Genomic DNA, 57105 nt, shown 5'->3' on the forward strand with positions numbered 1-57105 from the left:
AAGGGATAAACGCTGAAAGCATCTAAGCGTGAAGCCCGTCCCGAGATGAAGTATCTCATAGCACAAGCTAGTAAGACACCTTGAAGAAGACAAGGTTGATAGGGTAGATGTGGAAGTGCTGCAAGGCATGAAGCTGACTACTACTAATATGTCGAGGGCTTAACTAGAGAACTGAAATGTTCGCAGAGTAATTTCTTCTGTATAGTTTTGAATGTGCAAGCATTCAAATAGAATATCCGGTGATGATGCCTGAATGGTTCCACCTGTTCCCATACCGAACACAGTAGTTAAGCATTCAGAGGCCGAAAGTACTTGTCTGGAGACGGACTGGGAGGATAGGAAATTGCCGGTTTTCATGGCGGCTTTGGTGAAGCGGTTAACACACTGGATTGTGGCTCCAGCATGCGTGGGTTCGATCCCCACAAGTCGCCCCATTTTTTTATAGGGGTATAGCTCAACTGGTAGAGCAACGGTCTCCAAAACCGTAGGTTGTGAGTTCAAGTCTTACTGCCCCTGCCATTTTATTGGAGTGGTACTCAAGAGGCTGAAGAGGACGGTTTGCTAAATCGTTAGGCTGGGTAACTGGTGCGGAGGTTCGAATCCTCTCCACTCCGCCACTTCGAAATGAAAGCTCTGACTTTTGTCAGGGCTTTTTATTGTATACACTAAAAGAAAATTGACATGTGTCCTCTTTTTTGGTATTCTTGTACGGTATTCCATCACAAGAGTGATGGAAAGATTTATTTTGGGTGAAAGGGAGGAATTCACTAATGCAGACGCAAGCGAATCAGGGCTTCCTTGATCGTTTCTTCAAGCTCCGTGAGAAGAACACGACGGTCAAGACGGAAGTCCTCGCAGGTCTTACCACATTCATTGCACTCGCTTATATTATCTTTGTCAATCCAAACATCCTGTCGGAGGCAGGGATCCCGAAGGAAGCGGCTATCGCCTCGACAATCTGGATCGCAGCACTCTCGACCATGGTCATGGGCGTATTCGCCAACTACCCGGTCGCACTCGCACCGGGCATGGGCCTCAATGCGTTCTTTGCCTACTATGTATGCGGTACACTCGGTCTCCACTGGACGGTCGCACTCGGTGCCGTCTTCTTTTCGGGCGTCCTGTTCCTGATCCTGACGGTCAGCCATATCCGCCAGGCCATCATCAATTCCGTGCCGCAGAACCTGCGCGTCGCTATCAGCGTCGGCATCGGCCTCTTCATCGCTTTCATCGGCCTCAAGGGCACGGGCCTCATCATCCCGGACAAGGCGACGTTCATCGGTCTCGGTCATGTCACGGATCCGACGACGATGCTCTCGCTCTTCGGCCTCGTGCTGACGGGCGCTCTGATGGCGCGCAATATCCAGGGCTCTATCCTCATCGGCATCATCGTGACGACGCTGCTCTCGATGGTACTCGGCTACTCGCCAGTCCCGCACGCCATCGGCGATGTCGTCAGCACGAGCCTGCCGCACATGGGCGAGACGTTCGGCAAGCTCGACATCGCTGGTGCCTGGAATTACGGCATCGTCTCCATCATCTTCACGTTCACGGTCGTTGAGCTCTTCGATAACATGGGCACGCTGATCGGCTTGACGTCGAAGGCGAAGCTCATCAAGCCGAACGGCGAGATCGAGAACCTCGACCGTGCTCTGACGACGGATGCAGTCGGCACGATCTGCTCCTCGATCTTCGGTACGTCGACGGTCACGAGCTACATCGAGAGCGCTGCCGGCATCGCGGCTGGCGGCAAGACGGGCTTGACGGCTGTCACGGTGTCCATCTGCTTCCTCATCGCGCTGCTCTTCGCTCCGCTCGTCGGCCTCGTGCCGGGCTTTGCGACGGCTCCGCCGCTGATCCTCGTCGGCGCGCTGATGATGAGCGAGGTCGGCAAGATCAACTTCGTCGACTTCTCGGACGGCCTGCCGGCCTTCCTGACGATCATCATGATGCCTCTGACGGGCTCTATCGCCAACGGCTTTGCCTTCGGCTTCGTCAGCTACGTATTCATGAAGACGGCTGTCGGCAAGTACAAGGAAGTCAGCTGGATCATGTGGCTTGTCTCTATCGCATTCGTCATCAATCTCGTCATGCGTTCGTGAGCGAAATAGCTTGACAAGCATTTGACGCTATGATAATATTTCATATTGTAGACGCCTAGGGCGTCTTTCCCCAACCGCACAGCGAGGTCTTGAGAAACGAGCAATCGTACCGTAGCTGGCGAGTAATCTATCAGGGAGGTGTTTTCATGTACGCAATCATCAAAACGGGCGGCAAGCAGTATAAGGTCGCCGAGGGCGATGTCATCATGGTCGAGAAACTGGCTGCCGGCGAAGGCGAGGCAGTTGTCTTTGATCAGGTCCTGACGGTCGTCAATGACGCTGATGTCAAGATCGGTACGCCGGTCGTCGAGGGTGCCAAGGTAACGGGCAAAGTCGAGGCTCAGGGCAAAGATAAGAAGATCCTTGTTTTCAAGTACAAGGCTAAGTCGAACTATCGCAAGCGCCAGGGTCATCGTCAGCCGTTCACGAAGGTTGTCATCGAGAAGATCGAAGCCTGATCACCGATGATCAAGGTCAAGATCTTTTGCCAGCCAGACGGCAGGATAACCGGCTTTGACGTCTCCGGCCACAGCGGCACGGCGGCGGCAGGTGAGGATATCGTCTGCGCTGGTGTCTCGTCTTTAACGGACACGGCGTTCCTTGGGATAACCGAGTATCTGCATCGCGAGGTCAGCTATGACGCGGCGAGCGGGAAGCTCAGAATGGAACTCAAGGACAGTCCAGACGAGCAGACAGAATCGATTCTGCAAACGATGCTATTGGGGCTCTCAGCCATTGCTGAGGCGTATCCCAAGGCTGTACGTATCCTGAAATAGTGGAGGTGAATTCCATGTTTAAGTTTGAACTTCAGCGTTTCGCACATAAGAAGGGCGTCAGCTCCACGCGTAACGGCCGCGACAGTGAATCCAAGCGCCTCGGCGTCAAGGAGCATGCCGGCACGATCGTAACGGCTGGCAGCATCCTCGTTCGTCAGCGCGGCACGCATTTCCATCCGGGCCACAATGTTGGTATCGGCAAGGATGATACGCTGTTCGCAAAGGTTGCCGGCAAGGTCGCTATCGAGCGCAAAGGCCGCTATAACCGTCAGATCAGTGTTTACACGGCTGAAGAGGCTATGTAATGAAAGATACCTGCGCATTCCTCCGGGAAGGCGCAGGTATTGTTATATTGCTGCATATTGCTAGATAAAACGGCGTTAAGTTGCGTTGTGATGGATAAAAAGCCGGTGTTGGGTATCACAATGCCGGCTTTTTATGCATGACAAACAGGAATGCAGCAGGCAGTTGTTGAAATAGACAAGAAATCTCAAGAGAAAAAGGAGGCTATCATGCAGTTTATCGACAGGACACGCGTCATCGTCAAGGCGGGCGATGGCGGTCACGGCAAATCGGCGTTCCGCCGCGAGAAGTTCATCCCGAAGGGAGGCCCGTCTGGCGGTGACGGCGGACGCGGCGGCGACATCATCTTCGTCGTGGACCAGAACATGAATACTCTGCTCGATTTCCGCTACCACCGCAAGTTCAAGGCGGAGAACGGTGAGAACGGCGATATCAAGAACCAGTACGGCAAGAATGCACCGGCCTGCTACGTCAAGGTGCCGGCCGGTACGATTGTCAAGGATGAGGAGACGGGTGAGGTGCTCGCAGACCTCACGGAGATCGGCCAGGAGGCTGTCATCTGCAAGGGCGGACGCGGCGGCCGCGGCAATGCGAAATTCGCGAATGCCGCCAACCGTGCGCCGACGTTTGCGGAGTTCGGCGAGCCGGGTGAGGCGCGCAACCTGATCCTCGAGCTCAAGCTGCTCGCAGATGTCGGCCTCGTCGGCTATCCGTCGGTCGGCAAGTCGAGCCTCGTCGCCAGTGTCAGCGCGGCGCGCCCGGAGATAGCGGAGTACCACTTCACGACGATCACGCCGGTGCTCGGCGTCGTCAAGACGGACTACGAGAAGAGCTTTGTCATGGCGGATATCCCGGGGCTCATCGAGGGTGCGGCCGACGGCGTCGGCCTCGGCCACGACTTCCTGCGCCACGTCGAGCGCACGAAGCTCATCCTGCACATCGTTGACGCCTCTGGCATCGAGGGCCGCGACCCGGTTGACGACTACTACAAGATCAATGCAGAGCTCAAGAAGTACAGCGAGAAGATCGCGCGCCGCACGCAGATCCTCGTGGCCAACAAGATCGACCTGCCGGAGGCGCAGGAGAATTTGCCGCGCCTCAAGGAGCTGGCCGAGAAGGAGGGCCTGAAGTTCTTCGCCATCTCGGCGGCGACGCGCGAGGGCGTCAAGGAACTCATCTCCTACGTCGGTGAATGGCTCGACAACTACGTCGAGGAGCCGGAGCAGGAGGAAGAGGTCAAGGTCTACGATGAGACGGCCGAAGACCCGGACAAGATCACGATCACGCGCAATGATGCGGGCGACTTCATCGTGCACGGCAAGGCCATCGAGAAGCTCGTCATCATGACGAACTTCAACAACGATGAGGCTGTGCGCCGCTTCCAGTACATCTGGCGCATCAAGGGCATCGACGAGAAGCTCAAGGAGCGCGGCATCAAGGAAGGCCAGACCGTCCACATCGGCGAGATGGAATTCGAGTACCGTGAGTGAGACGAGTAAGAGATATATCATATAGGATACGGAGGAATCGATTTGATCCGCAATTCACTGACAGGAAAACAGAAGAGCTTCCTGCGCTCAATGGGCATGAAGCTCGAGCCGGTCGTCCAGATTGGCAAGGAGGGCGTGACGCCGACCGTTGTACAGGCGGCACGCGAGGCAATCAAGAAGCGCGAGCTCATCAAGGTACGCGTGCTGCAGAACTGCATGGAACTGCCGGCCGATGCCATCGCCATGCTCGCAGAGCGCGCTGACGCTAACCTCGTGCAGGTCATCGGGCGCAACGGCCTGCTCTTCAAGCGCAATTTCGAGAAGCCGAAGATCGAGCTGCCGTAAGACGGAGGGATGCAGTATGGACGCACGTCAGAGGCTCAGGGAAGCCAGGCGCATCGTCGTCAAAGTCGGCACGAGTACGCTTGCCCATGATACGGGCATGCTCAACCTCTACCGCATCGACCATCTCCTGCGGGAGTTGGCCGACCTCATGAATGAGGGGCGCGAGATCATCCTCGTCTCCTCGGGCGCCATCGCGGCGGGCCTCAGCAAGCTCGGCCTCGCGAAGAAGCCGGACTCCATTCCGGAAAAGCAGGCGGTTGCCGCCATCGGCCAGGGCGTGCTCATGCATATCTACGAGAAGTTCTTCGCCGAGTACGGCAAGACCATCGGCCAGGTGCTCCTGACGAAGGAGAACGCCGTGCGTCACCACCAGTACCGCCACTCGCGCGATGCGCTGCTTGCCCTGCTCGCGATGGGGGCCGTGCCAGTCATCAATGAGAACGATGCCGTCGCCGTCGACGAGATCAAGATCGGGGATAACGACAATCTCTCGGCGATGGTCGCGACGCTCGTCGATGCCGATGCGCTGATCATCCTCTCGGACATCGAGGGCCTCTACACGGCAAATCCGGCAACCCATCCAGATGCCCGCCTCATCCACGAGGTCGAGGAGATCACGCCGGAGGTCATCGAGATGGCCGGCGGCGCGGGCTCCTCGCTCGGCACGGGTGGCATGGCGACGAAGCTGCAGGCCGCTCAGGTGGCCATGAGCGCCGGCGTCAACATGGTCATCGCCTCGGGCAGTGAAGAGGGCGCTTTGCGCCGCATCCTGCAGGGCGAGGAGGTCGGCACGGTCTTTGCCGCGCGCGAATCGCATCTGCGCGTGCGCAAGAGCTGGCTGGCCTTTGGCAAGCGGCTGCAGGGCGATCTCGTCGTCGATGCGGGCTGCGTCAAGGCGCTCGAAGGTGGTTCGAGCCTGCTGGCCGCCGGCATCAAGGCTGTCGACGGCGACTTCGAGGCCGGCAGCACGGTGCGCGTCCTCGCCGAGGACAACCGCGAGATCGCGCGCGGCATCGTCAACTACAATACAGAAGACCTCCGCCGGCTCATCGGCCACAAGACGGAGGACTTTGAGCATCTCGTCGCGGGCGCTGTCCACGAAGAGGTCATTCATCGGGATAACATGGTCCTGATGGTCTGAGGGGGAATACTGAGATGGATATCCAGGCAGAAATGAAGAAAAAGGCAGAGGCGGCGAAGGGCGCAGCGGCAAAGCTCGCTCTGCTCGGCGCAGATGTCAAGAACAAGGCGCTTCTGGCGATGGCCGACGCGCTCGAGAAGCGCAGCGAGGTCATCCTGCAGGCCAATGCGCTCGACATCGAGGACGCGCGCCAGAAGAAGGTCAAGCGCTCGTACCTCGACCGCCTGCTGCTCGACGAGGGCCGCATCGCCTCGATGGCGGAGGGCCTGCGCCAGACGGCAGCCCTGCCGGACCCCGTTGCGACGGGCGACTACTCGACGGTCCGCCCCAACGGCCTCGAGATCCGCCGCGTGCGTGTGCCGCTCGGCGTCATCGGCATCATCTACGAGGCGCGCCCGAATGTCACGGCCGATGCCGCGGGGCTCTGCCTCAAGGCCGGCAACGCCGTCATCCTGCGCGGCGGCTCTGAGGCCATCCGCTCGAATATCGCCATCAGCTCCCTGCTTGCCAAGGCTGCCTACAAGGCGGGCATCCCCGAGGGCGCCATCCAGTTCGTCGACTTCACGGACCGCGAGGCCGTCGATGTCATGATGCACCTGCGCGGCTATCTCGATGTCATCATCCCGCGCGGCGGCGCCGGACTCATCAAGCACGTTACCGAGAACGCGGCGGTGCCGGTCATCGAGACGGGCACGGGTGTCTGCCACACCTATGTTGACGCTTCGGCTGACCAGGAGATGGCAATCTCTATCGCTGTCAATGCGAAAGCCAGCCGTTGCTCGGTCTGCAATGCCATGGAGACGCTGCTCGTCCATCAGGACATCGCAGCGGAGTTCCTGCCGAAGCTCATGGCGGCGATGACGGCAAAGCACGTCGTGCTGCGCGGCTGCGAGCGGGCGCGCGCCATCTGCCCGGAGATGGAGTCGGCGACGGAGGAGGACTGGTCGACGGAGTACGGCGACCTCATCCTCTCCGTGCGCGTCGTCGACGACCTCACGATGGCCATCGCGCACATCAACCGCTATAACACGGGCCATTCCGAGGCCATCATCACGAAGGACCTCGTGAACGCGCATCGCTTCCAGCGGGAAGTCGATGCAGCGGCCGTCTACGTCAACGCCTCGACGCGCTTCACGGACGGCTTTGAGTTCGGCTTTGGTGCAGAGATCGGCATCAGCACGCAGAAGCTCCACGCGCGCGGCCCGATGGGCCTTACGGCGCTGACGAGCACGAAATACCTGATCTACGGCGAAGGGCAGATCCGCGAATGATTGGCGGGTATCTGCGCACAATGCGCCAGTACCTCGCCACGCCGAAGGGCGCCTTTGACGCGAGGGATTACTTGAAGGCGGCAGGGCTCATGCTCTTGAGCATGGCCGCCCTGGCGCTTGTCGTCGAGCTGTTTCTGGGGGAGTGAGTCATGAAAGGCATCGGTATCATGGGCGGCACGTTTGACCCAATCCACACGGGCCACCTGCTGACGGCGGAATTCGTGCGGGATGCGTATGAACTCGAGAAGGTCCTGTTCATCCCTGCGGCGCATTCGCCCTTCAAGCTGGACAAGCGCGTCGCCTCGGCAGAGGACAGGCTCGCGATGACGGAGCTCGCGGTGGCGGGCAACCCGCACTTCGAGGCATCGGACATCGAGATGTGCCGCGAGGGCGTCTCCTACACATCGGATACGATCGCCCTGCTCGCTGAGCGCTTCGGCCCGGAGGTGCCGCTCTACTTCATCACAGGTGCGGACGCCATCAACGACCTGCCGGACTGGCACCAACCGCGGGAACTCCTGGCATCGTGCCACTTCATCGCGGCGCGGCGCCAGGGCACGGCGCTCGACATGGCGAAGCTCCGCGGCTTTTTCGGCAGCCTCTGCGATGCGCACATCCATGAGCTCGCGACGCCGGAACTGGAGATCTCCTCGACACAGATACGCGGGCGCATCCGAGAGGGCCGCTCCATCCGCTACATGGTGCCGGAATCCGTAGAGACATACATCAGAAAAGAAGGGCTTTATCGATGAGTTATGGCATGACGTTAGAACAGATGCAGGCGGAACTGGAAGCAAGGCTCAAGCCGAGCCGCTTCCGCCATTCACTCGGCGTATCCGAGACGGCTGTGAAGCTTTCGCACCGCTTCGGCGTGGACGAAGAGAAGGCGCGGGTTGCCGGACTCCTGCACGACTGCGCAAGAGAGTTCCGCAATGAAGCTATGGTCGAGGAGGCAGAGAAGCGCGGCATCGCTATCGGCGAGGTCGAGCGCTCGATGCCGCTCTTGCTCCACGCCGATATCGGCGCCGTGCGCGTGCGCGAGATCTACGGCGTGGAGGATCCTGCCATCTCGCAGGCCATCGCGCGCCACACGGTCGGCGGCGCGCAGATGACGCCGCTCGACAAGATCATCTGGTACGCCGACATGATCGAGCCGAACCGGGATTTCCCCGGCGTCGACAAGCTGCGCGAACTCGCCAAGACGGCCTCGCTCGACGAGATGATGCTCGCCGGGCTCAGCCACTCCATCATCTTCGTCGTCCAGAAGGGCCATCTCGTCCATCCGGCGACGGTGCTGGCGCGCAACGAGATCCTGCTCGGGCAGATGAAGAGGAAGGACGCAGAGGCAGAGCAGGCGAAGAAGGCAAAGAAGGAAGATTGACCGATGGGGAAACGGAAAGAGGACAACGTAACATGGCGCCATATCGAGCAGAAGAAGCGGGAAATCGCGCGCCTGCGCAGGCGCCGTTTCCTGCGCCGCCTGCTCGCAATGGTCATCTTCACGGTGCTGCTGCTCTTGGCGGCGGGCGGCATCTACGCGCTCGTGCGCGGAACGGAATACCTCGTGCAGGAATACCAGACGATGTACGCCGGCTACACCGAGCGCCGCGCGTCCTGGCAGGGCGCTGTCAACCCGAGCTTTGATGGCTACACGAACGTGCTCGTCATGGGCATCGACGACGGCGCCGACCCGACGAACACGGAGGGAGCGAAGGCCGACACGATCCTCGTCCTGAGCATGGAGAACAGCAGCGGCAAGGTCCGCTGCATCACGATCCCGAGCGACACTTGGGTCAATCCGCCGGGCAATGCGCACTTCATGCGCATCCGCTCCGTCTACACAGAGGGCGGCGCACCGCTGATGGTCCGCGAGGTCAACCAGCTGCTCGGCATCCCCATCCACCAGTACGTCGTGCTCGACCTCAAGGGCTTTTCGGCGCTCATCGACGCTTTGGGCGGCATCGACATCTACGTCGAGAGCGACATGGACTACGAGGACCCCGAGGGGGGGCTCAACATCCATCTCAAGCAGGGCTACCAGCATCTCGACGGCAATCAGGCCCAGCAGTACCTGCGCTACCGCAGCCCGGAGCTCGGCGATGTCGGACGCGAGCAGCGCCAGCAGCGCTTCGTCAAGTCGCTCTACCAGCAGGTCATGCGCCTCGAGACGGTGCCGAAGCTGCCGCTCATCGCCGAGACGATGCGCAGGCACGTAAAGACGAGCGCAGAGGTCTTTGACTCGGCGCACCTCGCCAATGTCGTGCGCCATCTCTCGAGCGACCAGCCGCAGGGGGTCATCCTGCCGGGCTCGCCGGCGCTCGGCGACGATACGGTCTGGATGCCGGACCAGGACGCCATCCGCCATGCGATGCAGGAGCTCTTCCCGGATGCGGGAAACTGAGCCTACTGCCTGATAACGTGAAGATTTTGATAGAGAATAAAGGTACAGGAGGTACAATATGACGGAACAGGAAATGTGCAAGGCCATCTGCAAGGCTGCCAGCGACAAGAAGGCGCGTGACATCGTGACGATGGACATGCAGGGCCTCATGATCTCGCCGGATTACTTCGTCATCTGCTCGGCCAATACGGCTACGCAGGTGCGCGCAATCGCCGACAACATCGAAGAAGAGCTCGCCAAGGACGGCGTTGCTTTCAGCCACAAGGAAGGCTATCGTGAGGGCGACTGGGTCCTTTTAGACTTCGGCGATGTCGTCGTCCACGTCTTCCGCCAGGAGATGCGCGAGTACTATGCGCTCGAACAGCTCTGGGGCGATGCGAAGCTCACGGCCTATGAAGAGTGAGACTATGAATCATGAGAACAGCAGCGGGAAACCGTACAGAAGGATGGAGACTATGAACGATAAGACGGAAATGCCCCAGGAGGCTGCGCGCCCCAAGCGGAAGTTCGGACCGAGCACGGTCGCCCGCCTGCAGGTTGCGCGCGTCAGCGAGATGGGCGCTTTCCTCGATGCCCAGACGGGGAATACCTCGGATGATATCCTGCTGCACAAGACGCAGCAGACGCATCCCGTCGCCGTCGGCGATCTCGTCGATGTATTCCTCTATCTGGACCCGAAGCGCCGCCTGACGGCCAGCATGCGCGTGCCGAAGATGAAGGAGGGGCAGATTGCCCGCCTGCGCGTCATCAATGTGACGCGGGACGGCGCCTTCCTCGATGTCGGCGCGGAGCGCGGCATCTTCATGCCGTACGCCGGCATGCGCGGCCGCCCGCAGGTCGGCGAAGTCGTCTGGGCAAAGCTCTACACCGACAAGTCCGGCCGACTGGCTGTGACGATGGAAGTCGAGGACGAGATGCGCCGCGCTTCGAAGCCGGCGACACACGTCAAGGTCGGCCAGATGGTCACGGGGGCCATCTACAACTATACGGACGCCGGTGCCTTCCTGTTCTCGAATGAGCGCTACATCGTCTTCATCGCCAACAAGGAGATGAAGGAGCAGGAGCGCCCGCGCGTCGGGCAGATCGTGACGGCACGTGTCACCTTCGTCCGCTCTGACGGACGCCTCAACGCCTCGCTGCGCGAGGCCAAGGAGAAGGCACTCGTCACGGATTCAAGCCGCATCCTTGAGCTTCTCGAGAGCCGCAAGGGCCGCATGCCCTACAGCGACGAGACGTCGCCTGAAGTCATCCGCGACAAGTTCCAGATCAGCAAGGCCGCCTTCAAGCGCGCGCTCGGTCATCTGATGAAAGAGGGCCGTGTCGCCGAGAAGGACGGCTGGACGTATCTGCTCGACGTGAGCGCTGCAGCGGACAGCGAGAAAAGCGAGAAAAGCGAGAAGGATAGAGATTAACGCGATTATGGGGGGCGTTTCATGAGACGTTATACGACACTCCTGCTGACAGCGTTCCTGCTGCTGGCCATCGTCATCGCTGGTTCTGCCTACCTCGCCGGCACCGGACACATCGACCACCGGACGAGAGAGCAGGAAATCACAGTCTTGACAACGCTGCCGGCGGAGGAAGCCGAGATCTTGTCACAGGCGTATGAGGACAGCTCTGGTGTCCACGTGACGTTTGTGCCGCTTTCTTCGGCAGATGTCCTCGAGCGCGCGAAGGCGCAGGCCGGTTCGCCGCAGAAGTCTGGCCCGGCGATGGTGCTGGCCGACTGGCAGACGCTCGGCCAGGCGTCGCGCAGCGGCTATCTCGTGCCGTACTTGTCGGAGCGCGGCGACATGGTCGCTGCAGCCTTCCGCCAGGATGACGGCTACTGGATGGGCGTCTGGTATGATCCCATCATCTTCTGCATCAACAGGGACTACCTGATATCGCTGCACACAGACATCCCCGACACCTGGCAGGCGCTCGCAGACCAGGACGGGCGCATCGGCATCACGGATTTCATGGCCGCGGATGCCTCCTCGAACCTGCTCTACGCGATGGATGCGGAATTCGGCGACGAGAAGACGCTGGAGCTCCTCGACAAGATCCATCCGCGCGTCGTGCAGTACGCCCGCTACCTCTCGAATCCCGTGCGCCAGGCCGGCATGGGAGAGGTCGACATCTCGATTGCCGTCGAGAGCGAGACGCTGCGCTACATCCACGACGGCTACCCGCTGCAGATCATCTATCCGGCAGACGGCACGACGGCGTGGATCACCGGCACGGGCATCCTCGCGGGCAGCGGGGACAGAGAGCGGGGGCTCGCCCAGAACTTTGCGGACTGGCTGCTCTCCGATGAGGCGCAGCTCGCCCTGCAGAGCCACAATTACTTCTTCGTGCCGACAAATCCGGGGACGATGGCCTACCAGTCCTTCCCCGGCAAGAATCTCACGCTTTTCACGCAGAACCCGCAGTTCTCGGCTCAGCAGAAGCACGACCTGCTCGACACGTGGGCGCGCGAGATCCGATTCAAATGATTGGCGAGGATGCCTTGCGGCATCCTCCTTTGTATGGTTTGTGTGATTGCATCTACCAATACTAGGGAGCTTGCAGCTGGTTCGAGCGTCATCTGGCTGAACACGGTGCAAAGATCATTGTCGTCAACAACGAGGACCTCAGCCCGGAATGCGAGATGATCCAAGACCTAATCAGCATCATCCGTATGTTTTCCAACCGCATCCATGTGTTGCAGAAATACGAAGGGAAGCTGAAAGGAGATGAAACGGTTGCTCAGATCCTTCAAGACCGAACTCCGTCTCACCGAAAGCCAAAAGGATAAGATACGTCGGTCACTCGGTATCTGCCGCTTCCTCGCAAATCAGTACATCGCCCGCAACATCTGGCTGTACCGCCTGTATCAGCGCGGCGTCCTCGATGAGAAGCAGCGCCATTTCGTCACCGCCAATAACTTCGACAAGTACGTCAACCATGTACTAAAGAAGAAATTCCCTTGGATTGACCAGTGCGGGTCCAAGGCGCGCAAGAAGGTCCTCGTCAATGCGGAGCAGGCGTTCAAGCGCTTCTTCAAAGGACAGGCGCACTTCCCGCGCTTCAAGCGGAAAAACCAGCAGAACGTGAAGCTCTACTTCCCGAAGAACAATAAGGGCGACTGGACCATCTGGCGGCACAAGATCCAGGTCCCGACCATCGGCAAGGTACGCCTGAAAGAATTGGGCTACCTGCCGCAGGGCGTGACCATCAAGAATGGGCATGTCTCCTATGAAGCGGGCCGTTACTACGTCTCGGTCACAGCTGAGATTGAGGAGACGAGCCGCTATAACAACGACTTGGAAGCATCGTACCATCCGCAGACGGATGGCATCGGTGTGGACCTCGGTGTCAAATCGCTTGCTATCGTCAGCGATGGCAGGATTTTTGAGAATATCAATATGTCTTCCCGAGCCAGACGGCTCGAGAAACGGCTGAGAAGAGAGCAGAGGCGTCTCAGCTGCAAGTACGAGATGCGAAAGAAGAAAGGTGGGAGCACTGCTACTGCCTCTGCAAACATAGAGAAAAAGAAATTATCGGTACAGAGATTGCATCAGCGGTTGGCGAATCTGCGCCGCAATCACGAGAATCAAGTCATCCATGCACTGGTGGAGCAAAAACCACGCTTCATCACAGTGGAAGACCTCAACGTGACCGGCATGATGAAGAACCGCCATCTCTCGAAGGCAGTGTCAGAGCAGCGCTTCTATTCCTTCCGCGAGAAGCTGCGGCGCAAGGCAGAGATCATCGGGATTGAATTCCGCATCGCGGACCGCTTCTACCCGAGTTCCAAGACCTGCCACGCCTGCGGGCATGTGCATAGCGGCCTGAAACTCAAAGACCGCACTTACGTCTGTCCTGCATGCGGCTACAAGGAAGACCGCGATTTGAATGCAGCGCTGAATCTGCGCGATACGAAGGACTATCGCATCGCCTGATTCACGCTCGCGCATTTCATAAATGTACCGATGGCTAGTCGGAAACAGGCCGTTGCCCTGCCGCGCAGGGAATATGGCCGACGCCTTTGGAGTGTACAAGAACTTGTGAGTAGTCTCAGGCTTGCCTGGACAAAAGCATACACGATGAAAAAGGAATATTTCTAGGCATAGATAATTTCTATGTTATTCTATGTTTTTAGTAGCAGGTATTTCAGTGAAAGCTGGTTTCATCAGTCTTGGCTGTTCCAAGAATCTCGTTGACACGGAGGTCATGCTCGGCATCCTCCAGCAGCACGGCATTGAGCTCACGGCCAACCCGGCCGAGGCCGACATCCTGATCGTCAACACCTGCGCCTTCATCCAGTCGGCCAAGGAGGAGTCGATCACGACCATCCTCAACATGGCCGAGTACAAGGAGAGCGGTCGCTGCCGCAGCCTGATCGTCGCGGGCTGCCTCGGCCAGCGCTACAAGCAGGAGCTCTTAGACGAGATTCCCGAAGCCGACGCCATCATCGGCACGGGCGCCTGGGGCCGCATCATGGAGGCCGTCGAGGAGACGCTCAAGGGCCATCGCCTTGTCATTGCCGGCAAGGACGAAGCGCTCTACGACGAGCACACGCCGCGCATCACGACGACGCCTTCATACACGGCTTACGTCAAGATTGCGGAGGGCTGCAACAACCGCTGCGCCTTCTGCGCCATCCCGTACATCCGTGGCGACTACCGCAGCCGCCGCATCGAGGACATCTGCGATGAGATCCGCCACCTGACGGAGAACGGCGTGCGCGAAGTCGTGCTGATCGCTCAGGACTCGACGGAGTACGGCCGCGACCTCTACGGCCAGCCGAAGCTCGCAAAGCTCCTGCGCGAGATCGTCAAGGTGCCGAAGCTCAAGTGGGTGCGCACGCTCTACAGCTACCCGAAGTACTTCAGCGACGAGCTCATCGAGACGATCGCCAGCGAGCCGAAGATCTGCAAGTACGTCGACCTGCCGCTGCAGCACGCGCATGATGCCGTGCTGCGCAGCATGCGCCGTCCTGACACGCAGGAGGAGATGCGCGCGCTCATCCACAAGCTGCGCGAGCGCATCCCCGGCGTGACGATCCGCTCGACCTTCATCGTCGGCTTCCCGGGCGAGACGGATGCCCAGTATCAGACCTTGCGCAACTTCCTCGAGGAGATGCGCCTCGACAAGGTCGGCGTCTTCACGTACTCGCGCGAAGAGGGCACGCCGGCCTACGATATGCCGAACCAGGTGCCGGAGGAGATCATGCAGGAGCGCTATCACGACCTCATGAGCCTGCAGTGCAAGATCTCCGAGGAGATCAACCAGTCGCTCGAAGGCAAGGAACTCGATGTCCTCATCGAGGGTCGCGACGAGGAGCAGCCGAACATCTCGGTCGGCCGCTCCTACCGCGAGGCGCCCGAGGTCGATGGCCAGGTCTACGTCGAGAACGATGCGGACAGCAAGCCGGGCGACATCGTGCGCGTGCGCGTCCTGCAGGGCTTCACTTACGACGTCGTCGGCGAGCGCATTGACGGCGCAGAGAAGGGGAAGAAGGCAGCGGAATGAGCAAGAAGCTTCTTGAAGAAAGCGTAGGAAAGGAACTCCTCGCGCAGGGGCTCACGATTGCCTGCGCCGAGTCGTGTACGGGCGGCCTCTTGACGAGCCGCCTGACAGATATCGCCGGCAGCTCGGCCTACGTCATGGGCTCGGTCGTCTCGTACACGAACCGCATCAAGGAATCGCTCGTCGGCGTGCGTCACGAGACGCTGCTTTCGCACGGGGCAGTCTCAGAGGAGACGGCGCGCGAGATGGCAGAGGGCATCGCGCGCGCCGTCGGGACGGATATCGGCGTCGGCATCACTGGCATCGCCGGCCCGGGCGGCGGCACGAAGCAGAAACCCGTCGGACTCGTTTTCATCGCCGTTTCAGGTCCGAGGGGTACGATGGTCAAAGAAAATCACTTCAGCGGCGCGCGCACGGAGATCAAGCGCCAGACGACCGACACGGCCCTCGAGATGACCCGCGCGTATCTTGAACAGCTGAAACGGGAACAAGCCTGACAAGAAGAGAGGAAGAGATACTATGCGTTTCCATTCTTATATGGCAGCGGCGGCACTCGGTGCATCGCTGCTCCTGATGCCGGCTATGCCGGCCTTTGCCGCAGAGCAGGCACCGGCGGCAGCCTCGCAGGCAGCCGAAGCCGCGCTGCCCTACACTTACACGAGCCAGCAGTACGGCTACACGATACAGTGTCCGCAGAAGCCGGTCGGCGTCATTCCGGCCAGCGCGCTCTACGAGGACAGGAAGGGCGATGTCCTTATCTTCGACAACGACGGCTACAACATCAAGTACGCCTGGATCGTGCTGACGGACGCTTTTGACAACAAGAGCGTGCCAGATCTCAACAAGCTCAAGGAAGCAGATGCCGAGAAACTGCTCTCGGGGATCATGGGCAGCAACGGCTACGAGGGCATCATGCTCGTCAATCTCAACGCGAAGAACAAGGCCATCTACGCCGTGACGGCCAAGGAAATCGAGATCGACGAGAACGGTGACGGCCAGATTGACGGCGTGGCCAAGGCCGATACGCAGATGGCCGTCGCTTTCTTCCGCACGGAGAAGGGCAATCGCTACGGCGTTGAGCTCATCGACAACCCGGACCTGCGCGAATCGTCGCTCGCCGCCTTCCAGAAGGGCATCACGACTCTGAAGGATGTCGACGGCAAGCAGCTCATGAGCAGCAAGGACAAGAAAGTCAAGAACGTCAAGAAAGATAAGAAAGACAAGAAGAACAAGAAGTAAGGCAAAAGGGCTGCCGCACGGGAGAGTCGTGCGGCAGCCCTTTTTCTTGTACGGTCCATGACTTGCATGGTGACGCAGGCATCAAAAAAGCCAGCCCTTGCGGACTGGCTCTGCATTCATATGGCAGGGGTAGCTGGACTCGAACCAACGCATGCGGGATTCAGAGACCCGTGCCTTACCAACTTGGCGATACCCCTGTGTCTTTCGACATTTATATATTATACGGATGAGGGGACCTGTTGTCAAGCGGGAAATCAAAAATTTTTGCAGAGAGTTTTTGATTTCTCGCTTGCCTTATCGCGGAAATCTGCTATAATCTAGATAACGAATGAATGACTGTTCATATATTTAAATGGAGGCCAAAATGAATCAAAGGCAGAAGAAGAACCTCATCCGCATCATCACCGCGGCCGCGCTCATGGTCGTGCTGGCCTATGTGCCGCTCTCTGGCACGGCGCGCTTCCTCGCGTACCTCGTGCCGTACTTCGTCGTCGGCTACGACATCCTCATCAAGGCGGCCAAGGGCGTCTGGCGCCGCCAGCCGCTCGACGAGTGCCTGCTCATGGCCGTGGCGACAGTCGGCGCGATGGCGCTCGCCGTCTACGAGGACGGCGACTACACGGAGGGCATCGCCGTCATGCTCTTCTATCAGGTCGGCGAGTGGTTCCAGTCGTATGCAGTCGGCCGCAGCCGCCGCAATATCTCGGAGCTCATGGACATACGCCCCGACTACGCTAATCTCGTCGAGCCGGACGGCGTGCACCGCGTCGGCCCCGACTCCGTGGGCGTCGGCTCGACGATCCTCGTCAAGCCTGGCGAGAAGATCCCCTTAGACGGCGTGGTCGTGGACGGCGAGTCGAGCCTCAATACGATCGCGCTGACGGGCGAGAGCCTGCCGCGCCGCGTCAAGACGGGCGATGCGGTCATCAGCGGTTGCATCAATGCGGACGGCCTGCTGACCATCCGCACGACGAAGCGCTTCGCGGAGTCGACTGTCTCGCGCATCCTGCAGCTCGTCGAGGAGGCGAGCTCCCGCAAGTCGAAGTCGGAGCACTTCATCGCGAAATTCGCGCGCATCTACACGCCGATTGTCGTCGGCGCTGCTGCCGTGCTGGCCGTCGTGCCGCCGACTGTCGCCCTCCTCGGCGGCATGGAGCCTGCTTGGGGGACGTGGGCCTACAGGGCGCTTGTCTTCCTCGTCATCAGCTGCCCGTGCGCGCTCGTCATCAGCATCCCTCTCTCGTTTTTCGCCGGCATCGGCGGGGCGAGTCGCGCCGGCGTGCTCATCAAGGGCTCCAACTACATGGAGACGCTCGCCTCTGTTGACACAGTCGTCTTTGACAAGACGGGCACGCTGACGAAGGGCGTGTTCGAGGTCACGGCCATCCACCCCGAGACGATCGAGCCAGAAGAGCTCTTGCACCTCGCGTCACATGTCGAGCGCTACTCGACGCACCCGATCGCCGTCTCGCTGCGCGCGGCGTACGCGCATGAGGCGGACGACTGCCGTGTCGAGGCGGTCGAGGAGGTCGCCGGCCACGGCGTGCGCGCCACGGTCAACGGCCATAGTATCTGCGTCGGCAATGCGAAGATGATGGAGTCCATCGGTGCGGCCTGGCATCCTTGCGAGAGGAAGGGCACAATCATCCACGTATCCATCGATGGCGTCTACGCGGGCCACATCGTCATCTCGGATGTCATCAAGGCGAATGCGGCTGCAGCCATTGACGCGCTGCACAAGAACGGCATCCGGCGCACGGTCATGCTGACGGGCGATGCGAAATCTGTCGCCGACCAGGTCGCGGCGGAGCTCTCTCTCGATGAAGTCTACAGTGAGCTGCTGCCGCAGGACAAGGTCGCGAAGGTTGAAGCGCTGCTGCGGCAGGAGCAGGGCGGCAAGCTGGCCTTCGTCGGCGACGGCATCAACGATGCACCCGTGCTCTCGCGTGCCGACGTCGGCATCGCGATGGGCGCGATGGGCTCTGATGCAGCCATCGAAGCTGCCGATGTCGTGCTGATGGACGACGATCCACTCAAGATCGCGGTGGCACAGCGCATCGCGCGCAAGACGATGCGCATCGTTCGCGAGAACATCGTCTTCTCAATCGGCGTCAAGGCTGTCGTGCTCGTGCTCGGCGCCGTCGGCCTCGCCAATATGTGGGCGGCCATCTTCGCCGATGTCGGCGTCATGGTGCTGGCCGTTCTCAATGCCATGCGGGCGCTCTTTGCGAGCGGCCAGCTGCCAGAGACTCCCTCCGCGGCCGCTGTCCGCGAAGAGGTACTGCCGTCGGGCGCGGCTGTCGAGACGATTCCCGTTCCCCAGGCTGCTGCAGAGAGTGAGCCCGTGAAGGAGGCAGGATCTGTGCCGCATCATTCCTACCGCATCGAAGTGGACTGCGCCAACTGTGCGAACCTCATGGAGCAGGCGGCAAACAAGGTACCGGGCATCCGTCATGCTGCCATCAACTTTATGATGCAGGAGATGAAGGTCGAATTTGAGCCGGATGCCGATCCAAAAGAAGTCATGCCGCGCGTGCGCACGGCATGCAAGAAGGTCGAGGACGACTGTGAGATCTATATCTGAATCCTGAATGGAATATAAGGGTACTGCAACAAAAAAGAGCGAGGTGATATCTCGCTCTTTTTGTCATGAGACGCGGCTCATGAATGGTGTCGTCTCGAGGTAGATCTCGAAGGTGCGCGGCCACGGGAAGCTCATGTCGGCCTGCATGTCGTGGAGCTGCAGATAGATGGTGCCCGAGGGCGCAGCGACGGGGAAGGGCGCGCGGAAGGCGGCCGTGTTCTTGTAGACGAGCAGGTGGCGCGTCATCGAGGTGCGCAGCATGAGGTTGGCCCAGCGGTAGTTGTGGTCGAGGTCGAGGTCGGCTGTGTTGGTGTAGCCGGCCTTCTTGAGCGTGCCGTTGATGGTGTCGATATCTTCCTTGAGGTAGAAGTAATCCTCGAGGATGCGGTTCTCGAGGAAGCGGACCTGCGCGGCGGCGAGGCCGATGGCTTCATCCTCGCCGCTCACTGTTTCCAGCGAGGAACGGTAGAGGCAGGCCTGGGCAATCGCCGTGCCGAGGGCGTTGCTCGTCGTGTTCCAGCCTGCGTAGGCGAGCAGATGGTTGACAGGGAAGGCGGCCGCGATGAGCTGTGGCAGGACTGTCTCATCGGCGTTGAAGTGCTTGCTGAGGTCGACGAGTGCCGTCGGCTGCCCCTTGGCGAGGTTGTCTTCGAGCAGGCGCACGCAGGCACCGCGGCTCCAGAGCGTGTCCTTGTCGGTGTCGTTCGTCGAGACGAGCAGCGTGAAGTCGGCCTCTTCCGGCGAGGCGGCGAGTGAGCCGCCCGTCAGGCGTATCTTCTCCTCGGTGCAGACGCCCGTCGAGACGGCCATGTAGGGCATGACGCGGTCGCGCGCGCCGGGGTCGTTGTAGGCGACGAAGATCTTCGGCGCATAACCAGTCTGCTCGTTGTGCCAGGCGGCGAGCAGCGACAGGGCAATCTCATCGGCGCCGTGCGTCAGGAAGACCTGGCGGTCAGAGAGGCCGAGGCTCTTGATGTAGTCCAGGAGCGCATACTTCTCGATGTTTGGGATGCCGTACTCCTCGCCGTCGTCCTGACCGAGCACGAGGCGCGTCAGCGTGCCCTCGTGCGTGAGGTCGATGAGCCGTTCGTTGAGTGTGGCGTTCTCCCGGAAGTGTGCGAGGTAGCGCTCCAGGCTTGCGGGCGGGATCTTCGCCTTGAGGGCGGCGAGTTTCGTTTCGTCGACGGGCAGCCCTGCAGCCTGTCGGCCGGCGAGGCGCGAGTAGGCCATGATGTCGCGCCTCTCGTCGTAGCCGTCGATCGTGTCCTGCGGCGTCAGTCGCGGCAGGATGCTGAAGGCGTAGATGGGCACGGCGGGATTGGCTTCGTGGAGCTCGCGCAGGAAGGCGAGGAACTCCTCGACCTCTGCAGATGTGGCCTGCTTCTCGCGGGCCGTCAGCAGGCCGCCGTAGAGCAGCTGGTCGACGGAGAGGAAGACGGCGTCGGTCGTTCCCTTGGCCACTTCCTCGAGCAGCCAGCGGCGCATGGCCTTCGTGTCGCCAGGCTGCGAGTAGTAGTCCTGCAGCTCGTGTGGCGGCGTCACGACCTCCGTGCCGCCGATGCGGCCCGCGTCGATGACGAACTGGCGGCATGGCGGGCGGCCGTCGAGCGGCACGAGGATGACATGATGCGCCGTCGTTTCCTGCGGCGAGACAGGCGTGCCGGCCGGATGGCGCAGGGCCCGCAGATTCCAGAGACCGAGCGCGAGGAGCGGCACGAGCATGAGAATCAGGAGAGCGCGGCGCTTTCGATATCGTTCCAAAGAGATGTCCATCCTTTCTCTACAGATGTTTGATACACGTCAGTTAATTATACCATAAAGGTTCACGAAAGCGGCAAAGTATGGTAGAATGAATCTGTTTATAGGCTTTTGATTTGGAGTGGAATATATGAGAATCATAACGGGGTCGGCGCGGGGCTGTCGCCTCAAGACGCCGAAGGGCCAGGCGACACGGCCGACGTCGGACCGGATCAAGGAGTCCCTGTTCAACATCCTCGGCCCGAAGGTGTACGGGCGCAAGGTGCTCGACATCTTTGCGGGCACAGGGAATCTCGGGCTCGAGGCGCTGTCGCGCGGCGCAGCGTCGGCCTGCTTCGTCGACCAGGCGACGGCGGCGCTGATCCGCGAGAATGCGGTGCACACGCGCCTGCAGGACAAGGCTGCCGTGCACGGCTGCGATGTCTTCGCGCAGCTCTCGCGCTTTGCGCAGGGCGGGGAGTCCTTTGACCTGATCTTCTGCGATCCGCCCTACCACAAGGGCCTCGCCTGGCGGGCACTGACGTTTTTCGACGAGAGCACGGTGCTCGCTCACGCCGGCATCCTCGTCGTCGAGCACGGCGCGGATGAGAACGATATGCCGGAGCTCTCGGAGCTTCGCTGTGTGCTGAACCGCCGCTACGGCCGCACGACGCAGCTGAGCTTCTTCCAGCGCAAAGCGTACCTGAAAGAGATAGAGGAGGCGGAGCAATGAGGCGAGCCGTTTGTTCAGGCAGTTTCGACCCCGTGACGAATGGCCACATCGATATCTTCGAGCGCGCCAGCACGATGTTTGACGAGATCATTATCTGCGTGTTCCACAATGTGAACAAGCAGGCGTTCTTCCCGGTCGAGGAGCGCGTGCGCTTCCTGCGCGAGGCGACCGCGCACATCGAGAATGTCAGGGTCGACTCGTTCTCGGGGCTCATCACGGACTACATGAAGGCGCATGAGGCACATGTCATCGTGCGCGGCGTCCGCTCCATCAAGGACCTCGAGTACGAGCAGAACGAAGCCTATATGATCCGCCATCTGGAGCCCGATATCGACACGGTCTTCCTCTTGACGCGGCCGGAGTATTCATTCGTGAGTTCCTCGGGGATCCGGGAGCTCATCCGTTTCCACGGTGATGTGCACGGCCTGGTACCACCCTGCGTGGAGCAGGCAATCCAGATTCTAGGACAAGAAAGGGAGTAAGCGGAATATGGGAGTACGCGAGACTTTAAATAAGATCGAGAACATGGTGGCCACGGCCAAGACCTTCCCGTTCACGGGCCACATCCTCATCAACGATAACGACCTCGTCCACTACGTCGAGGAACTGCGCAATGACCTGCCGAAGGAACTCGATAAGGCAGAGGTCATCATGAAGGAGCGCGACCAGATCATCGAGGACGCGCGGCGCGAGGCGGAGCACATCCGCACGGAGGCGGAGCGCCAGGCTGCAGCGATGGTGGAGAACAGCGAGATCGTCTTGAAGTCGAAGCAGCGCGGCAAGGAGATCCTGCAGGAGACACAGCAGAAGGAGACGGCGATGGTCCAGGCCGCAGAAGCGCAGGCGCGGGAGCTCCAGAACAATGTGGACGCCTACGCAAACCAGGTCTTCGAGCAGCTGATCGCGCATGTCTCGCGGACGTTTGACGGCGTCCAACAGGCGCAGAACGGCGTGCAGCAGGCCGCCGCAGGTGTCCAGCAGGTCACGCAGGGACTCCAGCAGGCATTGCAGGTCCTGCAGACGGCCAAGGCGGGGCTCAATCAGCCACAGCCGCCCCTTCCTGCACAGTCGGCACCGGCGCAGGCCCAGACCGCGGCAGAGGAGAAGCCGGCAGAAGAATGAGTGCGTGAGAATGCATGCAAATGATGGCCTATGATGAAGATCATGGGCCTTTTTGATTCTTGACAGGAGGATGAGGAGCGCATGACGGATGCGGAGATCGTGGCGATGCTTCGCCGCTATAAAGACGGGCGTCTCTCGGAGCGGGAGGCCGTGGCATACTTGGAGAAGTCTTCGGTCGAGGAACTCGGTTTTGCGGAGGTCGACCATGCGCGCGAAAGGCGCCAGGGCTTCCCAGAGGTCATCTACGGCGAGGGCAAGACGGGGGAGCAGGTGCTCGCCATCATGGAATCGCTCGCGAAGAGCAGTGCAGGCAGCGTCATGGCGACGCGCATGAGCGCGGAGAAGGCCGCCTTTGTGCAGGAAAGACTGCCGGAGGCTGAGTATGATGCGGTTTCACGTATCCTCTACATCGAGCGGCCTGCCAGACGCGACGCAGCGCACATGGTCCTCATCCTGTCGGCCGGCACGAGCGACATCCCCGTGGCGGAGGAAGCGCGCCTCACAGCGCACCTCTATGGCAACGTGGTCAAGGTGCACTACGACTGCGGCGTAGCGGGCATCCACCGGCTCTTCGCCCACAGGGCGGACATCGAGGCGGCCAACGTCATCATCGTTGTCGCCGGCATGGAAGGCGCGCTCACGAGCGTCGTCGGCGGACTGACGGACAAGCCGGTCATCGCCGTGCCGACGAGTGTCGGCTACGGCGCGGCCTTCCACGGCGTCACAGCACTCCTAGCAATGCTCAGCAGTTGTGCCGCGGGTGTCAGCGTCGTCAACATCGACAACGGCTTTGGCGCGGGCGTGCTCGCGAGCAGGATCAACCATCTGCGCTGAAAAGGCGGAGAAGATAGAGGAGATGCATTTATGAAAGCGATTTATCTCGACTGTTTTTCGGGCATCAGCGGCAACATGCTGCTCGGGGCCTTCCTGCAGGCAGGCGTGCCGGAGGCGTATCTTCGCGCAGAGCTCGCGAAACTGCCACTTGAGGGCAGCTATGTGATGAAGGTGGAGCCCGTCATGAAGAATGGCATCGCCGCCTGCTATGTCGATGTCAGGCTTCCCCATCATGATGACCATCATGATGGGGAACATGGGCACGAGCATCGCACGATGGCGGATATCCGCGCGCTGATTGAAGCATCCGCGCTGTCGGAGGCGGTCAAGGCGCGCAGCCTGGCCATCTTCCAGACGCTTGCGGAGGCGGAGGGCAAGGTGCACGCGCGCCCCGCCGACACGGTGGCGTTCCACGAGGTCGGTGCGGTCGACTCCATCCTCGACATCGTCGGCGCGGCCATCTGCCTCGACTACCTGGGCATCGAGCGTGTCTTCGCCTCAAAGGTCAACACGGGCTCGGGCTTCGTGCACTGCGCGCACGGCCTTATGCCAGTGCCCGCGCCAGCGGTGGCCGAGCTCCTGCTCGACTGGCCGAGCTATCATGCCGGCGCCGAGAAGGAGCTCACGACGCCGACGGGCGCGGCCTTCCTGCGCAGCCAGGCTGCCTTCTCGGAGAGCCTGCCGGAGGGGTTCCGCGCAGCTGGCGCCGCCTATGGTGCCGGTACCTGGGATCTTGCCATCCCCAATGTGCTGCGCCTCTATATCGGCCAGCTTGATGAGGCAGCGGAGAACGGGCAGGGGACGGATTTCCTGGTGCTCGAGACGAATATCGACGACATGAGCCCACAGGTCTACGGCTATCTCTACGAGCGCCTTTTCTCGGTCGGTGCTCTCGACGTCTGGACGACGCCCATCGTCATGAAGAAGACGCGGCCGGCCGCGATGCTCTCCGTGCTCTGCCGCACGGGCTCGAAGGATGCGTGCGCCTCCGTCATCTTGCGCGAGACGACGAGCATCGGCCTGCGCGTCCGCAAGGTGGCGCAGCGCATCGAGGCGGAGCGCGAGACGGTGCACGTCGCGACGCCGTACGGCGAGGTCGCCTGCAAGCGAGCCTTCTGGCACGGGGCGCTCGTCAACAGCAAGCCGGAGTACGAGGACTGCTGCTTATTGGCGCGCCGCGCAGGTGTGCCGCTGAAGCAGGTGGAAGAGGCCGCGCGACTGGCCCTCGCCGCGCTTGCCTGCGATGGACTGCGAGAGAGTAAGAGCTGAAATGCGAAAAGAGTCCTTTACAACACGATGAAGATGTCGTATAATGAGTCCTGTTGAAATCAAGATATGTTGTAACAAGGTTCGCGTGTTACTGGTCATGCAGGCATCAGCGAAGAGCAGCAGATCCCGTTTTAGAGGAAGGGGATCTTTGTAGTTGCTTTTTGCTGATGCCTTTTTTGTCCCTGCACGCGGCGGGAAAGGACGGTCTCATGAAAGACGAAATCTTCAGCGTACTGCAGCGCGTCGGCCGCAGCTTCATGCTGCCGGTCGCTGTGCTGCCGATTGCCGGTATCCTGCTCGGTATCGGCGCGTCGTTCACCAACCCGACGACGATCAAGACGTATGGTCTCGAAGCCATCTTTGGCGATGGCACGCTTCTCGGCGGTCTTCTGACCATCATGGCCAGCGCGGGCAGCACGATCTTCGGCAACCTGCCGATCATCTTCGCCGTCGGCGTCGCCATCGGCATGGCCAAGGCGGAGCGCGAGGTCGCGGCTCTCGCGGCCATGATCTCCTTCTTTGTCATGCACAGCGCCTGCAATGCCATGCTCAAGCTCAACGGCCAGATCCTGCCGGACGGCACCATTGCGCCGGGCGTGCTCGAGGGCACGATCGCGAGCTCCTGCGGCATCATGTCGTACCAGATGGGCGTCTTCGGCGGCATCATCGTCGGTATCGGCGTCGCGTACCTCCACAATAAGTTCCACAAGATCATCTTGCCGAACGCGCTGTCGTTCTTCGGCGGCTCGCGCTTCGTGCCGATTATCTCGACAGTCGTCTACCTCTTCGTCGGCATCGGCCTCTACTTCGTCTGGCCGCTGGCACAGCAGGGCATCTTCGCGCTCGGCAGCCTCGTCACGGGCACGGGCTATGTCGGCACGCTGATCTTCGGCATCATCAAGCGCGCCCTGATCCCGTTCGGCCTGCACCACGTCTTCTACCTGCCGTTCTGGCAGACGGGCGTCGGTGGTTCGATGATGATTGACGGCCAGCTCGTCCAGGGCGGCCAGAACATCTTCTTCGCGCAGCTCGCCTCGCCGGATGTCGCGCACTTCAGCGCTGACGCGACGCGCTACTTCTCCGGTGAATTCATCTTCATGATCTTCGGTCTGCCGGGCGCAGCACTCGCCATGTACCGTTGCGCGAAGCCGTCGAAGAAGACGGCCGCCAAAGGTCTCCTGCTCTCCGCCGCCCTGACCTCGATGCTCACGGGTATCACGGAGCCGATCGAGTTCTCCTTCCTCTTTGTCGCACCGGCACTCTTCGGCGTGCAGGTCATCCTCGCTGGCGCTGCCTACATGATTGCGCATATGCTCAACATCGCGGTCGGCCTGACGTTCTCGGGCGGCCTGCTCGACCTCTTCATCTTCGGCATCCTGCAGGGTGAGGCGAAGACGAACTGGATGTACATCATCCCGGTCGGCATCATCTACTTCTTCCTCTACTACTTCATCTTCACTTGGATGATCAAGAAATTCGACTTCAAGACGCCGGGCCGTGAGGACGACGACGAGGAGACGAAGCTCTACACGAAAGCAGACTACCAGGCCAAGAAGGGCGCTGGCGCAAACGGCGGCTCGCAGCAGAGCGTCGAGGATGCCAAGAGCTCGATGATCGCACGCGGCCTCGGCAGCAAGAAGAACATCACATCGGTCGACTGCTGCGCGACGCGCCTGCGCTGCTCGGTAGCGGACTCCTCGCTCGTCAACGAGAAGATCCTCAAGGCGACGGGTGCCGTCGGCGTCATCGTCAAGGGCACGGGCGTCCAGGTCATCTACGGACCGCAGGTCGCTGTCATCAAGGCAAACCTCGAGACGTACCTCGAGACGGCCCCCGATGTCGAGCCAGAGCTCGATGCTCCGGCAGAAGCACCGAAGGCAGAAGAGGCGCCGAAGGCCGAAGAGAAGCCGGCTGCTGCACCGCAGGCCGCAACGCATGCCCTCTGCACGCCGGTTGCCGGCGATGTCCATCCAATTGCAGAAGCGCCGGACGAGGCGTTCGCGAGCAAGATGATGGGCGACGGCTACTTCGTCTACCCGACGGAAGAGACGGTCTACGCACCAGCTGACGGCGAAGTCGTCTTCGTCTTCGACACGAAGCACGCCATCGGCATGAAGGCCGCTGACGGCACGGAGTACCTGCTGCACATCGGCGTTGACACGGTCAACCTCGGCGGCAAGGGCTTCGAGGTATTCGTCGAGAACGGCCAGAAGGTCAAGAAGGGCGACAAGCTCATGCACTTCGATGACGCCTTCATCAAGGCAAATGCCAAGTCGGATGCCTGCCTCGTCATCTTCACGGGCCTGCAGGAAGGCCAGTCCATCGAGATGGAGAAGACGGGCGCAGTCAAGGCACTTGACGAAGTCGCGAAGTTCTGAGCAGATTCTATCATTATAACCGTATAATCACCGTAAAAAATCTCCTTGTATGGCTATAGCATATGACCTCGGAAATGGGTTATAATGATAGCATCATATAAGGGGGTTTTTTATGTTTCGTGTCATAAAGCCTTTGAACAACAACGGGCTCTTGGCGCTGACGGAGGAAGGAAAGGAAGTTATCCTGCTCGGCAAGGGCATCGGCTTCGGGAAGAAGAGCGGCGAGCGGCTCGGGCTCCTGCCGCAGGCCAAGGTCTACCACCTCATCACCGATGGGGAAAGCAGCGCCTTGCAGCGCATCAACGGCATCGATGCGCATGCGGTCGAGTTCGCGGCGCGCGTGCTCGACGAGGCGCGCAAGTCATTCCCTGACATGGCCGATGATATCCTGCTGCCGATGGCGGACCACATCGCGATGGCGCTCGAGCGCTGCCGGCGCGGCATTCGCCTGCCCAATCCTCTGCAGCACGACATCATGGCGATGTTTCCCGACGAGTACCGCATCGCTGAGCAGGGTATCCGCGCGATCGAGCGGGAAGATGGCGTAGAGCTGCCGCCTGAGGAGGCGGGCTACCTCTCCCTGCACATCCATGCGGGCATCAGCGAGCAGAATGCGGGCGACAGCCTGACGAACATCAGGCTGGCCGCCGAGTGCATCGCGGAACTTGAAGCAGAGCTCGGGCTGACGCTGCGGCGCACAGAGCTCAAGTACACGCGCCTCGTCAGCCACATCTGCTACATGATCCTGCGCATCCGCGCGCAGGAGGTGGTGCCCATCCAGATGGACGATTACGTGCGCAAGATGTACCCTAAGGCCTATGCGCTCGCAGAAAAGCTTTCAGTGTCGCTTTCCAGGAAGCTGCGCCTGCCCGTCGCGGCAGCGGAGACGACGCTGCTCGCCATCCACATCCAGCGCGTGCTCTGACCGTCCTCATGGCTCAGGCGCTGCGCGCAGGGATGCCCGAGGACAGTTGATACTTGACAAAGGAATGGGCACATCGCTATAATGTATGGAGGTTGATGCTGATATGAAAATAAACATTGCTGAATCGAATGCGGACTTCATGCAGGAGATTCCGTTTGCGTTCACGACGACGGCCGAAGCCATCGGCGCCGTTGCGGACGATTATGCCTTTGTGGGACCTCTGACGGTCGAGGGGCATATCGTCCACACGGGAAGCTGCTGGCGTGCGGAAGGCGTCATTCGCTGTACGAAATCCTTTGTGTGTGACCGCTGCCTGGCACCGTGCCAAGAGGAGCAGGAACATCCCTTCTCGGAAGAATTCCGCCGCACGGGTGAGATGGCTGAGGATGAAGAGGTCAATCGCTTCGACGGCGACCTCATCGATATCACGGAGCTTGTCCGCGATACCGTCCTGGCGGCTCAGCCGCTCAGCAAGCTCTGCAAGCCTGATTGCAAAGGACTCTGTCCCGTCTGTGGAGCAGACCTCAATCAGGGAGACTGTGGCTGCGACCGGTTTGTACCGGATCCGCGCATGGCCGCCTTGCAGGAATTATTGGCGAAAAATAAGAAATGAAACCGTAAGGAGGTGTATCCGAGATGGCAGTACCAAAGCGCAAAACTTCGAAGGCACGCCGCGACCAGCGCCGTGCAAACTGGAAGCTCGAGGCTCCTGGCTTCGTAGCTTGCCCGCAGTGCCACGAACCGAAGATGCCTCATCATGTATGCCCGGAATGCGGCTACTATGATGGCAAAGAGGTTGTCAAGGCAGCTGAATAAGAACAATACGATAAGCAGGACGAACGTCCTGCTTATTCTTTTTTTGCCCGTATTTGCTCATACCTGCCTTTATCATCGAAGAGATTTGCGCGGTGCGAGACTTGCTTTTTTAGGACAAACACCGTATAATGAATCCTGATATAAGGTTGTAATATCAGGTACTAAAATCTTGGAGAGGAGATGAAGGCATGGCAAGGGTCAAGAAGAAGGAGCGTCAGCAGCTCCTCCTGCAGCAGGTCAAGGAGAAACCGTTCCTGACCGACGAGGAGCTCGCCCAGAAGCTCAACGTCAGCGTGCAAACGATCCGTCTCGACCGTTTGGAGCTCGGCATACCGGAGCTGCGCGGCCGCATCCGCAAGATGGCGGAGAGTGCGCAGAACAAGGTCAAGTCCATCGAGAGCGGTGATGTCGTCGGCGAACTCATCGACCTCGAACTCGGCCATTCCGGCATCTCGCTGCTTCGCATCACGGATGATATGGTCTTCGCGAAGACGAAGATCGCCAAGGGCTACTACATGTTCTCGCAGGCCAATTCGCTGGCACTCGCGATCATCGATGCGCCGATGGCCGTCACCGGCGTGGCGAACGTCAAGTACAAGGTGCCGGTGCATGTCGGTGAGAAGCTCATTGCCAAGGCAGAGATCGTCAAGGTACGCGGCAATAAATATTTTGTCTGGGTCAAGACACGCAATGATACTCAGGAGGTATTCCGTGCGAAATTCATCATGGTTTCGTGGGGAGAGGAGTGAGGGGGAATTTCCGGCATGAAGATTGCAGTTGATGCCATGGGCGGTGATTACGCACCGCTCGAGATCGTTTTCGGTGCGGTGCGCGCCGCCAAGAAATACCATTGTGAGATTGTCCTCGTCGGCGATGAGGCGAAGATCCGTGAGGTCCTGTCGAAGGAGCCGGGCTGGGAAAAGCTCGGCATTTCCATTCATCACGCCTCGCAGGTCATCGAGATGGGCGAGCATCCGGCAGATGCGGTGCGCACGAAGAAGGATGCGTCCATCGTCGTGGCGACGCGCCTCGTCAAGGATGGCGTCTGCGATGCCGTGCTGTCGGCTGGCAGTACGGGCGCAGCCGTGACGGCAGCGCAGCTCATCCTGCGCCGCATCAAGGGTATCGGCCGCCCGACCATCGCGACGCCGATGCCGACGCCGAAGGGGGTCACGCTGCTCTTAGACTCTGGGGCTAATGTGGACTCGAAGCCGGAGCACCTCGTCCAGAGCGGCATCATGGGCTCGATCTATGCGGAATACGTCTTCAAGATCAAGAACCCGCGCGTCGGACTCTTGAACATCGGCGAGGAGGAGACGAAGGGCAATGAGCAGGCCAAGGCGACTTACGCGCTGCTCAAGAACATGCACACGATCAACTTCTGCGGCAATGCCGAAGGGCGCGATGTGCCCAAGGGCAACTTCGATGTCGTAATTTGTGATGGATTTGTTGGCAATGTTGTGCTAAAATTTGCAGAGGGACTGGCAAAGACAATCCTGAAACTCATCAAGGAGGCCATCAAGGGCGGCGGTATTCTCGCCAAGCTAGGTGCGTTCCTCCTGATGCCGACGCTCAAGAAGCTCGGCAAGCGCCTCGACGTCACGGAGTACGGCGGTGCGCCGCTCTTAGGTGTCAATGGCTGCTGCATCATCAGCCACGGCTCGTCGAACGCCAAGTCCATCTGCAGTGCAATCGGTGTGGCGAATGATTATGTCCGGGGGGATGTCCTCGCTCACATCCAGGATACACTTGCAAAGGAGGATATACTGACGCATGACGGAGAAAAGAAATAGCGCTGGTATCATAGGGACAGGCTGGTACGTGCCGGAGAAAGTCATCACGAATGAAGACCTCGAGCAGATGGTCGACACGAGTGACGAGTGGATCGTCGAGCGCACGGGCATTCATGAGCGCCGCGTGGCGCGCAAGGAACAGCCGACATCGGACCTCGCAGAGCGCGCGGCCCGCATGGCCCTCGAGAATGCCGGCGTGAAAGCCGAGGAACTCGACCTCATCATCGTCGCGACGATGACGCCGGACCGCACGATCCCGTCGACGGCCTGCATCCTGCAGGACCGCCTCGGCGCAACGAAGGCAGGTGCCTTTGACCTTTCCGCTGCCTGCTCGGGCTTTGCCTACGCAGCAGCAACGGCCTGCCAGTTCATCGAGACGGGCGTCTACCGCCACATCCTCGTGGTCGGCGCGGAGACGCTCTCGAAGGTCCTGGACTGGACGGACCGCAACACCTGCATCCTGTTCGGCGACGGCGCCGGTGCCGCTGTCTTTGGCCCGGTCGACAAAGGCTTTGGCCTCTTGAGCTTCGACCTCGGCAGCGATGGCGCGGGCGGCGACCTGCTCGACATCCCTGCAGGCGGCAGTCAAAAGCCGCTGACGGCAGAATCCCTGCTGATGCACGAGAACTGCATCCACATGGACGGCAGGGCGGTCTTCCGCTTCGCAGTCAAGATCCTAGGCGAGACGGTCGAGAAGTCGCTTGCGCGCGCGGGCATCGAGAAGTCGGAAATCGACTGGCTCGTGCCGCATCAGGCCAACACGCGCATCATTGATGCGGCGGCGAAGCGCCTGGAACTCCCGGCGGAGAAGGTCATCGTCGATATCGGGAAATATGGCAACATGTCAGCGGCGTCCATTCCGGTTGCCCTGGCGGAGGCGGTGCAGGCGCACCGCTTCAAGAAAGGTGATCTCATTGCCCTGGCCGGTTTTGGTGCCGGACTCACCTGGGCATCCTGCATCATGAAATGGGCTAAGGAGGACTAATCTGATGTTTGAAAATAATGCAATCTGTAAGTTACTCAACATAAAGTATCCAATCTTCCAGGGTGGCATGGCCTGGATCGGCACGGCTGAGCTCGCCTCGGCTGTCTCGAACGCCGGCGGTCTCGGCATCATCGGTGCCGGCCACATGCCGCCAGAGATCCTGCGTGCAGAGATCCAGAAGTGCAAGAGCTGGACGGACAAGCCGTTCGGCGTCAATGTCATGCTCATGAGCCCGTATGTCAAGGAAGTCATGCAGGTCGTCGTCGAGGAGAAGGTACAGGTCGTCACAACGGGTGCTGGCAACCCGGGCGAGTACGTGCCGGCGCTCAAGGAGATCGGCGCGAAGGTCATCCCGGTCGTCGCTTCGGTCGCGCTCGCGAAGCGCCTCGTGCGCTGCGGCGTCGATGCCCTGATCGCAGAGGGCACGGAGTCGGGGGGCCACATCGGTGAGATCACGACGATGGCCCTCGTGCCGCAGATCGTCGATGCTGTCGATGTGCCGGTCATCGGTGCAGGTGGCATCGCGGATTCGCGCGGCGTTGCAGCAGCTTTTGCGCTCGGCGCACAGGCCGTCCAGATGGGCTCCCGCTTCGTCATGAGCGAGGAGTGCATCGCGCATCCGAACTACAAGAAGATGGTCCTCAAGGCGAAAGACCGTTCGACGGTCGTCACGGGCCGCACGCTCGGCCATCCGGCACGCGTACTCCACAACAAGCTCACGCGCAAGTATCAGGAACTCGAGGCAGCCGGTGCTCCGGCAGAAGAGCTCGAGAAGCTCGGCGTCGGCTCCCTGCACCGCGCTACGCATGAGGGCGATGTCGACAACGGCTCCGTCATGATCGGCGAGATCTCCGGCATGCTCAACGACATCAAGCCGGTCAAGACGATCATCGAGGACATCGTTAGCGGCCTTCCGGGCGTCATCGAGACGATCGAGAACGACTGCAAATAAGACTGCCGTCGAGCAGACAGTTATCATACCATAATATATAAGCATAGATATGTATAGATAAGACAAGCAATACATCTATCGATTACGAGAAAAATAGAGCAGGGGGTAGTGAAACGTGAACAAACTCGCATTCGTATTTCCGGGTCAAGGCGCTCAGGCCGTCGGGATGGGCAAGGACCTTTTCGACCAGTATGATGTCGCCAAGAGACTCTTCGCTGAAGCTGACGAGGCGTTAGGATACTCCATCAAGGACATGTGCTTCGAGGGCCCGGCAGACGATCTCAAGCTCACGGCCAACACGCAGCCCGCCATCCTGACGGTCAGCGTCATCGTCAATGAGATTCTCAAGGAGCACGGCGTGCAGCCGGACGTTGCCGGCGGCCACAGCCTCGGCGAGTACTCGGCTCTCGTCGCAGCGGGCGTCCTCTCCTTTCAGGATGCCGTCGCACTCGTCCATAAGCGCGGCCAGTACATGCAGGAGGCCGTCCCCGTAGGAGAGGGCGGCATGGCAGCCATCATCGGCCTCGATGATGAGGTGATTGCTGCAGCCTGCGAGAAGGCGACGAAAGAGGCGGGCGAGGTCCAGCCGGTCAACTTCAACTGCCCGGGCCAGACGGTCATCGCCGGCACGACGCACGGCGTGGAAAAGGCCGTGGAGGAGCTCAAGGCAGCTGGTGCCAAGAAGGCCGTCGTGCTGCCGGTTTCCGCACCGTTCCATTCGACGCTCATGAAGCCGGCCGCTGAGAAGCTCGCCGCAGAGCTCGATAAGGTCGCCATCCACGATGCAGCGTTCCCCGTTGTCTCGAACTTCACGGGTGAGCTGGAGACGAAGGCAGAGGAGATCAAGGCAAACCTCGTCGCACAGGCTGACCATCCGGTCCGCTGGATCGCCTGCGTCAAGACGATGCAGGCCTTTGGCGCCGACACGTTCGTCGAGGCTGGACCGGGCAAGACGCTCTGCGGTTTCAACCGCCGTATCGACCGTTCCCTCAAGAGTCTCAATGTCGAAAACCTTGAAAGTTTGCAAAAAACGCTTGACTATTTGAAGGAGGTTCGTTAATATGCTTTTAGATGGAAAGGTCGCACTCGTGACGGGTGCGTCGCGCGGTATCGGTCGTGCCATCGCCATCCGACTCGCTTCGGAGGGCGCCAAGGTCGCCATCAACTTCGCCGGCAACCAGAAGGCTGCTGAGGAAGTCAAGGGCGAGATCGAGAAGAACGGCGGCGAGGCAATCCTCGTCAAGGCCAATGTGGCAGACAGCGCAGCAGTGGACGAGATGTTCGCGAAGGTCATCGAAGCGTTCGGCACGGTTGACATCCTCGTCAACAACGCCGGCATCACGCGCGACGGCCTGCTCATCCGCATGAAGGATGAGGATTTCGATGCCGTCATCGATACGAACCTCAAGGGCGTTTTCTACTGCACGAAGGCAGCGGCGAAGATCATGATGAAGAAGCGCAGCGGCCGCATCGTCAACATGAGCTCGGTCGTCGGCCTCATGGGCAATGCCGGCCAGACGAACTACGCGGCAGCGAAGGCTGGCGTGCTCGGCTTCTCGAAGTCGGCCGCCAAGGAGCTCGCGGCGCGCGGCGTCACGGTCAACATGGTCGCTCCGGGCTTCATTGATACGGATATGACGGCAGTCCTCTCGGACAAAGTCAAAGAGGCGATGGTCCAGGAGATTCCGATGCGCAAGATGGGACGCCCGGAAGACGTCGCCAATGCCGTACTTTTCCTCGTATCGGATTGTTCATCCTATATCACCGGTCAGGTCGTCAATGTAGACGGCGGCATGGTTATGTGATATAACTATATAGGATACTAATTTAAGGAGGTGAAACTTCATGTCGACTTTTGAAAAAGTTAGAGATATCGTTGTTGAGCAGCTGGGCGTTGAGCCGGACGAGGTCGCAATCGATTCTACCTTCATCGATGATTTGGGCGCTGATTCCCTGGATATCGTTGAGCTGATCATGGCTTTCGAAGAGGAATTCAACATTGAGATTCCGGACGAGGCTGCTGAGAAGATCAAGACTGTTCAGGATGTAGTTACCTACATTGACCAGCACAAGGACAAATAAGATTGAGCGTCTTACCTTTTGAGAATCCCGTGAAGTTGCTTCGCGGGATTTTCTTAAGAGGTAAAATGATTGGAGGAGTAACATTGAAACTTCCAGAGCTTAAGATTGGCAACAAGATTGCACGTTTACCGATCCAGCAGGGTGGTATGGCAATCCGCTTGTCAACGGCCCGTCTGGCCGCAGCCGTTGCGAACGAGGGCGGTATCGGCCTCATCGCTGCATCTGGCATGAGCCACGACGAACTGCGTTATGAGATCAGGCTCGCACGTTCGCTCACATCTGGTATCATCGGCATCAACATCATGGTTGCTGCCCGTGATTTTGCAGGCATTGTCAAGACGGCTATCGATGAGGGCATCGATCTCGTTGTAGCAGGTGCAGGCTTTTCACGCGATATGTTTGGCCTTGGCAAGGAGTCCGGGACCCCAATTGTCCCGATTGTTTCTTCTGTAAAATTAGCTAAAATCTCGGAGCGTCTTGGTGCAGCAGCTATTGTGCTGGAGGGCAAGGAGGCTGGCGGCCATCTCGGGACGAACACGTCGGTACGTGATCTCATCTCGGATGTCAGCGCAGCGGTCAAGATCCCGGTCATCGCGGCCGGTGGCGTCCTTCATGGCCAGGACATCGTTGATCTGATAAAGATGGGCGCAGCAGGCGTCCAGATGGGCTCTCGCTTTGCTGCCTCGGAGGAATCCAACGCAGCGCCAGCCCTCAAAGAATACTATCTGAAATCGAAGCCGGAAGACATCGTCGTCATCCACAGCCCGGTCGGCCTGCCAGGCCGCGCCGTGCGCACGCCGTTCTCGGCAAGGGTCCTCGAGGGTCCTGTGCCGCCGAAGACGTGCGATGCATGCCTCAAGGCCTGCAAGCATAATTTCTGCATCATCCGCGCGCTGATCCGCGCGCAGCAGGGCGATGTGGAGACGGGCCTCGTCTTCACGGGTGAATACATGCCGCGCATCGACAAGATCCTGTCGGTGCACGAGATTTTCGAGCAGCTCAAGAGAGAAGCAGAAGCTGCAGATTGATCCTGGGCGCCGCTGGGCGCTATGGGGTATAGCAAGATCAAGAATTAGAGGGGAGTCATTGTTTTGAGTAAACGCGTAGTAATTACGGGCCTGGGGGCCATCACCCCAATCGGTATCGGTAAGGACGCATTCTGGGAAGGCCTCATGGAAGGCAAGAACGGCATCGGCAAGATTACCCGTTTTGATGCGTCGGAGTACGGTGCACAGATCGCGGGTGAGGTCAAGGGCTTTGAGCCGACGGACTACATCGACAAGAAGGAGTCCAAGCGCATGGACCGCTATGCACAGTTCGCTGTCGCAGCGGCAAAGCTGGCAATCGAGGATGCTGGTCTCGATCTCGAGAAGGAAGACCGCGACCGCATCGGCACGTACATCGGCGCGGGCATCGGCGGCATCGAGACGATGCACGCTCAGTACAAGAAGCTCTTTGAAAAGGGACCGAGCCGCATCAGCCCGTTCTTCATCCCGATGATGATCGCGAACCTCGCTGCCGGCCAGGTCGCCATCACCTATAAGCTCCACGGTCCGTCCTCGTGCGTCGTCACGGCTTGCGCGACGGGCACGAACTGCATCGGCGACGCCTTCCGCGTCATCCAGGAAGGCAAGGCCGATGTCATGGTCGCCGGTGGCACGGAAGCAGCCATCAGCCAGGCGGCTGTCGCAGGCTTCGCTGCGATGAAGGCGCTCTGCATGGACCACAACGATGATCCGGAGCACGCATCGCGCCCGTTCGACAAGAACCGCAGCGGTTTCGTCATGGGCGAGGGCGCTGGCCTCGTCATCCTCGAGAGCCTCGAGCACGCCAAGGCGCGCGGCGCGCACATCTACGCAGAGCTCGCCGGCTATGGCGCGAACTCCGACGCCTACCACATGACGAGCCCGGCTCCGGGCGGCGAGTACCAGGCGAAGTGCATGCAGCTGGCCATCGACGATGCCGGCCTGCAGGCCGCTGACGTCGACTACGTCAACGCGCACGGCACGTCGACGCACCTCAACGATGAGGGCGAGTCGCTGGCCATCAAGGCCGTCTGGGGCGAGCATGCGAAGGACGTCTCCGTCTCGTCCATCAAGTCGATGACGGGCCATCTGCTCGGCGCTGCCGGCGGTATTGAGGCAGTTGCCACGGCACTGACGGTCGAGCGCGACATGATGCCGCCGACGATCAACTACGAGACGCCGGACGAGGGCCTCGACCTCGATTACGTGCCGAACAAGGCGCGTGCGAAGAAGGTCCGCGCGGCCATCTCGAACAACTTCGGCTTTGGCGGTCACAATGCGTGCATCGTCATGAAGAAGTACACGGAGTAATGCCTATGGGAAACGTTCGGACGGAAGGAGAAGCGCGCCGTCAGCAGCTGCTGGCGCTCTCAGAGCGCCTCGGCGTGACGTTCCACGATATCGCTCTTCTCGACCAGGCCCTGACGCATACCTCGTATGCCAATGAGTCGAAGCGGAACACGGCCCATAACGAACGTCTCGAATTCTTGGGAGATGCTGTGCTGGAGCTTGCCTCCAGCACATATCTTTATGAGCACTTCCCGGAGATGCCGGAAGGCGAGCTCACGAAGACGCGTGCGAGCATCGTCTGCTCGACGACACTCGCCAAGCTCGCGACCGGACTGCATCTCGGCGATTACCTGCTCTTGGGACGCGGCGAGGAGATGGGCGGCGGCCGCACGCGCCAGACGAACCTCGAGGACGTCTTCGAGGCCGTCATCGGCGCAGTCTACCTCGACCAGGGCTGGGAGGCGGCGCAGGCTTACGTCGTGCGCCAGCTCCGCGGCGAGTTCGAGAACGCCGAGCACGGCGCCATCCTCAAGGACTACAAGACCATCCTGCAGGAGATCGTCTTCCGCAAGGAAGGCCAGAGCATCGCCTATGAGCTCGTCTCCGAGTCCGGCCCCGACCACGCCAAGGAATTTACCTTCCGCGTGCGCGTGACGGGCAAGGTCATGGGCGAAGGCACGGGACACAGCAAGAAAGAGGCGGAGCAGCACGCTGCCCGCCGCGCTCTCGAGAAGATTGCCCCGCACACGCAGAAAAAGCGCTGAGTGCGCGCTTGCGTCAATCAAAAAAGCAAAAAACAAGGTGCTGACATTATCAGCACCTTTGTTTTATAATGGAACTAGATTGATTTTGATGGGAGGCCATATCATGAGAAAACTTACGATGCTCGGCACGGGCAATGCCATGGTGACGAAATGCTACAACACGTGCTTCTACGTGACGCTGGACGACGGTGCGCTGTTCCTGACGGATGCGGGCGGCGGCAACGGCATCCTGCGCCAGCTGGAGCTCACGGGCTTCGACTACCAGAAGTGCCATCACATGTTCGTCACGCACGGCCACACGGACCACGTGCTCGGCGTCATCTGGGTCATGCGCAAGGTCGCAGACCTCATGAATAAGGGCAAGTACGAGGGCGAGTTCCACATCTACTGCCACGACGTCGTGCGCGAGATGCTGCTGACGATGACGAAGATGACCCTCAAGAAGAAGGACTTCGCGCGCGTGGGCACGAGCATCTTCCTGCACGAGCTCAAGGACGGCTCCGTCGTCAACTTCGAGGGCGTCCAGCTCACGGCCTTCGACATCCTCTCGACGAAGGCAAAGCAGTTCGGCTACGAGCTGCGCTTCGCCGATGGCCTGCGCTTCACCTGCCTCGGCGATGAGCCCTACAACGAGCACGACGAAGTCTATGCTAAGGGTGCGGACTGGCTGCTCGCCGAAGCCTTCTGCAAGTACGGCGACCGCGATAAATTCAAGCCGTACGAGAAGAACCACTCGACGGTCAAGGAGGCCAGCGAGCTCGCCGAGAAGCTCGGCGTCAAGAACCTCGTGCTCTACCACACGGAGGACAAGAGCATCGCGACCCGCAAGCAGGCGTACACGGCCGAGGCGAAGGAATACTACCACGGCAATGTCTTCGTGCCGGATGATCTCGATGTCATCGAGATCGGCTGAGGTACGCAGCTCAGCGGGGCGTTGAGGCCATCTTCTCGATGTAGTGGTTGAGGTTCGTGATGGAGTGGCGGAGCTCCGTGCGCTCCTCCTCGCTGAGCCCCCTGAGGCTGCTGAGGAACCGCTGGCGCACGAGCTCGTTCTGGTCGTCGAGGATCTTTTCGCCCGCGCTCGTCATCGAGATGAGCATGCGGCGCCGGTCCTCGCTATCCTGCCGCTTCGTGATGAGCCCCGCGTGCAACAGTTTGTCGCAGATGTTCGTCATCTGCTGCTTTGAGATCTGCAGGCGCTGACCGATCTCCGACAGCGTCGCCCGCTTCTCGAGGCGCAGCGTCATGAGCGTCGCGAACTGGTTGAGCGGCACAGGTGTCGTCAGGTTGCGGTAGAAGTTGCGGTGGATGAGCACGAGTGTCTCGATGAAAGCCGAAGAGATCTCGGCAGAGGACTCTGGGAATGACAATGACATCGTCATGGTAAAACTCCTTCTGATCTTGCGATAATCGCGTCAAAATAGAAACGGCTGAAAAAATTAGGATTAAAATTGAATGAGACCGTTCAAATATAAGGTGGTTTTTCTTGACTTTTCTATAGATATACTATACTATAAGATGCGTTAATAGTAAACATTTATTTACTAATCGCAGAGTAAGACCCAGTAAATAGGGGAAAGTAGGGAAGGTATCGTCAGATATCACCAAAAAGGAGGTTATCTCTTTGTTTTTTGCGAAGAACAAGAAACCGTTGGCGCTCATGCTGACCTTGGCACTCTCGGCCACGGTGCTCCTCTCAGGCTGCGGCGCGAAGCAGCAGCAACAGGCAGCGGGAGCGACCCAGGTCAAGGCCATAAAGGTCCTGCAGCAGGACGCGCCGGTCAGCAGCGAGTACGCTGGTCAGGTTGTCGGCCGAGATGAGGTCAAGGTCCAGTCGAAGGTCTCCGGCAAGATTGTCGAGAAGTACTTCCACGGCGGCGACCATGTCGAAGCCGGCCAGCCGCTCTATCGACTCGACTCGCGCCAGTATGAGTCGGCCGTCCTGCAGGCACAGGCAAACCTCGCGCAGTCGCAGGCAACGCTCTCGAATGCGCAGACCGATCTCTACCGCGACCAGTCGCTGCTCGCAGCTGACGCCATCTCGGAGCAGACGGTGACGACGCAGCAGGCCAATGTCAATGCCTACTCGGCCGCGACTGCTGCCAATGAGGCGCTCGTGCAGAAAGCACAGCAGGATCTCGACGATACGGTCGTCTACGCGCCAATGTCGGGCCAGGTGTCCGTCGACGATGTCGCTGTCGGCACGTTTGCCACGGCCGGCAACACGAATCTCGTGACCATCGGCACGATCGACCCGGTCTTCGTGCAGTTCAGCATCTCGGAAGCCGAGTACCTGAAATTCCGCAACATCCAGTCCATGCAGAGTGGCTCGGGCGATGCGCTTGACGTCACGGTCAAGCTCTCCGATGGCTCGACGTACCCGATGGACGGACGCATCGTACAGGCCGACCGCGCACTCGCTCAGAACACAGGCACGCTGACGGTCAAGGCACTCTTCCCGAACCCGAACGGCCTGCTGCTGCCGGGCATGTTCGCGCGCGTCAAGCTCACGGGCGAGACGATCCCGAACGCCATCCTCGTGCCGCAGCGCGCCGTCCAGCAGTTGCTCGACAAGACGTTTGTCATGGTTGTCGGCGCTGATGGCAAATCGGAGTCGCGCAGCATTGAGCTCGGTCAGCAGATCGGCAGCTACTACATCGTCAAGAGCGGCCTCTCTGCGAACGACACGGTCGTCGTCGAGGGCCTCTCGAGCCTGACGGAGGGCAAGGATCTTGCCGTCACGATGGTGACTCCGGAAGAGATGGGCTTCTCGTTCGATGAGGATACGACGCCGTTTGACACGATGACTTCTTCGGAAGCAAACAGCGGCGACAGCAACAGCTAAAGGGGGCGGCGTCTTGTCTAAATTCTTTATCCACCGCCCGATATTCGCCATTGTCATCTCGCTGATCATCGTCATCGCCGGCTCCATTGCGGCAACGCAGCTGCCAATCGCGCAGTATCCGCAGATCTCGCCGCCGACGGTCAGCGTCAGCACGTCGTACACGGGCGCGAGTGCGGCCGTCGTCAACCAGACGGTTGCGCAGATCGTCGAGGACCAGGTCAACGGCACGCAGGGCATGGATTACATGTCCTCAACCTCCGATGATACGGGCCGCTACAGCCTGTCGGTCACGTTCGAGGTCGGCACGGATGGCGACATGGACTCGGTCAAGGTGCAGAACAACGTTGCTTCGGCGACGAGCCAGCTACCGTCTGAGGTCCAGCAGGTCGGTGTCACGACCAAGAAATCGACGAATGATATGGCGTACATGATGTCATTCTATTCGCCGGACGGCACGTATGACCGTGCCTTCATGAAGAACTACGCGACGATCTACCTGCTCGATAAGCTCAAGCGCATCAACGGCGTCGGCGATGTCCAGGTATTCGGCTCCGACTACGCGATGCGCGTCTGGCTCAATCCAGACAAGCTCGCAGAGTTGGGCCTTACGGTCGCCGATGTCTCGGCTGCCATCAAGGAGCAGAATGTCCAGGCCCCGGCCGGTACGGTCGGCGCCATGCCGGTCAACAACGGCCAGGAAAAGCAGATGTCCGGCAAGATCGAAGGCCGCCTGACGACGCCGGAGGAATTCGGCAACGTCATCATCAAGTCGAACGGTGACGGCCAGTTCGTCCGCCTCAAGGATGTTGCGAAGATCGAGACGGGCTCCCAGTCGGAAGCCATCATCTCGAAGTTCAACGGCTATCCGGCTGTCGGCTTCGGTATCAAGCTCACGAGTGATGCCAACGCCATGAAGACCATCAGTGAAGTCCGCAAGGTCTTTGATGAAGCGAAGGAGACGCTGCCGCCGGGCATGCAGATGTCGACCATCTTTGACTCCACGAGCTACATCAGCGCGTCCATCGAGGAGGTCCTCATGACTTTCCTCGAGGCACTGCTGCTCGTCGTCTTTGTCATCTTCATCTTCCTGCAGAACTGGCGCGCGACGATCATCCCGTTGCTCGCGGTGCCGGTCTCCCTGATTGGTACGCTCGGCGCGTTCATCGTGCTCGACTTCACGATCAACACATTGACACTCTTCGCGATGGTCCTTGCCATCGGCCTCGTCGTCGACGATGCCATCGTCGTCATCGAGAACGTCGAGAAGCACATGGAAGAGGGCCTGATGCCTATCGATGCGACGGAGCGCGCCATGGATGAAGTCCAGGGACCAGTCGTCGCCATCGCCATCGTCCTCTCGGCCGTCTTCGTGCCGGTTGCCTTCCTCGGTGGCATGACGGGTGTCCTCTACCGGCAGTTCGCTCTGACGATTGCCGTCTCGGTCTGCCTCTCGGCCTTCGTGGCCCTGACGCTGACGCCAGCACTCTGTGCGATGATGCTCAAGAAGCACACGGAGAAGGACGACGAGGGCGTGCTCGGCCGCTTCTTCGTCAAGTTCAACAACTGGTTTGAGCGCATGAAGCGCGGCTACGTCGGCATCGTGGCGAAGTTCATCCGCCACTCGCGCCTGGCAATCATCTTCCTGCTGATCGTCTCGGGCTGTGCCGGCATCATCTACAAGAATCTGCCTTCGACCTTCGTCCCGAATGAGGACCAGGGCTACATGTTCGCAGCCGTCGAGATGCCGGATGGCACCTCGGCCAACCGCACGCAGGCCGTTATCGACAAGCTCAACGTCGCCATGATGGAAAACGTCAAGGGCCTGCAGAGCACGATGGCCATCACGGGCTTCTCGCCACTTTCGGGTGGCTCCTCGTCTAGTGCCGGCATGATCGTCGTCGGCATGAAGGACTGGTCACAGCGTGAGGATGCGGCCTCGTCGGTCGATGCGGCTGTGCGCACGGCCTTCGGCATCGGCGCCAAGGTTGCGCCGGAAGCAACGGTCATCGCCATGAACCCGCCGGCCCTGCCAGGCCTCGGCATGACGGGTGGCTGGACACTCCAGCTGCAGGATATGACGGGCCACAGTGAGACAGAACTCAACGACGTCACCAAGAAGATTGTCGCAGAGGCCAACCAGCGTCCGGAACTCGCCGGCGTGCGCTCGACGTATTCTGTCGGCTCGCCAGTCGTCCAGTATGAGGTCGACCGCGAGAAGGTCAAGAACCTCGGCATCCAGCTCTCGGATGTCTTCACGGCCATGCAGGTCAACTACGGCGGCTATCAGGTCAACGACTTCAACCGCTTCGGTCGCAGCTATAAGGTCATGCTGCAGGCCGACAACGACTATCGCAGCTCGACCGACCAGATGAAGTTCATCTTCGTCAAGTCGAGCAAGGGCACGATGGTCCCACTCGACACGCTGCTGCGCCCGAAACTCACGTCAGGCCCGTCGAGCATCTCTCGCTTCAATGGCACGCGCTCCATCCAGATCACGGGCCAGACGGGCAATGGCTATTCCTCTGGACAGGCCATGAATGCCATCAAGGAAGTCGTCCAGGCGAACGCTGGCACGGGCTTCAACATCGAGTGGTCCGGCCAGAGCCGTGAGGAGGCCAAGGCTTCGAACTCGACGATGCAGGTCCTCGTGCTCTCACTCGTCTTCGTCTTCCTCTGCCTCGCCGCTCTCTACGAGAGCTGGAGCGTCCCGTTCGCCGTCCTCCTGACGGTGCCGACGGGCATCTTCGGCGCCCTCGTCTCCGAGTACGGCCTCTCCATCCTCGAGGCGATGTTCGGCCATCAGAACGCCGGCCTCCAGGACAGCGTCTACATGCAGATCGGTATCATCGCGATCATCGGTCTCGCGGCCAAGAACGCCATCCTGATCGTCGAGTTCGCGAAGGTCCGTGTCGACCGCGGCATGGAGCCAGTCAAGGCAGCCATCGAAGCTGCTGGCCTGCGCCTGCGCCCAATCCTCATGACGTCGTTCGCCTTCATCATCGGCTGTATCCCGCTGGCCATCGCCACGGGTGCCGGTGCTGCAGCGCGTAACGGCATGGGCGTTGCCGTCGTCGGCGGCATGCTCTTCGCGACGGCCATGGGTATCTTCCTGATTCCTGTGTTCTTCGTCGCCATGGAGTGGATTGCCGCCAAGCTCGGCCTGCTCAAGCAGGAGCGCAAGAAATCCTCGGCTGATTACATGTAATACCGTGCTCCATCGAGCTATCGATGGGCCATTCATAGAAGAGACACCTTCCTTGTCAGGAAGGTGCCTCTTTTGCTATAATGGGAATATACTGACCCCTATGCTCTGGAATCGAATGAGTCAACATAGATGCGTCAATCCCTATGGTTTGTCATGAAAGGAGAGAACTACATGGCAGCAGATAAGAAAGAAGCAGCAAGCAAACAGGAAGCGCTCGAGAACGCGCTGAAGAAGATCGAGAAGGACTTCGGCAAGGGCTCGATCATGCGCCTCGGCGATGCCAAGGCACACATGGACATCGAGGTCATCCCGACGGGCATCCTGCCGCTCGACATCGCCCTCGGCGTTGGCGGCATCCCGCGCGGCCGCATCATCGAGGTCTACGGCCCGGAGTCTTCCGGTAAGACGACGGTCACCCTGCACATGATCGCTGAGGCACAGAAGAACGGCGGCATCGCCGCCTTCATCGATGCCGAGCATGCGCTTGACCCGGTCTACGCCGCGAAACTCGGCGTCAACATCGATGACCTGCTGATCTCCCAGCCGGATACGGGCGAGCAGGCACTCGACATCGTCGACGCGCTCGTACGCAGCGGCGCCATCGACATCATCGTCGTCGACTCCGTCGCCGCACTCGTGCCGAAGGCCGAGATCGAGGGCGACATGGGCGACAGCCACGTCGGCCTGCAGGCCCGCCTCATGAGCCAGGCCATGCGCAAGCTCACGGGCATCATCGCGAAGTCCCGCACGGCTGCCATCTTCATCAACCAGATCCGCGAGAAGGTCGGCGTCATGTTTGGCAACCCGGAGACGACGACGGGCGGCCGTGCGCTGAAGTTCTACTCGTCCGTCCGCCTCGATGTCCGCAAGATCGACACGATCAAGCAGGGCCAGGATGTCATCGGCAACCGCACGCGCATCAAGGTCGTCAAGAACAAGGTCGCGCCGCCGTTCCGCACGGCAGAGTTCGACATCATGTACGGCGAGGGTGTCTCGCGCCTCTCGAGCATCATCGACATGGGCGTCGACCTCGATATCGTCGACAAGAGTGGTGCCTGGTTCTCGTACAACGGCACGCGCCTCGGACAGGGTAAGGAAAACGCCAAGCAGTCCCTGCGCGACCAGCCGGCCATCTGCGAGGAGATCGAGGCCAAGATCCGCGCCAAGCTGCTCGAGAACCCCGAGGCGGGCGATTCGCTCAAGCAGGCTGAGGCCGAGGCAGAGCGCGAGCAGGGCGAGGGCGCCCAGGCGGATGACGAAGCATGATGTACCGCAGCTACCACGCGAGCCCGCCATCTGACGAAGAGCAGCCGCGTCCGCGCCGCCGCACGCGCAGAGGGCGCACGAGAAGGGCGGAGGCAGGCGATGGGGAAGCCGTCGAGAAAACGAAGAAGCCGGAGAAGACGGCACTCGTAGCTGCTGTCGACATCCTCGCGCGCCAGGAGTACAGCGAGGCCAAGCTCTCGGAGAAGCTCGCGCGCAAGGGATACGGTGAGGAGGAGATCGCGGGCGCCATCGCGCGCCTCAAGGAGCGCCACTACCTCAACGATGCCGATGCGTGCGCACGCCAGTTTGCCTTTCTCTACACGGAGAGCCGCAACTCCGTGCGCCAGATCTGCCTCAAGCTCCGCCAGCGTGGCTTCACCAAGGAAGACATCGACGCCTGTCGGCCACGAGACATCTATGAGCGCGAGAAACAGGCTGCCCTGCGCGTGCTCACCCTCAAGTACCCGCGCGACGCCGAGCGCCAGAAGATGATGGCCAATCTCTACCAAAAGGGATTTGAAGCAGGAACCGCGAGGGATGCTGTCGAAACATATAAGAGTCAGGGCGTTCCCGAGGACGGAACGTCCTGATATAAACATGCTTCCAGCACCGTACGCGCTTCCTGCCGTGCGGATACCACAAGAAATGAGGGATTCCATGGGACGCCTTAACGTTCGCTTTGATGCGCAGAGCCTGCGCGAAATGTTCTTCAACTGCCAGGGCAGGCTGAACCGCAAGCCGTTCATCCTGCGCCTGTTCGGTGTCATCTTCTTCTGCACCTTTGTCGCCATGCTGCTCTACACGCTGTTCTACAGCGGCTTCGGCAGCAAGACGGTCGCCGACGGGGCGGCCATCGTGATTTCTATCGTCGAGGTCATCGCCATCTACACACTCGTCGTGCGCCGGCTCCATGACCTCGGCATGGGACAGCCGCTGGCCATCGTCTACCTCGTCATCGCCATCCTGCAGCCGTTCTTCTTCCGCCTGATCGCGGACCTGCCCGAGGACAGCATGGAAGCACAAGTCGTGCAGGCGCTCAACCTCTTCACGATGCTCCTGATCGTCTGCCTCATGCTGATTCGCGGCAAGCAAGGCCCGAACCAGTATGGCGAAGACCCGCTGGAGAACTGAATAACCGATACGTTACGCCGCCAGTTGCGGCGTTTCTTTTTTGCCGCGCCTATGCTATAATTTGAAGAAAGTAGGTTTTTATTTGGGAGGAAAAAAATTGAGCAAGCCTGTAAATGAAATGATTCTCGTACTGGACTTCGGTGGCCAGTACAATCAGCTCATCGCGCGCCGCGTGCGCGAGAACCATGTCTACTGCGAAGTCCATCCGCAGTCGCTTTCGCTGGAGAAGATCCGCGAGATGGCGCCGAAGGGCATCATCCTGACGGGCGGCCCGAACAGCGTCTACACGGAAGACGCCGTGACCTGCAGCCCCGAGATCTTCAATCTCGGCATCCCGGTGCTCGGCATCTGCTACGGCTCGCAGCTCATGGCACATCTGCTCGGCGGCAAGGTCGAGACGGCGCCGACGAGCGAGTACGGCAAGACGGAAGTCACGCTCAATGAAGCGGGCAAGAGCTCGAAGCTCTTTGAAGGCGTGCGCGAGAAGAGCATCTGCTGGATGAGCCATACGGACTACATCGCCAAGGCACCAGAAGGCTTCACGGTCACGGCCTTCACGCCGGTCTGCCCGGTCGCCGCGATGGAGAATGCCGAGCGCCGCCTCTACGCGACGCAGTTCCATCCGGAAGTCATGCACACGGAGCAGGGCAAGGAGATGCTCCACAACTTCGTCTACAGCGTCTGCGAGTGCAAGGGCGACTGGAAGATGGACTCCTTCGTCAAGACGACGATCGCAGAGCTCAAGGCCAAGATTGGCACGGGCAAGGCACTCTGCGCGCTGTCGGGCGGCGTCGACTCGTCCGTCGCAGCCGTGCTGCTCTCCAAGGCCATCGGCAAGCAGCTGACCTGTGTCTTCGTCGACCACGGCCTGCTGCGCAAGGATGAGGGCGACCAGGTCGAGGCCGTCTTCGGACCGGAAGGACCGTACGACCTCAACTTCATCCGCGTCAACGCCAAGGACCGCTTCTACGAGAAGCTCAAGGGCGTGACGGAACCGGAGAAGAAGCGCAAGATCATCGGCGAGGAATTCATCCGCGTCTTCGAGGAAGAGGCCAAGAAGATCGGTGCCGTCGACTACCTCGTCCAGGGCACGATCTACCCGGACGTCATCGAGAGCGGCCTCGGCAAGTCGGCCGTCATCAAGAGCCACCACAACGTCGGCGGCCTGCCGGACTTCGTCGACTTCAAGGAGATCGTCGAGCCGCTGCGCCTGCTCTTCAAGGATGAAGTGCGCGCCGCCGGCCGCGAGCTCGGCCTGCCGGAGTACCTCGTGAGCCGTCAGCCGTTCCCGGGGCCCGGTCTCGGCATCCGCATCATCGGCGAGGTCACGGCCGAGAAGGTCAAGATTGTCCAGGAAGCCGATGCCATCTACCGCGAGGAAGTCGCCAAGGCCGGCGTCGAGGGTCTTGGCCAGTACTTCGCCGCGCTGACGAACATGCGCAGCGTCGGCGTCATGGGCGACGGCCGCACCTACGACTACGCCATCGCCCTGCGCGCCGTCATGACGAGCGACTTCATGACCGCCGAGAGCGCCCAGCTGCCGTGGGAAGTCCTGCAGAAGACCACGAGCCGCATCGTCAACGAAGTCAAAGGCGTCAACCGCGTGCTCTACGACTGCACCGGCAAACCGCCCGCAACGATCGAATGGGAGTGAGTTTTTGAAACTCCGAACCCGTTGCGGCACAACGATTTTGCGGTTTTATATCTCTCTTTTGATAACGATTTGATAACGCTCCCCATAGGCCGTATCATTCTGTATCCCCAGTGGATTGCGGGTAAAGAATGTTCTTTTGCGGCTTATAAGTGAGGACAACCATATTAGAAAGCCCTTACCGATGGCAACGTCGGTAAGGGCTTTTGCTGTCTATTCATCAGTATCGGGGCTATCTTTGAGTGCATCCACCAGGAAATCACTCAATTCCTGTGAGGGAACTTTTGCCCACCGCAGGGTGGTGTCGTACTTGGGGTAGTTGTACCGCCAGCGGTCATAGTCCTCCCTGGTGATCTCCCCGGCCTCCAGCTTCTTGGCCTGCTCCGCCCAGGCGGACAGCATATCAAGCATATTGGCATAGGTCTTGCCTTTGGATTTGTCCAGACGCAGACAAACCTCGCCGTCAATCTCCCCAATAGTCAGCCCCCGAATATCCTCCAAAGCAAAGAGGGTGTGCATCAGGCCGATGTCGGTATCTATGTCAGGGACGGTCAGGGCATCAGGGGAAATATCAAAGAAGTCAGCCAGGGTCTTTGTCAGGTCGGCCTTGGGGGTGCGGCTCCCGGTTTCATACTGTGCCATACGCACATCGGCGGAGCGTTCCGGGAAACCCACCACCATGCCAAGATACTTCTGTGTGATGCCCTTCATGTTGCGGAAGAAACGAATACGTTCACCAATCGCCATAACTGCCAACTCCAATCTATGTAATGGGGACACTTGAAGTATAACAGATATGTTTAGACCAGTCAAGAGAAAAATAAATAAATTTGTTTATATTTTCTCGTTGGAAGGTCTTGACATAACGGAATAGAGTTAGTATAATAGGACTACGTTAAGCAAATAGCGTTAAATCAAAAGAAAGGAGGAATCCATATGGAGAACAGATTCATCCGGGCGGAAGAAGTTGCGGACGAGCTGGGTGTATCGAAGCCCTACGCCTATAAACTCATCCGGCAGCTCAACGAAGAATTGAAGGACAAGGGCTTCATCACCATCGCAGGGCGGGTCAACCGCCAGTATTTCAACGAACGGCTCTACGGGGCCAGAAAGGAAGGGAACTAAATGCCAGTCTTTAAGGACGAAGCAAGAGGAACATGGTACGTCATGGTGCGGTATCAGGACTGGACGGGGGAGCGCAAACAGAAGTGCAAGCGTGGCTTTGCCACCAAACGGGAGGCCCAGGAGTGGGAGCGCAGTTTCCAGATGCAGACCTCCGGCGACCTGGATATGACCTTTGAAGCCTTTACCGAGCTTTACACCAAGGATATGAAACCCCGGCTCAAGGAGAACACCTGGCTGACCAAGGAGAACATCATCCAGAAGAAAATTCTGCCCTACTTTGGCAAGCGGAAGATTAGCGAGATCACCACCAAGGACGTGATCGCATGGCAGAACGAGTTGCTGGCCTACCGGGACGAGAAGCGCAAGCCCTACTCGGCTACCTACCTCAAAACCCTGCACAACCAGCTTAGCGCCATCTTCAATCACGCTGTCCGCTTCTATGAGCTGCGCTCCAATCCCGCCGCCAAGGCTGGGAACATGGGGTCAGAGGAACGGAAGGAAATGCTGTTCTGGACGAAAGCGGAGTACCAGAAGTTTGCAGATGCCATGATGGACAAGCCCGTTTCCTACTACGCCTTTGAAATGCTCTACTGGTGTGGTATTCGGGAGGGGGAACTGCTGGCCCTGACCCCGGCAGACTTTGACTTTGAGGCCGGGACGGTGAAAATCAGCAAGTCCTATCAGCGGCTCCACGGCAAGGACGTCATTACCACGCCAAAGACGAAGAAAAGCAACCGCACCATTAAAATGCCCAACTTCCTCTGTGACGAGATGAAGGATTACCTGGGGATGCTCTACGGTATCAAGAAGAAGGAGCGCATTTTCACCATCACGAAAAGCTATCTCCACCATGAGATGGACAGAGGGGCGAAGTCGGCAGGGGTCAAGCGTATCAGAATCCACGACCTCCGGCATTCGCACATCTCACTTCTGATTGACATGGGCTTCTCCGCTGTGGCGATTGCTGACCGTGTGGGGCATGAGAGTATCGAGATCACCTATCGCTATGCCCACCTGTTTCCGTCCAAGCAGACGGAAATGGCAGACAAATTGGACTTTGAAAGGATGGGAGCGTAATGTCAGCTAAGAATTTGGACACTCACAACCGCTGGAGGAACAAGACCGTGGCCTTCCGGGTATCCCCGGAGGAAAACAAGCAGATTGACGCCGCTGTGCGGCTCTCTGGCCTGACGAAGCAGGACTACATCACCCGGCGGCTCTTAGACCGGGCCGTGGTGGTGCAGGGCAATCCCAGGGTCTACAAGGCCCTGCGTGACCAACTCGCCGCCGTCCTGGGGGAACTGCGGCGCATTGAGGCCGGGGGCGACGTGGGGGATGAACTTCTCGCCACCATTGACCTTATCTCAGTGACGCTGGGCGGCATGAAGGAGGATTGATAGATTGATGGATTCCAGAGAAACGAAAAGGACTGTCCCGGTTCCGTCTGTTGGCGCAGACGGGGAACAGCCCAATTCTCAAACAACTACCCAAAGTATAGCAGAGGAAACGGCTGAAAACAACCCCCAAGAGAAAGATTTAGAGGAAATGCTCCGGGATATGCGGCGCATGAACGACCCAGCCTACCTCCACACAGTTTCCATGAACGACCTTTACCAGAACATCTACCAGAGCAGACCGCCCGTAATAGACGGTCTGCTCTACCCTGGGACGTACCTCTTTGCGGGAGCGCCCAAGGTGGGCAAGTCGTTCCTGATGGCCCAGCTTGCCTACCATGTCAGCATGGGCCTCCCCCTGTGGGGCTACCCTGTCCACAAGGGGACTGTCCTCTATCTGGCGTTGGAGGACGACCACCGCCGCTTGCAGGGGCGGCTATACCGAATGTTCGGCACAGAGGGCACCGACAATCTGCTCTTTGCGGTCTACGCCAAACAGCTTGGCGTTGGCCTGGAGGAACAGCTAAAGAAGTTCGTCCGGGAACACCCGAACACCAAGCTGATTATCATTGACACCCTCCAGAAAATCCGGGAGGCTGGTGGGGATAAGTACAGCTACGCCAACGATTACGAGGTGGTGGGTAAGCTGAAACGCCTTGCCGATGATTGCGGCGTCTGCCTCCTGCTGGTACACCACACTCGAAAGCAACAGGCAGATGACAAATTCGATATGATCTCCGGCACCAACGGTCTGCTGGGAGCGGCGGACGGGGCCTTTCTTCTTCAAAAGGAGAAGCGGACAGACGGCAGCGCCGTTCTGGACGTGGCCGGGCGTGACCAGCAAGACCAGCGATTCTATCTTACCAGGGACAAGGAACGGCTGATATGGACGCTGGAGCGTACGGAAACGGAGGCATGGACAGAGCCGCCCGACCCGGTGCTGGAGGCCATAGCCGCCCTTGTGACGGCGGAGAAGCCGACCTGGGGTGGTACGGCCACCGAGCTGGTAGCGGCGCTCCAGACCGACATGAAGCCCAACGCCCTGGCGATGCGGCTAAACGTCCGGGCCGGGAAGCTGCTGATAGACTACCACATCCGCTATGAGAACAGCAGGAGCCACGCCGGGAGAAGTATCAGCCTGACGCTGGAACCGTCCCAGGCGTGACGACCGTGACGGCTGTGACGGCTTTTTTGAGAGTGGCGGCGGTGTCTGAAACATCGTCACGGTCGTCACGGCTGTCACGGGGAGCAGCAAAGTTTAGGCGGGGTGCAGGGTGCCCTTTTCAAAGGGCGGCCCTGCTGGGGGAGGCAACCGCAGTTGCCGGGGGCAAAGCCCCCACACCCCCTCGGAGAGCCCACGACACTTTGCAGACCGAAGGGATGAAAGTGTCATAGTGGGTTATTACACTTCCTGCAGGAAGTGCCTCCCCCGAACCCCCGTCCTCTTTCAACAACCCAACATCTGAAACAGGAGGATTTTTGCCTATGGCGAGAGGCGACGGTATTGACCGTACCAACGCAAGAAATATGAGGCTGACCGAAACCAAGATCGGTAACACCCAGCAGCACAACGAGCGTGAGAAGGATTCCTATGTCAATCAGGACATTGTACTGGAGCGGACGCCGCTCAATGTCCATTTCAAAACCCCGTCTGCCGGGTATCGGGAGATGTTTGCTCAAATGGAGGCCGACGGCGTGATCTCCACCCGTGGCATCAAGGAGGATGCCTTTCGATACGGTGAGTTGGTCTTTGATGTAAACTCCGCTTACTTCTACAATCACGGCGGGTATGACTTCGCAAAACAATTTTACACCGAAGCCTATAAAGCCGCAATCAAAATCGTGGGCGGAGAGCAGTATATTTTGTCGGCGGTCATGCACGCTGACGAGCGCAACCGGGCCATGTCCGAGGCGCTGGGGGAGGACGTGTACCACTACCACCTCCATGTGGTTTATATCCCGGTAGTGGAGAAGGAGATACGCTGGACAAAGCGGTGCAAGGACAAGTCCCTGGTGGGCAAGGTCAAGGAAACGATCATGCAGGTGAGCATGAGCAAGAAGTGGGCGTCCAAGCCCATTCTGGACGAAACTACCGGGGAGCCGTTACGCACAGCTAAGGGCAAACCCGTTCTACGAAAGTCGTACAGTGTCCTGCAAGATGATTTCTTTGAGCATATGCGCTCCGCTGGCTATGACGATGTAGAGCGTGGGGAACGTGGTAGTTCCGAAGAACATTTGACTGTTACGCAGTTCAAGACGGAGCGTGAGCAGGAACGGCTTGCACAGCTTCAAGAGGTGTCGGCGCTGGCCCAGGTTGAGGCCGACAAAAAGAATAAGGAGGCAGCATCAGCTGAGAAGAAAGCGGCCCAGGCCAGGGCTAAGCTGGACGATGTAGCGCCCTTGCTCAAGGGCATGGAGAAACTGGCGGCGGACTTCTCCGACGACCCGGAGCGGACGCTGCCGGAGGCGGGGCCGCTGGAATCGGCCAAGTCCTACCGGGAGAAAAAGGCCAAGCCCCTTTGGGAGAAGATCGTCAAGGTGCTGCGCTCCGTCTACCGGGCCTACTTCGACCTCAAGAGCAAGTTTGAGCGGTTGCAGAGCGCCTATGATCGTGAGGTCAGTAAGAACGGCTCCCTGTCAGCCAGGATTTATGAGGTTTGTGCCGAGAGGGACGGCTTGAAAGGGCAAGTCAGGGACTATGAGCGGGTCAGACGGGCCATTGGCCCGGAACAGGCGGACAGGATACTGGAGGCAGCTTACCAGCAGGAACAGGTCGAAAAGGAGCAGAAATGGGGTGCAAGGTCAAAAATAAGGGTAGGCGCACGATAATCACAAAAAATGGAGGTAATTTCATGGAAAAGTACATCTTTGACGAGGGCAACGGTCTGTGGTATGAGTTGCAGAGGGACTAACAATATTCGGGCGTGTGCGGCGGAAATCGTGGACACAGAAATTATTTGCGCATGAGGCCCCAAATCGGAGGGTGTCCCGGTGAATGCCCTCCTGATTTATTTGGGACAGCGGGTAAAAACTTCTTGCATTTTAGAGTGTGCTATGCTATACTGCTGTCATACTGATTTGAGGAGTCTATTCAACATGCGGCAAGGTATTCTTAAATAAAATTTGATAATGGGCACAAAAATAATTGCCCCTTGCAGGGGCTTGGTTTTTGTACCCAATTTAAGAATGCTTTTGCCTTTTTATCAAATATCGTGACGGATAACGGCTCATGTTAGCTGAATGCGTTTCTATGTATCCGAAGTCATGATCCCCAGCGGTAAAAGTATTTGCCGCTGGGGATTTTTGCGCCCTTTTGGGCCTTGTATGGAGGATAGACATGAACATTATCAATATCGGGATTCTTGCCCATGTAGATGCGGGCAAGACGACACTGACAGAAAGCCTGCTGTATGCCAGCGGAACCATTTCAGAGCCGGGGAGCGTCGAAAAAGGGACAACGAGAACGGACACTATGTTTTTGGAGCGGCAGCGTGGAATTACCATTCAAACGGCAGTCACTTCTTTCCAGTGGCACAGTTGTAAAGTCAATATTGTGGATACTCCCGGCCACATGGATTTCTTGGCAGAGGTATACCGCTCTCTGGCTGTTTTGGACGGGGCCATCTTGGTGCTCTCCGCTAAAGATGGCGTGCAGGCCCAGACCCGTGTTCTGTTCCATGCCCTACGGAAATTGAACATCCCCACCATTATCTTTATCAACAAGATCGACCAGGTTGGCATTGATTTGGAGAGCGTATATCAGTCTGTTCGGGATAAGCTCTCCGCTGATATTATCATCAAGCAGACAGTGTCGCTGTCCTCGAAAATAACTCTGACAGAAAACACTAGTGCAGAGGTGTGGGATTCGGTCATCGAAAATAACGATGAGTTATTGGCAAAGTATATCGCAGGAGAATCAATCAGTCAGAAAGAACTTGCGCAAGAAGAACAGCGGCGAGTTCAAGACGCCTCCCTGCTCCCGGTCTATCATGGTAGCGCCAAAAACGGCCTTGGCATTCAACAGTTGATGGATGCGGTGATAGGGCTGTTCCAATCGACCAAGGAACAGGGGAGCGCCGCCCTGTGCGGTAGAGTTTTTAAGGTGGAGTATACAGATTGCGGCCAGAGGCTTGTCTATCTGCGGCTATACAGCGGAACGCTGCGTCTGCGGGATACGGTGGCCCTAGCCGGGAGAGAAAAGCTGAAAATCACAGAGATGCGTATTCCATCCAAAGGGGAGATTGTTCGGACAGATACCGCCCATAAGGGCGAAATTGTCATCCTTCCCAGCGACAGCTTGAGATTAAACGATATATTGGGGGACAAAACCCAACTTCCTCGTGAAATGTGGAGTGATGTTCCCTTCCCTATGCTGCGGACGACGATTACGCCAAAAACGGCAGAGCAAAGAGACCGGTTGCTGGACGCTCTTACGCAAATTGCGGATACTGACCCGCTTTTGCACTACGAGGTGGATTCCACCACCCATGAGATCATTCTTTCTTTTTTGGGTCGGATGCAGTTGGAGGTTGTTTCCGCTTTGCTGACGGAAAAATACAAGATTGAAACAGCAGTGAAGGAACCCACCGTCATTTATTTAGAGCGGCCGCTCAAAGTGGCCAGTCACACCATCCATATCGAGGTGCCGCCTAACCCGTTTTGGGCATCTATCGGACTGTCTGTTACACCGCTCCCGCTTGGCTCCGGTGTAAAATACGAGAGCCGGGTTTCCCTGGGATACCTGAACCAGAGTTTTCAAAACGCTGTCATGGATGGTATCCGTTACGGTTTGGGGCAAGGCTTGTGTGGCTGGAACGTAACGGACTGTAAGATTTGCTTTGAATACGGACTTTACTATAGCCCGGTCAGTACGCCGGCGGACTTCCGCTCATTGGCCCCGATTGTATTGGAACAGGCATTGAAGAAATCTGGGACGCAGTTGCTGGAACCTTATCTCTCCTTCACCCTCTATGCGCCCCAGGAATACCTTTCCAGGGCTTATCATGATGCGCCGAAATACTGTGCCACCATCGAAACGGCCCAGATAAAAAAGGATGAAGTTGTCTTTACTGGCGAGATTCCCGCCCGTTGCATACAGGCATACCGTACTGATTTGGCCTTTTACACCAACGGGCGGAGTGTGTGCCTGACGGAACTGAAAGGGTATCAGGCCACTGTCGGCGAGCCAATCATCCAGCCCCGTCGTCCAAACAGCCGTTTGGATAAGGTGCGCCATATGTTCAGTAAGATTCCTTGATACGCCACAGCAAGGATGGTTATTGCATTTCCCTGCCTTTCGTGGTAAAATGTAGTTGTAAACCACCAGAGAAAACAACAACCCTGCTACCCCCCGTTATCACCACCGATAACAATTTGATAACAGCCCATCGTATAGGGCTGGATAATATGGACACATCAAATAATCAAAAAAATGAGGTATCAAATTTATGAAGCAAAATCCGTTAAATATGATGCCCAACAACGAATTCGAATAAGAGCCATACTAGCAACAAAAAGGCCTGCTCGCATTGAGCAGGCCTTTCTTTTGTCGCTTCCATCCCGTATACTATAACTAGATACGGACTTTATCATATCTTTGACGGGCACAAGAAGCATCCGGCGCGCAGCAAGGTCCTGCTGTTGGCCTTGGCAATGGGATTGACAGTCAAGGAAGCACAGCATCTGCTGTACTATGCAGGCTGTGAGGCACTTTACGCCCGCAACTCCTTTGATAGTATCATCTGGTATGCCTTAGAGCATCATCTTAATGTCATTGATGCGAATCTGCTGCTCGAACGGCTGGGAGAGAAACCACTTGCATGACTTCTAGCGGACAGTTCAGTCTTCGTGGAAGAACTCGATGATCTTGTGGATGGCGAGTGCCATGTGGTTGGGGTTCTGGAACGGGTGATTGGCGCCCTCGACGGGGATGAATTCGATGACGTTGTTCTCGGCAAAGTCTTTTGCGTCCTCGAACGGGATCATCTCGTCTTTCGTGCCGTGCAGGATCAGCATATCGTCGGCGAAGTCGAAGTACTCGTGGTCGAGCGGGCAGAAGGACTTGAGGTCGTCGAAGAAGGCCTGGTCGACTTTCATCTTGCGCTCGAAGCCGACCTGGATTTCCTTGCCCTTTGCGAGTTTCGTCTTGTCGGCGTCTGGGATGCGGCTGTACATTGTCTCATACATGTGGATGGCCGGGCAGCGCAGCGCAATCTTGCGGAAGGGGTTGCCGACCTCGATGAGGTAGCGCAGTGTCAGGTAGCCGCCGAGGCTCGTCGAGTAGATGCAGACATCCTTGGCCTGCAGCTCGCGCTTGGCGTATTCGGTGACGATGGTCAAGTAGGTCAGGCACTTGCCGACCGTCAATTTCTTGCGCGCGTCCATGCCGTGACAGGGCCAGTCAAAGGCGATGACGCCCCAGCCCTTGAACTTTGATGTCAGATGTTCGCCAAAATTCGATGTGCCGGCGGTTTCCTTGTTGCTGCCGAAGCCATGCGTGACGATGGCGATGTGGTCGAAGGACCGCGCCGTCTTGTCGCTTGCGCTGCAGATGAGCTTGCAGCGGATGCTCAGGCCTTGCTCATTGATGTCAAAATGCTTTTCCATATCTAAAATACCTCGTTTCTTTTTGTCAT

Annotated in this window: 57 protein-coding genes, 4 tRNA genes, 2 rRNA genes and 2 pseudogenes; 60 read left to right on the forward strand and 5 right to left on the reverse strand. The window is 59.0% G+C overall.

All coding sequences use genetic code 11. The annotated features are described in order from the left end of the window. From T518_RS04485 to T518_RS04595, 25 genes and pseudogenes are all read left to right on the forward strand, one after another. A 23S ribosomal RNA gene (locus T518_RS04485) occupies positions 1-167 on the forward strand; the annotation flags it as partial. Positions 168-235: 68 nt separating this feature from the next. Then, a 5S ribosomal RNA gene (gene rrf, locus T518_RS04490) occupies positions 236-352 on the forward strand. A gap of 6 nt (positions 353-358) precedes the next feature. Continuing rightward, positions 359-434: transfer RNA gene (locus T518_RS04495), tRNA-His, on the forward strand. A gap of 9 nt (positions 435-443) precedes the next feature. Continuing rightward, positions 444-519, forward strand: a tRNA-Trp gene (locus T518_RS04500). A 7-nt stretch (positions 520-526) separates the two neighbouring features. Further along, positions 527-617 (forward strand) — tRNA-Ser (locus T518_RS04505). A gap of 153 nt (positions 618-770) precedes the next feature. After that, on the forward strand, positions 771-2102 hold the full coding sequence (locus tag T518_RS04510; RefSeq protein WP_036375910.1) for an NCS2 family permease: 1332 nt from the start codon (positions 771-773) through the stop codon (positions 2100-2102). Positions 2103-2248: 146 nt separating this feature from the next. Beyond that, the gene (gene rplU, locus T518_RS04515) at positions 2249-2560 is read left to right on the forward strand and encodes a 50S ribosomal protein L21 (RefSeq protein ID WP_036375913.1); all 312 of its coding nucleotides are present in this window, start codon (positions 2249-2251) and stop codon (positions 2558-2560) included. Between the two features lie 6 nt (positions 2561-2566). After that, positions 2567-2878, forward strand: a complete 312-nt coding sequence (locus T518_RS04520) for a ribosomal-processing cysteine protease Prp (protein WP_036375916.1) — start codon at positions 2567-2569, stop codon at positions 2876-2878. A gap of 14 nt (positions 2879-2892) precedes the next feature. Further along, positions 2893-3183: a 50S ribosomal protein L27 gene (gene rpmA / locus T518_RS04525; protein WP_036375921.1), complete on the forward strand. Its 291-nt coding sequence runs from the start codon at positions 2893-2895 to the stop codon at positions 3181-3183. A gap of 207 nt (positions 3184-3390) precedes the next feature. Further along, positions 3391-4671, forward strand: a complete 1281-nt coding sequence (obgE, locus tag T518_RS04530; RefSeq protein ID WP_036375925.1) for a GTPase ObgE — start codon at positions 3391-3393, stop codon at positions 4669-4671. A gap of 42 nt (positions 4672-4713) precedes the next feature. Beyond that, positions 4714-5016: a ribosome assembly RNA-binding protein YhbY gene (gene yhbY / locus T518_RS04535; protein WP_036375928.1), complete on the forward strand. Its 303-nt coding sequence runs from the start codon at positions 4714-4716 to the stop codon at positions 5014-5016. Positions 5017-5032: 16 nt separating this feature from the next. Beyond that, complete coding sequence (gene proB / locus T518_RS04540; protein WP_036375931.1) at positions 5033-6157, forward strand: glutamate 5-kinase; 1125 nt, start codon at positions 5033-5035, stop codon at positions 6155-6157. 14 nt (positions 6158-6171) lie between these two features. Further along, complete coding sequence (locus T518_RS04545; RefSeq protein ID WP_036375934.1) at positions 6172-7428, forward strand: glutamate-5-semialdehyde dehydrogenase; 1257 nt, start codon at positions 6172-6174, stop codon at positions 7426-7428. Next, entirely contained in the window at positions 7425-7574 is a 150-nt protein-coding gene (locus T518_RS12170; protein ID WP_169737571.1) for a hypothetical protein, read from the forward strand. The genes T518_RS04545 and T518_RS12170 overlap by 4 nt, the downstream gene beginning before the upstream one ends. 3 nt (positions 7575-7577) lie before the next feature. Then, entirely contained in the window at positions 7578-8180 is a 603-nt protein-coding gene (gene nadD, locus T518_RS04550) for a nicotinate-nucleotide adenylyltransferase (RefSeq protein ID WP_036375937.1), read from the forward strand. 8 nt (positions 8181-8188) lie between these two features. Beyond that, positions 8189-8809: a bis(5'-nucleosyl)-tetraphosphatase (symmetrical) YqeK gene (gene yqeK / locus T518_RS04555; protein WP_036376108.1), complete on the forward strand. Its 621-nt coding sequence runs from the start codon at positions 8189-8191 to the stop codon at positions 8807-8809. A gap of 3 nt (positions 8810-8812) precedes the next feature. Further along, on the forward strand, positions 8813-9829 hold the full coding sequence (locus tag T518_RS04560) for an LCP family protein (protein ID WP_036375940.1): 1017 nt from the start codon (positions 8813-8815) through the stop codon (positions 9827-9829). Positions 9830-9887: 58 nt separating this feature from the next. Next, entirely contained in the window at positions 9888-10232 is a 345-nt protein-coding gene (rsfS, locus tag T518_RS04565) for a ribosome silencing factor (protein WP_036375943.1), read from the forward strand. A gap of 52 nt (positions 10233-10284) precedes the next feature. Further along, a complete protein-coding gene (locus tag T518_RS04570; RefSeq protein WP_036375945.1) occupies positions 10285-11241 on the forward strand; it encodes a CvfB family protein in 957 nt (318 codons plus the stop codon). A 21-nt stretch (positions 11242-11262) separates the two neighbouring features. Then, positions 11263-12306: an ABC transporter substrate-binding protein gene (locus T518_RS04575; RefSeq protein WP_036375948.1), complete on the forward strand. Its 1044-nt coding sequence runs from the start codon at positions 11263-11265 to the stop codon at positions 12304-12306. A 77-nt stretch (positions 12307-12383) separates the two neighbouring features. Continuing rightward, a pseudogene (locus tag T518_RS12445) lies at positions 12384-12608 on the forward strand (recombinase family protein); the annotation flags it as partial. After that, positions 12547-13755, forward strand: a complete 1209-nt coding sequence (locus tag T518_RS04580) for an RNA-guided endonuclease InsQ/TnpB family protein (protein WP_081828417.1) — start codon at positions 12547-12549, stop codon at positions 13753-13755. The pseudogene T518_RS12445 and the gene T518_RS04580, both read left to right, overlap by 62 nt. Positions 13756-13969: 214 nt before the next feature. After that, on the forward strand, positions 13970-15328 hold the full coding sequence (gene rimO / locus T518_RS04585; RefSeq protein ID WP_036375955.1) for a 30S ribosomal protein S12 methylthiotransferase RimO: 1359 nt from the start codon (positions 13970-13972) through the stop codon (positions 15326-15328). Further along, entirely contained in the window at positions 15325-15822 is a 498-nt protein-coding gene (locus T518_RS04590; RefSeq protein WP_036375958.1) for a CinA family protein, read from the forward strand. The genes rimO and T518_RS04590 overlap by 4 nt, the downstream gene beginning before the upstream one ends. A gap of 40 nt (positions 15823-15862) precedes the next feature. Beyond that, the gene (locus T518_RS04595; RefSeq protein ID WP_428829225.1) at positions 15863-16564 is read left to right on the forward strand and encodes a hypothetical protein; all 702 of its coding nucleotides are present in this window, start codon (positions 15863-15865) and stop codon (positions 16562-16564) included. Positions 16565-16685: 121 nt separating this feature from the next. Here the strand turns inward: T518_RS04595 and T518_RS04600 are convergent. Beyond that, a tRNA-Gln gene (locus tag T518_RS04600) sits at positions 16686-16761 on the reverse strand. 167 nt (positions 16762-16928) lie between these two features. On the opposite strand from T518_RS04600, the pseudogene T518_RS04605 reads away from it, so the two are divergent. Both T518_RS04605 and T518_RS12450 read left to right on the forward strand, forming a co-directional pair. After that, positions 16929-18788, forward strand: a pseudogene (locus T518_RS04605) (heavy metal translocating P-type ATPase); the annotation flags it as partial. Beyond that, positions 18777-19148 (forward strand): cation transporter, encoded by a 372-nt coding sequence (locus tag T518_RS12450; RefSeq protein WP_255241017.1) that lies wholly within the window; start codon positions 18777-18779, stop codon positions 19146-19148. The pseudogene T518_RS04605 and the gene T518_RS12450, both read left to right, overlap by 12 nt. Before the next feature lie 63 nt (positions 19149-19211). On the opposite strand, the gene T518_RS04610 is transcribed toward T518_RS12450, so the two are convergent. After that, positions 19212-20909, reverse strand: coding sequence for a DUF4127 family protein (locus tag T518_RS04610; RefSeq protein WP_244881882.1), 1698 nt, complete (start codon positions 20907-20909; stop codon positions 19212-19214). Positions 20910-21036: 127 nt separating this feature from the next. Between T518_RS04610 and rsmD the strand changes: the two genes are divergently transcribed. From rsmD to T518_RS04710, 20 genes are all read left to right on the forward strand, one after another. Further along, entirely contained in the window at positions 21037-21618 is a 582-nt protein-coding gene (rsmD, locus tag T518_RS04615; protein WP_036375968.1) for a 16S rRNA (guanine(966)-N(2))-methyltransferase RsmD, read from the forward strand. Next, positions 21615-22100, forward strand: coding sequence for a pantetheine-phosphate adenylyltransferase (coaD, locus tag T518_RS04620; RefSeq protein ID WP_036375971.1), 486 nt, complete (start codon positions 21615-21617; stop codon positions 22098-22100). Before rsmD ends, coaD begins: the two co-directional genes overlap by 4 nt. Before the next feature lie 7 nt (positions 22101-22107). Next, the gene (locus T518_RS04625; protein WP_036375973.1) at positions 22108-22740 is read left to right on the forward strand and encodes an ATP synthase subunit B family protein; all 633 of its coding nucleotides are present in this window, start codon (positions 22108-22110) and stop codon (positions 22738-22740) included. Between the two features lie 81 nt (positions 22741-22821). After that, positions 22822-23574: a nickel pincer cofactor biosynthesis protein LarB gene (gene larB, locus T518_RS04630; RefSeq protein WP_036375976.1), complete on the forward strand. Its 753-nt coding sequence runs from the start codon at positions 22822-22824 to the stop codon at positions 23572-23574. A gap of 30 nt (positions 23575-23604) precedes the next feature. Continuing rightward, the gene (gene larC / locus T518_RS04635) at positions 23605-24843 is read left to right on the forward strand and encodes a nickel pincer cofactor biosynthesis protein LarC (protein ID WP_036375979.1); all 1239 of its coding nucleotides are present in this window, start codon (positions 23605-23607) and stop codon (positions 24841-24843) included. A gap of 209 nt (positions 24844-25052) precedes the next feature. Further along, entirely contained in the window at positions 25053-27221 is a 2169-nt protein-coding gene (locus T518_RS04640; RefSeq protein WP_036376114.1) for a PTS sugar transporter subunit IIABC, read from the forward strand. Between the two features lie 112 nt (positions 27222-27333). Continuing rightward, positions 27334-28146: a PRD domain-containing protein gene (locus T518_RS04645; RefSeq protein WP_036375982.1), complete on the forward strand. Its 813-nt coding sequence runs from the start codon at positions 27334-27336 to the stop codon at positions 28144-28146. 103 nt (positions 28147-28249) lie between these two features. Further along, the gene (locus T518_RS04650; RefSeq protein WP_036375985.1) at positions 28250-28759 is read left to right on the forward strand and encodes a YceD family protein; all 510 of its coding nucleotides are present in this window, start codon (positions 28250-28252) and stop codon (positions 28757-28759) included. A gap of 23 nt (positions 28760-28782) precedes the next feature. Beyond that, on the forward strand, positions 28783-28962 hold the full coding sequence (gene rpmF, locus T518_RS04655) for a 50S ribosomal protein L32 (protein ID WP_005842638.1): 180 nt from the start codon (positions 28783-28785) through the stop codon (positions 28960-28962). A gap of 188 nt (positions 28963-29150) precedes the next feature. Continuing rightward, on the forward strand, positions 29151-29711 hold the full coding sequence (fapR, locus tag T518_RS04660) for a transcription factor FapR (RefSeq protein ID WP_005842640.1): 561 nt from the start codon (positions 29151-29153) through the stop codon (positions 29709-29711). Positions 29712-29726: 15 nt separating this feature from the next. Continuing rightward, complete coding sequence (gene plsX, locus T518_RS04665) at positions 29727-30755, forward strand: phosphate acyltransferase PlsX (protein WP_005842641.1); 1029 nt, start codon at positions 29727-29729, stop codon at positions 30753-30755. Beyond that, on the forward strand, positions 30736-31740 hold the full coding sequence (locus tag T518_RS04670) for a beta-ketoacyl-ACP synthase III (protein WP_036375990.1): 1005 nt from the start codon (positions 30736-30738) through the stop codon (positions 31738-31740). The genes plsX and T518_RS04670 overlap by 20 nt, the downstream gene beginning before the upstream one ends. A gap of 4 nt (positions 31741-31744) precedes the next feature. Next, positions 31745-32692: an enoyl-[acyl-carrier-protein] reductase FabK gene (gene fabK / locus T518_RS04675; protein WP_036375992.1), complete on the forward strand. Its 948-nt coding sequence runs from the start codon at positions 31745-31747 to the stop codon at positions 32690-32692. A 115-nt stretch (positions 32693-32807) separates the two neighbouring features. Further along, positions 32808-33752: an ACP S-malonyltransferase gene (gene fabD / locus T518_RS04680; RefSeq protein ID WP_036375995.1), complete on the forward strand. Its 945-nt coding sequence runs from the start codon at positions 32808-32810 to the stop codon at positions 33750-33752. Between the two features lies 1 nt (position 33753). Then, a complete protein-coding gene (fabG, locus tag T518_RS04685) occupies positions 33754-34497 on the forward strand; it encodes a 3-oxoacyl-[acyl-carrier-protein] reductase (protein WP_036375997.1) in 744 nt (247 codons plus the stop codon). Between the two features lie 40 nt (positions 34498-34537). After that, complete coding sequence (locus tag T518_RS04690) at positions 34538-34774, forward strand: acyl carrier protein (protein WP_005842646.1); 237 nt, start codon at positions 34538-34540, stop codon at positions 34772-34774. A gap of 83 nt (positions 34775-34857) precedes the next feature. Next, positions 34858-35802 carry an NAD(P)H-dependent flavin oxidoreductase gene (locus T518_RS04695; protein WP_036376000.1) on the forward strand — a complete coding sequence of 315 codons (945 nt, stop codon included), beginning with the start codon at positions 34858-34860 and terminating at the stop codon, positions 35800-35802. Between the two features lie 63 nt (positions 35803-35865). Further along, a complete protein-coding gene (gene fabF, locus T518_RS04700; RefSeq protein WP_036376003.1) occupies positions 35866-37110 on the forward strand; it encodes a beta-ketoacyl-ACP synthase II in 1245 nt (414 codons plus the stop codon). Beyond that, positions 37110-37853 (forward strand): ribonuclease III, encoded by a 744-nt coding sequence (gene rnc, locus T518_RS04705; RefSeq protein WP_081828419.1) that lies wholly within the window; start codon positions 37110-37112, stop codon positions 37851-37853. The genes fabF and rnc overlap by 1 nt, the downstream gene beginning before the upstream one ends. A gap of 103 nt (positions 37854-37956) precedes the next feature. Beyond that, a complete protein-coding gene (locus T518_RS04710; protein WP_036376006.1) occupies positions 37957-38766 on the forward strand; it encodes an MBL fold metallo-hydrolase in 810 nt (269 codons plus the stop codon). Between the two features lie 10 nt (positions 38767-38776). Here T518_RS04710 and T518_RS04715 read toward each other — a convergent pair whose 3' ends face one another. Beyond that, positions 38777-39235 (reverse strand): MarR family winged helix-turn-helix transcriptional regulator, encoded by a 459-nt coding sequence (locus T518_RS04715; RefSeq protein ID WP_036376010.1) that lies wholly within the window; start codon positions 39233-39235, stop codon positions 38777-38779. Between the two features lie 242 nt (positions 39236-39477). Between T518_RS04715 and T518_RS04720 the strand changes: the two genes are divergently transcribed. The 6 genes from T518_RS04720 to guaA all read left to right on the forward strand — a co-directional run bounded on the left by T518_RS04720 (position 39478) and on the right by guaA (position 47954). Continuing rightward, the gene (locus T518_RS04720; protein WP_036376013.1) at positions 39478-40698 is read left to right on the forward strand and encodes an efflux RND transporter periplasmic adaptor subunit; all 1221 of its coding nucleotides are present in this window, start codon (positions 39478-39480) and stop codon (positions 40696-40698) included. A 13-nt stretch (positions 40699-40711) separates the two neighbouring features. Beyond that, entirely contained in the window at positions 40712-43903 is a 3192-nt protein-coding gene (locus T518_RS04725; protein ID WP_036376016.1) for an efflux RND transporter permease subunit, read from the forward strand. Positions 43904-44074: 171 nt separating this feature from the next. Then, positions 44075-45169 (forward strand): recombinase RecA, encoded by a 1095-nt coding sequence (gene recA / locus T518_RS04730; RefSeq protein ID WP_248617157.1) that lies wholly within the window; start codon positions 44075-44077, stop codon positions 45167-45169. Further along, complete coding sequence (locus T518_RS04735; protein ID WP_036376020.1) at positions 45166-45759, forward strand: regulatory protein RecX; 594 nt, start codon at positions 45166-45168, stop codon at positions 45757-45759. Before recA ends, T518_RS04735 begins: the two co-directional genes overlap by 4 nt. Before the next feature lie 67 nt (positions 45760-45826). Further along, on the forward strand, positions 45827-46300 hold the full coding sequence (locus T518_RS04740; protein ID WP_036376022.1) for a DUF805 domain-containing protein: 474 nt from the start codon (positions 45827-45829) through the stop codon (positions 46298-46300). Between the two features lie 118 nt (positions 46301-46418). Continuing rightward, positions 46419-47954, forward strand: coding sequence for a glutamine-hydrolyzing GMP synthase (gene guaA, locus T518_RS04745; RefSeq protein ID WP_036376024.1), 1536 nt, complete (start codon positions 46419-46421; stop codon positions 47952-47954). A gap of 210 nt (positions 47955-48164) precedes the next feature. Here the strand turns inward: guaA and T518_RS04750 are convergent, their stop codons facing one another. Next, complete coding sequence (locus T518_RS04750) at positions 48165-48698, reverse strand: helix-turn-helix domain-containing protein (protein WP_019541686.1); 534 nt, start codon at positions 48696-48698, stop codon at positions 48165-48167. Between the two features lie 189 nt (positions 48699-48887). On the opposite strand from T518_RS04750, the gene T518_RS04755 reads away from it, so the two are divergent. The 7 genes from T518_RS04755 (at position 48888) to T518_RS04785 (ending at position 56293) form a co-directional block, all read left to right on the forward strand. Continuing rightward, positions 48888-49076 carry a helix-turn-helix transcriptional regulator gene (locus tag T518_RS04755; protein WP_016412724.1) on the forward strand — a complete coding sequence of 63 codons (189 nt, stop codon included), beginning with the start codon at positions 48888-48890 and terminating at the stop codon, positions 49074-49076. After that, complete coding sequence (locus T518_RS04760) at positions 49077-50153, forward strand: site-specific integrase (RefSeq protein ID WP_019541685.1); 1077 nt, start codon at positions 49077-49079, stop codon at positions 50151-50153. It begins immediately after the preceding gene. Beyond that, on the forward strand, positions 50153-50473 hold the full coding sequence (locus tag T518_RS04765; protein WP_019541684.1) for a plasmid mobilization protein: 321 nt from the start codon (positions 50153-50155) through the stop codon (positions 50471-50473). The genes T518_RS04760 and T518_RS04765 overlap by 1 nt, the downstream gene beginning before the upstream one ends. A gap of 7 nt (positions 50474-50480) precedes the next feature. Continuing rightward, positions 50481-51635, forward strand: coding sequence for a helicase RepA family protein (locus T518_RS04770; protein WP_031583915.1), 1155 nt, complete (start codon positions 50481-50483; stop codon positions 51633-51635). Positions 51636-51955: 320 nt separating this feature from the next. Further along, positions 51956-53299, forward strand: a complete 1344-nt coding sequence (locus T518_RS04775; RefSeq protein WP_036376036.1) for a plasmid recombination protein — start codon at positions 51956-51958, stop codon at positions 53297-53299. Between the two features lie 508 nt (positions 53300-53807). Beyond that, entirely contained in the window at positions 53808-55727 is a 1920-nt protein-coding gene (locus T518_RS04780) for a tetracycline resistance ribosomal protection protein Tet(W) (protein WP_011526261.1), read from the forward strand. Positions 55728-56110: 383 nt separating this feature from the next. After that, positions 56111-56293, forward strand: coding sequence for a hypothetical protein (locus tag T518_RS04785; RefSeq protein WP_211248177.1), 183 nt, complete (start codon positions 56111-56113; stop codon positions 56291-56293). 15 nt (positions 56294-56308) lie between these two features. Here the strand turns inward: T518_RS04785 and T518_RS04790 are convergent, their stop codons facing one another. Continuing rightward, positions 56309-57076: an alpha/beta hydrolase family protein gene (locus T518_RS04790; RefSeq protein ID WP_036376041.1), complete on the reverse strand. Its 768-nt coding sequence runs from the start codon at positions 57074-57076 to the stop codon at positions 56309-56311. Between the last annotated feature and the right edge of the window lie 29 nt (positions 57077-57105).

The organism is Mitsuokella jalaludinii DSM 13811 (assembly GCF_000702905.1).
GTDB lineage: Bacteria > Bacillota > Negativicutes > Selenomonadales > Selenomonadaceae > Mitsuokella > Mitsuokella jalaludinii.

Bases quoted from the DNA above. Each gene is read 5' to 3' on its own strand.
- T518_RS04510 (WP_036375910.1), top strand. From the start codon at position 771: ATGCAGACGCAAGCGAATCAGGGCTTCCTTGATCGTTTCTTCAAGCTC.
- rplU (WP_036375913.1), top strand. From the start codon at position 2,249: ATGTACGCAATCATCAAAACGGGCGGCAAGCAGTATAAGGTCGCCGAG.
- T518_RS04520 (WP_036375916.1), top strand. From the start codon at position 2,567: ATGATCAAGGTCAAGATCTTTTGCCAGCCAGACGGCAGGATAACCGGC.
- rpmA (WP_036375921.1), top strand. From the start codon at position 2,893: ATGTTTAAGTTTGAACTTCAGCGTTTCGCACATAAGAAGGGCGTCAGC.
- obgE (WP_036375925.1), top strand. From the start codon at position 3,391: ATGCAGTTTATCGACAGGACACGCGTCATCGTCAAGGCGGGCGATGGC.
- proB (WP_036375931.1), top strand. From the start codon at position 5,033: ATGGACGCACGTCAGAGGCTCAGGGAAGCCAGGCGCATCGTCGTCAAA.
- T518_RS04545 (WP_036375934.1), top strand. From the start codon at position 6,172: ATGGATATCCAGGCAGAAATGAAGAAAAAGGCAGAGGCGGCGAAGGGC.
- T518_RS12170 (WP_169737571.1), top strand. From the start codon at position 7,425: ATGATTGGCGGGTATCTGCGCACAATGCGCCAGTACCTCGCCACGCCG.
- nadD (WP_036375937.1), top strand. From the start codon at position 7,578: ATGAAAGGCATCGGTATCATGGGCGGCACGTTTGACCCAATCCACACG.
- yqeK (WP_036376108.1), top strand. From the start codon at position 8,189: ATGACGTTAGAACAGATGCAGGCGGAACTGGAAGCAAGGCTCAAGCCG.
- T518_RS04560 (WP_036375940.1), top strand. From the start codon at position 8,813: ATGGGGAAACGGAAAGAGGACAACGTAACATGGCGCCATATCGAGCAG.
- rsfS (WP_036375943.1), top strand. From the start codon at position 9,888: ATGACGGAACAGGAAATGTGCAAGGCCATCTGCAAGGCTGCCAGCGAC.
- T518_RS04570 (WP_036375945.1), top strand. From the start codon at position 10,285: ATGAACGATAAGACGGAAATGCCCCAGGAGGCTGCGCGCCCCAAGCGG.
- T518_RS04575 (WP_036375948.1), top strand. From the start codon at position 11,263: ATGAGACGTTATACGACACTCCTGCTGACAGCGTTCCTGCTGCTGGCC.
- T518_RS04580 (WP_081828417.1), top strand. From the start codon at position 12,547: ATGAAACGGTTGCTCAGATCCTTCAAGACCGAACTCCGTCTCACCGAA.
- T518_RS04590 (WP_036375958.1), top strand. From the start codon at position 15,325: ATGAGCAAGAAGCTTCTTGAAGAAAGCGTAGGAAAGGAACTCCTCGCG.
- T518_RS04595 (WP_428829225.1), top strand. From the start codon at position 15,863: ATGGCAGCGGCGGCACTCGGTGCATCGCTGCTCCTGATGCCGGCTATG.
- T518_RS12450 (WP_255241017.1), top strand. From the start codon at position 18,777: ATGCGGGCGCTCTTTGCGAGCGGCCAGCTGCCAGAGACTCCCTCCGCG.
- rsmD (WP_036375968.1), top strand. From the start codon at position 21,037: ATGAGAATCATAACGGGGTCGGCGCGGGGCTGTCGCCTCAAGACGCCG.
- coaD (WP_036375971.1), top strand. From the start codon at position 21,615: ATGAGGCGAGCCGTTTGTTCAGGCAGTTTCGACCCCGTGACGAATGGC.
- T518_RS04625 (WP_036375973.1), top strand. From the start codon at position 22,108: ATGGGAGTACGCGAGACTTTAAATAAGATCGAGAACATGGTGGCCACG.
- larB (WP_036375976.1), top strand. From the start codon at position 22,822: ATGACGGATGCGGAGATCGTGGCGATGCTTCGCCGCTATAAAGACGGG.
- larC (WP_036375979.1), top strand. From the start codon at position 23,605: ATGAAAGCGATTTATCTCGACTGTTTTTCGGGCATCAGCGGCAACATG.
- T518_RS04640 (WP_036376114.1), top strand. From the start codon at position 25,053: ATGAAAGACGAAATCTTCAGCGTACTGCAGCGCGTCGGCCGCAGCTTC.
- T518_RS04645 (WP_036375982.1), top strand. From the start codon at position 27,334: ATGTTTCGTGTCATAAAGCCTTTGAACAACAACGGGCTCTTGGCGCTG.
- T518_RS04650 (WP_036375985.1), top strand. From the start codon at position 28,250: ATGAAAATAAACATTGCTGAATCGAATGCGGACTTCATGCAGGAGATT.
- rpmF (WP_005842638.1), top strand. From the start codon at position 28,783: ATGGCAGTACCAAAGCGCAAAACTTCGAAGGCACGCCGCGACCAGCGC.
- fapR (WP_005842640.1), top strand. From the start codon at position 29,151: ATGGCAAGGGTCAAGAAGAAGGAGCGTCAGCAGCTCCTCCTGCAGCAG.
- plsX (WP_005842641.1), top strand. From the start codon at position 29,727: ATGAAGATTGCAGTTGATGCCATGGGCGGTGATTACGCACCGCTCGAG.
- T518_RS04670 (WP_036375990.1), top strand. From the start codon at position 30,736: ATGACGGAGAAAAGAAATAGCGCTGGTATCATAGGGACAGGCTGGTAC.
- fabK (WP_036375992.1), top strand. From the start codon at position 31,745: ATGTTTGAAAATAATGCAATCTGTAAGTTACTCAACATAAAGTATCCA.
- fabG (WP_036375997.1), top strand. From the start codon at position 33,754: ATGCTTTTAGATGGAAAGGTCGCACTCGTGACGGGTGCGTCGCGCGGT.
- T518_RS04690 (WP_005842646.1), top strand. From the start codon at position 34,538: ATGTCGACTTTTGAAAAAGTTAGAGATATCGTTGTTGAGCAGCTGGGC.
- rnc (WP_081828419.1), top strand. From the start codon at position 37,110: ATGCCTATGGGAAACGTTCGGACGGAAGGAGAAGCGCGCCGTCAGCAG.
- T518_RS04710 (WP_036376006.1), top strand. From the start codon at position 37,957: ATGAGAAAACTTACGATGCTCGGCACGGGCAATGCCATGGTGACGAAA.
- T518_RS04715 (WP_036376010.1), bottom strand. From the start codon at position 39,235: ATGACGATGTCATTGTCATTCCCAGAGTCCTCTGCCGAGATCTCTTCG.
- recA (WP_248617157.1), top strand. From the start codon at position 44,075: ATGGCAGCAGATAAGAAAGAAGCAGCAAGCAAACAGGAAGCGCTCGAG.
- T518_RS04735 (WP_036376020.1), top strand. From the start codon at position 45,166: ATGATGTACCGCAGCTACCACGCGAGCCCGCCATCTGACGAAGAGCAG.
- T518_RS04740 (WP_036376022.1), top strand. From the start codon at position 45,827: ATGGGACGCCTTAACGTTCGCTTTGATGCGCAGAGCCTGCGCGAAATG.
- guaA (WP_036376024.1), top strand. From the start codon at position 46,419: ATGATTCTCGTACTGGACTTCGGTGGCCAGTACAATCAGCTCATCGCG.
- T518_RS04750 (WP_019541686.1), bottom strand. From the start codon at position 48,698: ATGGCGATTGGTGAACGTATTCGTTTCTTCCGCAACATGAAGGGCATC.
- T518_RS04755 (WP_016412724.1), top strand. From the start codon at position 48,888: ATGGAGAACAGATTCATCCGGGCGGAAGAAGTTGCGGACGAGCTGGGT.
- T518_RS04760 (WP_019541685.1), top strand. From the start codon at position 49,077: ATGCCAGTCTTTAAGGACGAAGCAAGAGGAACATGGTACGTCATGGTG.
- T518_RS04765 (WP_019541684.1), top strand. From the start codon at position 50,153: ATGTCAGCTAAGAATTTGGACACTCACAACCGCTGGAGGAACAAGACC.
- T518_RS04770 (WP_031583915.1), top strand. From the start codon at position 50,481: ATGGATTCCAGAGAAACGAAAAGGACTGTCCCGGTTCCGTCTGTTGGC.
- T518_RS04775 (WP_036376036.1), top strand. From the start codon at position 51,956: ATGGCGAGAGGCGACGGTATTGACCGTACCAACGCAAGAAATATGAGG.
- T518_RS04780 (WP_011526261.1), top strand. From the start codon at position 53,808: ATGAACATTATCAATATCGGGATTCTTGCCCATGTAGATGCGGGCAAG.
- T518_RS04790 (WP_036376041.1), bottom strand. From the start codon at position 57,076: ATGGAAAAGCATTTTGACATCAATGAGCAAGGCCTGAGCATCCGCTGC.